This window comes from Streptomyces sp. NPDC047079 (assembly GCF_040643755.1).
Taxonomy (GTDB): Bacteria; Actinomycetota; Actinomycetes; order Streptomycetales; family Streptomycetaceae; genus Streptomyces.
The window spans coordinates 240529-297181 of record NZ_JBEYUZ010000002.1 but is presented as its reverse complement, the minus strand read 5'-3'; the positions used below and the strand labels follow the sequence as shown (position 1 = coordinate 297181).

Annotated in this window: 50 protein-coding genes, 2 pseudogenes and 1 riboswitch (1 of these 53 cut by a window edge); of the genes and pseudogenes, 35 read left to right on the top strand and 17 right to left on the bottom strand. The window is 72.4% G+C overall.

Annotated features, from left to right (window positions below):
• Positions 1–464 carry the 5' end (the start) of an SWIM zinc finger family protein gene (locus tag ABZ823_RS03865; RefSeq protein WP_361653342.1) on the bottom strand. It extends 895 nt beyond the left edge of the window, so 464 of the gene's 1359 nt are visible here — the first part of the coding sequence; the start codon lies at positions 462–464; its stop codon lies off the left edge, out of view.
• Positions 465–596: 132 nt separating this feature from the next.
• Here ABZ823_RS03865 and ABZ823_RS03860 point away from each other — a divergent pair, with 132 nt between their 5' ends.
• From ABZ823_RS03860 to sucD, 7 genes are all read left to right on the top strand, one after another.
• The gene (locus ABZ823_RS03860; protein ID WP_361653340.1) at positions 597–1853 is read left to right on the top strand and encodes an AAA family ATPase; all 1257 of its coding nucleotides are present in this window, start codon (positions 597–599) and stop codon (positions 1851–1853) included.
• Positions 1850–4399, top strand: a complete 2550-nt coding sequence (locus tag ABZ823_RS03855) for a DUF5682 family protein (protein ID WP_361653338.1) — start codon at positions 1850–1852, stop codon at positions 4397–4399. The genes ABZ823_RS03860 and ABZ823_RS03855 overlap by 4 nt, the downstream gene beginning before the upstream one ends.
• A complete protein-coding gene (locus tag ABZ823_RS03850) occupies positions 4396–5613 on the top strand; it encodes a VWA domain-containing protein (protein WP_361653336.1) in 1218 nt (405 codons plus the stop codon). Before ABZ823_RS03855 ends, ABZ823_RS03850 begins: the two co-directional genes overlap by 4 nt.
• A 192-nt stretch (positions 5614–5805) precedes the next feature.
• A complete protein-coding gene (locus ABZ823_RS03845; RefSeq protein ID WP_361653334.1) occupies positions 5806–6951 on the top strand; it encodes a hypothetical protein in 1146 nt (381 codons plus the stop codon).
• A gap of 256 nt (positions 6952–7207) precedes the next feature.
• On the top strand, positions 7208–8971 hold the full coding sequence (locus tag ABZ823_RS03840; protein WP_361653332.1) for a hypothetical protein: 1764 nt from the start codon (positions 7208–7210) through the stop codon (positions 8969–8971).
• A 462-nt stretch (positions 8972–9433) separates the two neighbouring features.
• Entirely contained in the window at positions 9434–10615 is a 1182-nt protein-coding gene (gene sucC, locus ABZ823_RS03835) for an ADP-forming succinate--CoA ligase subunit beta (protein ID WP_361653330.1), read from the top strand.
• A gap of 21 nt (positions 10616–10636) precedes the next feature.
• Positions 10637–11521, top strand: coding sequence for a succinate--CoA ligase subunit alpha (gene sucD, locus ABZ823_RS03830; protein ID WP_361653328.1), 885 nt, complete (start codon positions 10637–10639; stop codon positions 11519–11521).
• 156 nt (positions 11522–11677) lie between these two features.
• On the opposite strand, the gene ABZ823_RS03825 is transcribed toward sucD, so the two are convergent.
• The gene (locus tag ABZ823_RS03825; RefSeq protein WP_361653326.1) at positions 11678–12472 is read right to left on the bottom strand and encodes an RNA polymerase subunit sigma-24; all 795 of its coding nucleotides are present in this window, start codon (positions 12470–12472) and stop codon (positions 11678–11680) included.
• Positions 12473–12593: 121 nt separating this feature from the next.
• Here ABZ823_RS03825 and ABZ823_RS03820 point away from each other — a divergent pair, with 121 nt between their 5' ends.
• Complete coding sequence (locus ABZ823_RS03820; RefSeq protein ID WP_361653324.1) at positions 12594–14201, top strand: DUF6350 family protein; 1608 nt, start codon at positions 12594–12596, stop codon at positions 14199–14201.
• Between the two features lie 64 nt (positions 14202–14265).
• Here ABZ823_RS03820 and ABZ823_RS03815 read toward each other — a convergent pair whose 3' ends face one another.
• Positions 14266–15066 (bottom strand): hypothetical protein, encoded by an 801-nt coding sequence (locus ABZ823_RS03815; RefSeq protein ID WP_361653322.1) that lies wholly within the window; start codon positions 15064–15066, stop codon positions 14266–14268.
• A 324-nt stretch (positions 15067–15390) separates the two neighbouring features.
• On the opposite strand from ABZ823_RS03815, the gene purN reads away from it, so the two are divergent.
• Both purN and purH read left to right on the top strand, forming a co-directional pair.
• Complete coding sequence (gene purN, locus ABZ823_RS03810; protein ID WP_361653320.1) at positions 15391–16071, top strand: phosphoribosylglycinamide formyltransferase; 681 nt, start codon at positions 15391–15393, stop codon at positions 16069–16071.
• Positions 16068–17633, top strand: coding sequence for a bifunctional phosphoribosylaminoimidazolecarboxamide formyltransferase/IMP cyclohydrolase (gene purH, locus ABZ823_RS03805; RefSeq protein WP_361653318.1), 1566 nt, complete (start codon positions 16068–16070; stop codon positions 17631–17633). Before purN ends, purH begins: the two co-directional genes overlap by 4 nt.
• Positions 17634–17706: 73 nt before the next feature.
• Here purH and ABZ823_RS03800 read toward each other — a convergent pair whose 3' ends face one another.
• The gene (locus ABZ823_RS03800) at positions 17707–18285 is read right to left on the bottom strand and encodes a hypothetical protein (RefSeq protein WP_361653315.1); all 579 of its coding nucleotides are present in this window, start codon (positions 18283–18285) and stop codon (positions 17707–17709) included.
• 281 nt (positions 18286–18566) lie between these two features.
• Between ABZ823_RS03800 and ABZ823_RS03795 the strand changes: the two genes are divergently transcribed.
• The 5 genes from ABZ823_RS03795 to ABZ823_RS03775 all read left to right on the top strand — a co-directional run bounded on the left by ABZ823_RS03795 (position 18567) and on the right by ABZ823_RS03775 (position 23698).
• Positions 18567–19421: a bifunctional methylenetetrahydrofolate dehydrogenase/methenyltetrahydrofolate cyclohydrolase gene (locus ABZ823_RS03795; RefSeq protein ID WP_361653313.1), complete on the top strand. Its 855-nt coding sequence runs from the start codon at positions 18567–18569 to the stop codon at positions 19419–19421.
• A complete protein-coding gene (locus ABZ823_RS03790) occupies positions 19411–19923 on the top strand; it encodes a DUF3017 domain-containing protein (RefSeq protein ID WP_361653311.1) in 513 nt (170 codons plus the stop codon). Before ABZ823_RS03795 ends, ABZ823_RS03790 begins: the two co-directional genes overlap by 11 nt.
• A 321-nt stretch (positions 19924–20244) precedes the next feature.
• Positions 20245–20871 (top strand): helix-turn-helix transcriptional regulator, encoded by a 627-nt coding sequence (locus ABZ823_RS03785; protein WP_361653309.1) that lies wholly within the window; start codon positions 20245–20247, stop codon positions 20869–20871.
• A gap of 262 nt (positions 20872–21133) precedes the next feature.
• The gene (locus ABZ823_RS03780; RefSeq protein WP_361653307.1) at positions 21134–22156 is read left to right on the top strand and encodes a DUF2690 domain-containing protein; all 1023 of its coding nucleotides are present in this window, start codon (positions 21134–21136) and stop codon (positions 22154–22156) included.
• A 552-nt stretch (positions 22157–22708) separates the two neighbouring features.
• Positions 22709–23698 (top strand): malate dehydrogenase, encoded by a 990-nt coding sequence (locus ABZ823_RS03775; protein ID WP_361653305.1) that lies wholly within the window; start codon positions 22709–22711, stop codon positions 23696–23698.
• Positions 23699–23817: 119 nt separating this feature from the next.
• Here ABZ823_RS03775 and ABZ823_RS03770 read toward each other — a convergent pair whose 3' ends face one another.
• Positions 23818–24594, bottom strand: a complete 777-nt coding sequence (locus tag ABZ823_RS03770) for a hypothetical protein (protein ID WP_361653303.1) — start codon at positions 24592–24594, stop codon at positions 23818–23820.
• Between the two features lie 192 nt (positions 24595–24786).
• Here ABZ823_RS03770 and ABZ823_RS03765 point away from each other — a divergent pair, with 192 nt between their 5' ends.
• The 5 genes from ABZ823_RS03765 to ABZ823_RS03745 all read left to right on the top strand — a co-directional run bounded on the left by ABZ823_RS03765 (position 24787) and on the right by ABZ823_RS03745 (position 31990).
• A complete protein-coding gene (locus tag ABZ823_RS03765; RefSeq protein ID WP_361653301.1) occupies positions 24787–26307 on the top strand; it encodes an aldehyde dehydrogenase family protein in 1521 nt (506 codons plus the stop codon).
• Positions 26308–26375: 68 nt separating this feature from the next.
• Positions 26376–27905 (top strand): GMC oxidoreductase, encoded by a 1530-nt coding sequence (locus ABZ823_RS03760; protein ID WP_361653299.1) that lies wholly within the window; start codon positions 26376–26378, stop codon positions 27903–27905.
• A complete protein-coding gene (locus ABZ823_RS03755; protein ID WP_361653297.1) occupies positions 27905–29089 on the top strand; it encodes a glycine betaine/L-proline ABC transporter ATP-binding protein in 1185 nt (394 codons plus the stop codon). The genes ABZ823_RS03760 and ABZ823_RS03755 overlap by 1 nt, the downstream gene beginning before the upstream one ends.
• Entirely contained in the window at positions 29089–31029 is a 1941-nt protein-coding gene (locus ABZ823_RS03750) for an ABC transporter permease subunit (RefSeq protein ID WP_361653295.1), read from the top strand. Before ABZ823_RS03755 ends, ABZ823_RS03750 begins: the two co-directional genes overlap by 1 nt.
• Before the next feature lies 1 nt (position 31030).
• Positions 31031–31990, top strand: coding sequence for an ABC transporter substrate-binding protein (locus ABZ823_RS03745; protein WP_361653293.1), 960 nt, complete (start codon positions 31031–31033; stop codon positions 31988–31990).
• Here ABZ823_RS03745 and ABZ823_RS03740 read toward each other — a convergent pair whose 3' ends face one another.
• Together ABZ823_RS03740 and ABZ823_RS03735 are read right to left on the bottom strand one after the other, a co-directional pair.
• Entirely contained in the window at positions 31991–32716 is a 726-nt protein-coding gene (locus ABZ823_RS03740; RefSeq protein WP_361653291.1) for an isocitrate lyase/phosphoenolpyruvate mutase family protein, read from the bottom strand. It lies immediately after the preceding gene.
• Between the two features lie 28 nt (positions 32717–32744).
• Positions 32745–33275, bottom strand: coding sequence for a carboxymuconolactone decarboxylase family protein (locus ABZ823_RS03735; protein ID WP_361653289.1), 531 nt, complete (start codon positions 33273–33275; stop codon positions 32745–32747).
• A 47-nt stretch (positions 33276–33322) separates the two neighbouring features.
• Here ABZ823_RS03735 and ABZ823_RS03730 point away from each other — a divergent pair, with 47 nt between their 5' ends.
• A complete protein-coding gene (locus tag ABZ823_RS03730) occupies positions 33323–34765 on the top strand; it encodes a PLP-dependent aminotransferase family protein (protein ID WP_361653287.1) in 1443 nt (480 codons plus the stop codon).
• Positions 34766–34786: 21 nt separating this feature from the next.
• On the opposite strand, the gene ABZ823_RS03725 is transcribed toward ABZ823_RS03730, so the two are convergent.
• Positions 34787–35629: a hypothetical protein gene (locus ABZ823_RS03725; protein WP_361653673.1), complete on the bottom strand. Its 843-nt coding sequence runs from the start codon at positions 35627–35629 to the stop codon at positions 34787–34789.
• A gap of 139 nt (positions 35630–35768) precedes the next feature.
• Here ABZ823_RS03725 and ABZ823_RS03720 point away from each other — a divergent pair, with 139 nt between their 5' ends.
• The 3 genes from ABZ823_RS03720 (at position 35769) to ABZ823_RS03710 (ending at position 38945) form a co-directional block, all read left to right on the top strand.
• Positions 35769–36107, top strand: a complete 339-nt coding sequence (locus ABZ823_RS03720; RefSeq protein ID WP_361653285.1) for a hypothetical protein — start codon at positions 35769–35771, stop codon at positions 36105–36107.
• Between the two features lie 6 nt (positions 36108–36113).
• The gene (locus ABZ823_RS03715) at positions 36114–37298 is read left to right on the top strand and encodes a glutathionylspermidine synthase family protein (RefSeq protein ID WP_361653283.1); all 1185 of its coding nucleotides are present in this window, start codon (positions 36114–36116) and stop codon (positions 37296–37298) included.
• Between the two features lie 65 nt (positions 37299–37363).
• Positions 37364–37453: riboswitch (ZMP/ZTP riboswitch) on the top strand.
• A gap of 40 nt (positions 37454–37493) precedes the next feature.
• Positions 37494–38945: a glycine hydroxymethyltransferase gene (locus tag ABZ823_RS03710; protein ID WP_361653281.1), complete on the top strand. Its 1452-nt coding sequence runs from the start codon at positions 37494–37496 to the stop codon at positions 38943–38945.
• Positions 38946–38971: 26 nt separating this feature from the next.
• Here ABZ823_RS03710 and ABZ823_RS03705 read toward each other — a convergent pair whose 3' ends face one another.
• A complete protein-coding gene (locus ABZ823_RS03705) occupies positions 38972–39571 on the bottom strand; it encodes a hypothetical protein (RefSeq protein ID WP_361653671.1) in 600 nt (199 codons plus the stop codon).
• A 175-nt stretch (positions 39572–39746) separates the two neighbouring features.
• Here ABZ823_RS03705 and trpS point away from each other — a divergent pair, with 175 nt between their 5' ends.
• Both trpS and ABZ823_RS03695 read left to right on the top strand, forming a co-directional pair.
• Entirely contained in the window at positions 39747–40760 is a 1014-nt protein-coding gene (gene trpS, locus ABZ823_RS03700) for a tryptophan--tRNA ligase (protein WP_361653279.1), read from the top strand.
• 156 nt (positions 40761–40916) lie between these two features.
• Positions 40917–41501, top strand: a complete 585-nt coding sequence (locus tag ABZ823_RS03695; RefSeq protein WP_361653277.1) for a 2'-5' RNA ligase family protein — start codon at positions 40917–40919, stop codon at positions 41499–41501.
• A 75-nt stretch (positions 41502–41576) separates the two neighbouring features.
• Here ABZ823_RS03695 and ABZ823_RS03690 read toward each other — a convergent pair whose 3' ends face one another.
• Complete coding sequence (locus ABZ823_RS03690; protein ID WP_361653275.1) at positions 41577–42341, bottom strand: decaprenylphospho-beta-D-erythro-pentofuranosid-2-ulose 2-reductase; 765 nt, start codon at positions 42339–42341, stop codon at positions 41577–41579.
• 137 nt (positions 42342–42478) lie between these two features.
• Between ABZ823_RS03690 and ABZ823_RS03685 the strand changes: the two genes are divergently transcribed.
• Positions 42479–43411 (top strand): YihY/virulence factor BrkB family protein, encoded by a 933-nt coding sequence (locus tag ABZ823_RS03685; RefSeq protein ID WP_361653273.1) that lies wholly within the window; start codon positions 42479–42481, stop codon positions 43409–43411.
• On the opposite strand, the gene ABZ823_RS03680 is transcribed toward ABZ823_RS03685, so the two are convergent.
• Positions 43359–44636 (bottom strand): D-alanyl-D-alanine carboxypeptidase, encoded by a 1278-nt coding sequence (locus tag ABZ823_RS03680; protein ID WP_361653271.1) that lies wholly within the window; start codon positions 44634–44636, stop codon positions 43359–43361. The two genes, ABZ823_RS03685 and ABZ823_RS03680, sit on opposite strands and share 53 nt — an antisense overlap.
• A 103-nt stretch (positions 44637–44739) precedes the next feature.
• On the opposite strand from ABZ823_RS03680, the gene ABZ823_RS03675 reads away from it, so the two are divergent.
• The 3 genes and pseudogenes from ABZ823_RS03675 to ABZ823_RS03665 form a co-directional block, all read left to right on the top strand.
• Complete coding sequence (locus ABZ823_RS03675; RefSeq protein WP_361653269.1) at positions 44740–44982, top strand: hypothetical protein; 243 nt, start codon at positions 44740–44742, stop codon at positions 44980–44982.
• Between the two features lie 17 nt (positions 44983–44999).
• Positions 45000–46328: a metallophosphoesterase gene (locus ABZ823_RS03670; protein WP_361653267.1), complete on the top strand. Its 1329-nt coding sequence runs from the start codon at positions 45000–45002 to the stop codon at positions 46326–46328.
• A 114-nt stretch (positions 46329–46442) separates the two neighbouring features.
• Positions 46443–46601, top strand: a pseudogene (locus tag ABZ823_RS03665) (peptide-binding protein); the annotation flags it as partial.
• Positions 46602–46632: 31 nt separating this feature from the next.
• Here ABZ823_RS03665 and ABZ823_RS03660 read toward each other — a convergent pair.
• The 6 genes from ABZ823_RS03660 to ABZ823_RS03635 all read right to left on the bottom strand — a co-directional run bounded on the left by ABZ823_RS03660 (position 46633) and on the right by ABZ823_RS03635 (position 51615).
• Positions 46633–47355, bottom strand: coding sequence for a TetR family transcriptional regulator (locus tag ABZ823_RS03660; RefSeq protein ID WP_361653265.1), 723 nt, complete (start codon positions 47353–47355; stop codon positions 46633–46635).
• Between the two features lie 163 nt (positions 47356–47518).
• Positions 47519–48286, bottom strand: a complete 768-nt coding sequence (locus ABZ823_RS03655; protein WP_361653263.1) for a succinate dehydrogenase iron-sulfur subunit — start codon at positions 48284–48286, stop codon at positions 47519–47521.
• Positions 48286–50040, bottom strand: a complete 1755-nt coding sequence (gene sdhA, locus ABZ823_RS03650; protein ID WP_361653261.1) for a succinate dehydrogenase flavoprotein subunit — start codon at positions 50038–50040, stop codon at positions 48286–48288. The genes ABZ823_RS03655 and sdhA overlap by 1 nt, the downstream gene beginning before the upstream one ends.
• A 20-nt stretch (positions 50041–50060) precedes the next feature.
• Positions 50061–50543, bottom strand: a complete 483-nt coding sequence (locus ABZ823_RS03645) for a succinate dehydrogenase hydrophobic membrane anchor subunit (RefSeq protein WP_361653259.1) — start codon at positions 50541–50543, stop codon at positions 50061–50063.
• Positions 50544–50548: 5 nt separating this feature from the next.
• Complete coding sequence (sdhC, locus tag ABZ823_RS03640) at positions 50549–50929, bottom strand: succinate dehydrogenase, cytochrome b556 subunit (RefSeq protein WP_361653257.1); 381 nt, start codon at positions 50927–50929, stop codon at positions 50549–50551.
• Between the two features lie 167 nt (positions 50930–51096).
• Entirely contained in the window at positions 51097–51615 is a 519-nt protein-coding gene (locus ABZ823_RS03635; protein ID WP_361653669.1) for a 2-oxo-4-hydroxy-4-carboxy-5-ureidoimidazoline decarboxylase, read from the bottom strand.
• A 448-nt stretch (positions 51616–52063) separates the two neighbouring features.
• Between ABZ823_RS03635 and ABZ823_RS03630 the strand changes: the two genes are divergently transcribed.
• The 5 genes and pseudogenes from ABZ823_RS03630 to ABZ823_RS03610 all read left to right on the top strand — a co-directional run.
• The gene (locus tag ABZ823_RS03630) at positions 52064–53614 is read left to right on the top strand and encodes a glycoside hydrolase family 20 protein (RefSeq protein WP_361653667.1); all 1551 of its coding nucleotides are present in this window, start codon (positions 52064–52066) and stop codon (positions 53612–53614) included.
• 263 nt (positions 53615–53877) lie between these two features.
• Complete coding sequence (locus ABZ823_RS03625) at positions 53878–54462, top strand: hypothetical protein (RefSeq protein ID WP_361653255.1); 585 nt, start codon at positions 53878–53880, stop codon at positions 54460–54462.
• Positions 54463–54605: 143 nt separating this feature from the next.
• The gene (locus ABZ823_RS03620) at positions 54606–55019 is read left to right on the top strand and encodes a hypothetical protein (protein WP_361653253.1); all 414 of its coding nucleotides are present in this window, start codon (positions 54606–54608) and stop codon (positions 55017–55019) included.
• Positions 55020–55149: 130 nt separating this feature from the next.
• On the top strand, positions 55150–55767 hold the full coding sequence (locus ABZ823_RS03615) for an RNA polymerase sigma factor (RefSeq protein WP_361653251.1): 618 nt from the start codon (positions 55150–55152) through the stop codon (positions 55765–55767).
• Positions 55768–55803: 36 nt separating this feature from the next.
• Positions 55804–56653, top strand: a pseudogene (locus tag ABZ823_RS03610) (hypothetical protein); the annotation flags it as partial.

The following is a 56653-nucleotide window of genomic DNA, read 5'->3' as shown; positions in this document are numbered from 1 at the left end:
GCCGTGATCCGCTCGGCCCGCCGCTGCGCCCTGCGCCGGGCCGCCTCCGGATCAGCGGTCCCGGTCCGCGCCGAGTCCGAGCCGGTGGCGGGCGGCTTCTCCCGCGTGCGCTGTCTGCGTCCCCTGATCCACTGCTCCGCCCATTCCGGCGCCTGCCCCCGCGGCACCGTCCCGTCCTCGCCCGCCCAGAGCAGCAGCAGCCCCAATGCGTGTTTGCACGGGAACTTGCGGCTCGGGCAACTGCACTTGTACGCGGGACCGGCCGTGTCCGCGAGGTCGACGACCGTTTGATACGGCCTGCTGCCGCTGCCCTTGCACACCCCCCACACCGTCCCCTCGTCGGAACTGCCCGCCTCCGACCACGGGCCGGCCGCGCCGAGTTCGCTTCCCGCCTTGCGTGACGCGGCGTCAGGCGCCAGTGCCAGCACCTGTTCCGCGGTCCAGCGCACCCCCTGCTCAGTCATGTCTCGAAGGTAGGTCCCGGCACTGACAATCGACGGTCGGGATGGTGTTTGCGCAGGTCAACGCGCATTGTCAGTGGCGTGGTGCACGGTTGGTGGCAGATCCGAACCGGCCGAGCTGAGGGGGATGTGGCCATGCGTGTGTCCGTTGATCCGATGTCCGTCGAACCGAACCCGAGCAAGTCCGCGCCCGCGAACGGGGACAGGGGTGCGGGCCCCGGCGAGGGCGCGTCCGCGCCCGTGCGCACACCCTCGGACGAGACGGCGGGCGAGCGGGCGGCAGGGCGGGGGGAGCAGGCGGGGGACGCGGCGGCCGAGGCGCTGCGGCCGCACGCCGAGGACGCCTTCGCGGCCGAACTCGCCGCGCTGGCCGCGCAGGACGACCGGCCCCGCCCGGCCCGCTGGAAGCTGTCCCCCTGGGCCGTGGCCACTTATCTGCTGGGCGGCACACTGCCGGACGGCACGGTGATCAGCCCGAAGTACGTCGGTCCGCGCCGTATCGTCGAGGTCGCCGTCACCACGCTCGCCACCGACCGCGCCCTGCTGCTGCTGGGTGTGCCCGGCACGGCCAAGACCTGGGTGTCCGAGCACCTGGCGGCGGCCGTCAGCGGAGACTCGACCCTGCTCGTCCAGGGCACGGCCGGGACACCGGAAGAGGCGATCCGCTACGGCTGGAACTACGCGCGACTGCTCGCGCACGGCCCCAGCCGCGACGCGCTCGTGCCGAGCCCCGTCATGCGGGCCATGGCCGAGGGCAGGGTCGCCCGCGTCGAGGAGCTGACCCGTGTCCCGGCCGATGTGCAGGACACGCTGATCACCATCCTTTCGGAGAAGACCCTGCCGATACCGGAGCTGGGACAGGAGGTGCAGGCCGTCCGCGGCTTCAACCTGATCGCGACGGCCAACGACCGCGACCGTGGGGTCAACGACCTGTCGAGCGCCCTGCGCCGCCGGTTCAACACGGTGGTGCTGCCGCTTCCGGAAAGCGCGGACGCCGAGGTGGACATCGTCTCCCGCCGGGTCGAACAGATCGGCCGCTCGCTCGACCTGCCGATGGTGCCCGACGGCATCGACGAGATCCGACGCGTCGTCACCGTCTTCCGCGAGTTGCGCGAGGGAGTCACCGCCGACGGCCGGACCAAACTGAAGTCGCCCAGCGGGACGCTGTCCACCGCCGAGGCCATCTCCGTGGTCACCGGCGGGCTCGCGCTGGCCGCCCACTTCGGCGACGGTGTGCTGCGCACGAGCGACGTGGCCGCGGGCATCCTCGGTGCCGTCGTCCGCGATCCGGCGGCCGACCGTGTCATCTGGCAGGAGTACCTGGAGGCGGTGGTCCGGGAGCGCGACGGCTGGACGGACTTCTACCGGGCGTGCCGGGAGGTGACCGTATGAGCGGCGACTCCGTTTCCGCTCAGGGGCCACTGCTGCTCGGGGTGCGGCACCACGGGCCGGGCTCCGCCCGCGCCGTGCGGGCCGCGCTGGAGGCGACGCGGCCCCGGGTGGTGCTGATCGAGGGACCACCGGAGGCGGATGCCCTGATCCCGCTCGCGGCGGACGCGGAGATGCGGCCGCCGGTGGCGCTGCTCGCCCATGCCGTGGACGAACCCGGACGGTCGGCGTTCTGGCCGCTCGCCGAGTTCTCCCCGGAGTGGGTGGCGCTGCGCTGGGCCCTGGAGCACGAAGTCCCGGCCCGGTTCATCGATTTGCCGGCGACGCACACGCTGGCCTGGGACGAGGAGGAACCGGCACCGACGCCGCCCGGGCACATCGGGCCTGGGGCGGGGAGCGAGACGCCCGGGGACGCCGCGCCCGGGCCGGGAGGCGGGACGCCCCACGACGCCGAGACCGACGCCGACCCCGAGCCGGGAGGCGGCACGTATCGGGACGCCGAGCCGGCGCCCGGCGGCCTGGCGCCCGGCTCGGAGCCCGGCTCCGACGACGCCGTGCGCCTCGACCCCCTGGCCGTGCTCGCCGAGACCGCCGGGTACGACGACCCTGAGCGCTGGTGGGAGGACGTCGTCGAGCACCGGGGCGGAGGCGGGGAAGACCCGCTCGCGCCGTTCACGGTCCTCGAGGAGGCCATGACGGCGCTGCGGGAGGAGTACGGCACGGGGGGACACCCGCGCGACCTCGTGCGGGAGGCGTATATGCGGCTCCGCATGCGTTCTTCGCTGAAAGAGTTCGGCCCCCGGGTGGCCGTGGTGTGCGGAGCCTGGCATGTGCCCGCGCTACGACGGAGGATCCCCGTCGCCGCCGACCGCGCCCGGTTGAAGGGGCTGCCCAAGGTGAAGACGGACATGACCTGGGTGCCCTGGACCCACCGGAGGCTGTCCCGGGCCGGTGGTTACGGAGCGGGGATCGACTCGCCCGGCTGGTACGCGCATCTGTTCGCCGCGCCAGACCGTCCCGTCGAGCGATGGCTGACCAAGGTCGCCGGGCTGTTCCGGGAGGAGGACCGGATCGTGTCGTCCGCACACGTCATCGAGGCGGTGCGCCTCGCCGACACACTGGCGGCGCTGCGAGGGCGTCCGCTGCCGGGGCTGTCCGAGACGACCGACGCGGTCCGGGCGGTGATGTGCGAGGGCTCGGACGTGCCGCTCGCGCTGGTGCGCGACCGCCTCGTGGTCGGCGACGTCCTGGGAGGGGTACCGGCGTCGGCTCCCGCCGTGCCGTTGCAGCGTGACCTCACGCGGCTCCAGAAGCGGCTGCGGCTCAAACCCGAGCCGGAGGAGCGCCGGATGGAGCTGGACCTGCGCAAGGACACCGACGCCGGGCGCAGCCGGCTGCTGCACCGGCTGTGTCTCCTCGGCATCGAATGGGGCGAGCCCGCGGTCTCGCGCGGCAGCACGGGCACGTTCCGGGAGACTTGGCGGCTGCGCTGGGAGCCGGAGCTTGCGGTGCGGATAGCCGAGGCGGGGGTGTGGGGGACGACCGTGCTCGCCGCGGCGACCGCCAAGGCCGAGGCGGAGGCGGTCGCCGCGCGGACGCTCGCCGAGGTCACGTCGCTCGCCGAGCGGTGCCTGCCGGCGGAACTCCCGGACGCGTTGCCCGTGGTGATGGGTGTGCTCGCCGACCGGGCGGCCCTGGACGCCGACGTCGGCCACCTGGCTCAGGCGCTGCCCGCCCTGGTCCGTTCCCTGCGCTACGGAGATGTGCGCGGTACGGACACCCGGGCACTGGCGGAGGTCGCGGCAGGTCTCGCGGAGCGGGTGTTCGTCGGGCTGCCACCGGCGTGCGCCGCGCTCGACGCGGAGGCGGCCGAGGAGATGCGCCGTCATGTGGACGCCGTTCACGGGGCGGTGGGGCTGCTGGCGGAGGAAGCCGCGGCGGCCGACGGGGAGATACGCGGACGGTGGCGTTCCGTGCTGCGGGCGCTGTCCGGCCGGGACACCGTCGCCGGTGTCGTGCGGGGGCGTGCCGTGCGGCTTCTCCTGGACGAAGGGGAGTTGGCCGAGGACGAGGCCGCGCGGTTCATGGGGCTCGCGCTCTCTCCGGGTACGGCGCCGGCGGACGCGGCCGCGTGGATCGAGGGGTTCGTCGGAGGCGGCGCCGGTGGCGGGATGCTGCTCGTGCATGACGAGCGGCTGCTCGGGCTCGTGGACGCGTGGCTGACGGGAGTGTCCGCGGAGGCGTTCACCGGCGTTCTGCCCCTGCTGCGGCGCACGTTCTCGGCGTACGAGCCGGGAGTCAGACGCACGCTCGGCGAGTTGGTGCGGAGGGGGCCGAAGGCGCCGGGGGGCGCGGCGGCAGTCAGCGGGAGCCCGACCGGGTTCGCGCCCGACCCGGACGCAGGGCGGGCGGACGCCGTGGTCCCGGTGGTGCGGCTGCTGCTCGGCCTGGGCGAACCCGGCCGCGGTGATCCGGACGACGCCGAGGGCAGGGGGCTGGACGATTCCGACGGCAGGGATGTCGACGACCTGGTGAGGGTGGCCCGATGAGCACGGACACGACCGGTCGCCCAGCGGCCACGCCCTCCGCGGGGGACGGCGGCGTCACGGCCGGTGCGGCCGGGCCCGAGGAGCGGCTGAGGCGCTGGCGGCTCGTGCTCGGCGGGGACACGGCGGACGGCACCGGGCACGCGCTGACCGGGCGGGACGCGGCGATGGACGGGGCGTTGACCGCGTTGTACGGAAAGGGGGACACATCGCGCCAGGGGCGGGACCGTTCGGCGGGGCTCGGGGCGTCGGCGCCGTCCGTCGCGCGCTGGCTCGGGGACATCCGGGCGTACTTCCCGTCGTCCGTCGTCCAGGTCATGCAGCGTGACGCCATCGACCGACTGGGGCTGTCCACGCTGCTGCTCGAGCCGGAGATGCTCGAGGCCGTCGAGGCGGACGTGCACCTGGTCGGCACGCTGCTCTCGCTGAACAAGGCGATGCCGGAGACCACGAGGGAGACGGCACGGGCAGTGGTGCGCAAGGTCGTCGAGGACCTCGAGAAACGGCTTGCCGCCCGCACCCGGGCCACGCTCACCGGCGCCCTCGACCGCAGTGCCCGTGTCGACCGGCCCCGCCACCACGACATCGACTGGAACCGCACGATCGCCGCCAACCTCAAGCACTACCTGCCCGAGTACCGCACGGTCGTGCCGGAGCGGCTGATCGGGTACGGGCGGGCGTCCCGGTCCGTGAAGAAGGACGTCATCCTCTGTATCGACCAGTCGGGATCGATGGCGGCGTCGGTGGTGTACGCGTCGGTGTTCGCGGCGGTCCTCGCCTCCATGCGGTCCCTGACGACCCGGCTCGTCGTCTTCGACACCGCCGTGGTGGACCTCACCGACCAGCTCGACGACCCGGTCGACGTTCTCTTCGGCACCCAGCTCGGCGGCGGCACGGACATCAACAGGGCGCTGGCGTACTGCCAGTCGCGGATCACCCGGCCCGCGGAGACGGTCGTGGTCCTCGTCAGCGACCTCTACGAAGGGGGGATCCGGGACGAGATGCTCAAGCGGGTCGCGGCGATGAAGGCGTCGGGGGTGCAGTTCGTGGCGATGCTCGCGCTCTCCGACGAGGGGGCGCCCGCGTACGACCGTGAGCATGCGGCGGCGCTCGCGGCGCTGGAGGCACCGGCGTTCGCGTGCACGCCGGATCTGTTCCCGGAGGTGATGGCGGCGGCGATCGAGAAGCGGCCCCTGCCGATACCGGAGACCGCGTGACCAGGCCGAGGACAGGAACCCTAAACCGGGCAATGCGAGGCGCAAGGCAAGAAACGGATATGACTAGCCATCGGTAACAGGGGGCTTGCGCAGCGGCGGGAGGGCCGTGCGAGGATCGACGGCGCTTCGTCCCCGGCGGTGCGCCGTGTCGCCCGTACCGCCTTCTTCAGCCGCACGGAGGCTCTCCCCGTCTTGACCCTGTCCGCCGCACTGCCCTTCCCCGGTGCCGCACTGCGCGCGTTGCGTACGGCGGCAGCGCGGCGTGCGCTGCAACTGGCGCTGCTGGTGGGCGGGGTGTTCGCACTGGGGCTCCTTTGCGAGGGACAGGCAACTGCGGCGGACGGAGTGCCCGTGGCCTCGGCGGCTGCGACCACTCCCGCCGCGGCCGCCGCCCCGGCCGACACCGCGGTGCGGCCGCTCGAGAGGGCGTCCCGGCACGGCGAGGGGACCGTCAGCGGCACGGCCGGACAGGCGGTACAGGGTTCTCCCCGCCAGGCCGCTTCCCCGGGTCACCACGTGACCCCGTCCGGCTCGCACGCCCTCCGGGCGAGCACCGGGCATCTCGCGCGCCCCTCCGCATCCGCCACCCGCCCCACGTCGGACACCCGCTCTCCCGCCACCGCCGTAGAGGTGGTGCGGCCGGTGACCGGTGGTCTCGTACGGCCCGCCGGGGACGCGGTCGTACGGTCCGTCGAGGACCTCCTGCGGACGGCGTCCGAGGAACCGCCGGACACACCGTCACCCTTGCCGTCCGCCCCGGTCGTCTCCGCAGTCCCCGCAGTCCCCGCAGTCCCCGCAGCCTCGTCGCTCCCCTCCGCGCCGCGCCTTCCCGGTCTGCCGCGTGCTCAGGGTGTATCGAACCTGCCGGGCCTCCCCGGAGTGCCGGGTCTGCCGGGTGTATCGGACCTGCCGGGCCTCCCCGGAGTGCCGGGTCTGCCGGGTCTGCTCACGTCGTCCGGACGCACCCTGCCCGGGCCGTCAGTGCCGGAGCAGTCGGTCGGCGGGACGGAGCACCACCGGGCGGGGGAGCAGCGGGACGCCAGTGTCCACGGACCGCGGGTCACCGTGGCCGACGTGACGGCGGGACAGTTCACGCGGCGTGCCCTCCGTCTCCCGCGTCCGGCGCACGCGCCCCTGCACGAGATGCCCGACGGGACGCCGACCGGTGGGCTCGGCGCGCAGCCGGCCGGTGTCGACGGCGCGCCGGGGCATGGCGACGGACACGCCGTCGTGTGGAACCACCGTGCGCCGTTGCGGCTCCTGCCCGGCGCCACCGCGGTCCTCACCGCGGACGGGATCCGGGACCGCCACCGGGACATCCCCGAGTTCCCCGGCTAGGGCAGCACCTCCTCCCCGCGAGACCTGCCGCGCGGGGGCGGAACAGGTCTGCCCGCCGTCCGGGCCCCCTTTCGATCCCCGGACGGAAGCCCACGGACCCGAGCCGTCACAGCCGGATCGCGTCCATGGCCGCCGGTCCTTCGGACCGCCCATGGATCCGTCGGCCCCACATCGACACCGGCGACAGGACCCGGCGGCGGTGGTCCCGAACTCCCGAACTCCCGGAACTCAGAATTCCTAAGGACCTGACGCACACATGAACAAGAACATCCGCCGCTCCATCGTCATAGCCGCAGGTGTCACCGGCGCATGGGCGCTCGGCTCGGCCGTCGCCAGCGCGGACGAACTGCCGGCGCCCTCCGTCTCCACGCCCGACATGAGCGCCGACACCGCGGACACGGCCGGCGCCGTCACCGGCACCGTGGGCGGTGTCGTCGCCGACGTGCAGAACACCCTTGCGGGGGTCACGCACGGTACGGCGGTGCACGGCACCGCCCCGCTCGTGACCGACACCGCGACCGGTGCCGCATCCACCGTCACGGACGGCACGCACACCGCCGCCGCGGCCGCCCCCCAGGCCGGGACCAGGGCTGCCACCCACGCCGGGAACCAGGCCGGGAACAAGGTCAGGAACGCCGCGCCCGCCGTGGATCAGGCACGGCGGTACGTCGACGCCGAGGTGCCCGGCGCGCACCCGTCGTACCCGAGGGGCGCCGCGCACGCCACGGCGGCCGAGGCCGCCGCGGTTGCGGACCACGCCCGGGGCACGGCCACCGAGGCGGTGTCCGGCGCGACCGCCCCGCAGGGCGAGATCGACTACCTGTTCGGCCCGCTGTCGGCCTTCGCCCCCGAGGTGGAGCAGGCGCTCGCCGCCGCGCAGACCAGGCTCCAGGGCGTGCAGCACACGGCGGGCGCCCAGGCACGGGGCGTCGACGGAGTGATCCGTACGAAGACACAGGGCACGGTCGCGGGCGCGGGCCGCACCGCGGGCGCCGCGCCCGGCGCCGCGCGGCAGACGCTCGCCGGGGCCGAGGGCCGCACGGCGGCCACGGCCGCCACCGCGCAGGGCCCGGCCGACGAGGCGAGGGCGGCCGCGCAGGCTGCTGTCGCCGCGGTACCGGGCCACCTCACGGGCGCCGTCACGGGCGTGCGGCAGCAGGTTGTGGGCACGGTCGCGAGCGTGCCCGGCACGGTCGCCCCGGTGGTCGGCGAGACGGCCGCCGCCGTGCTGCCGCCGGTCGCCGGCACGGTCGTGGATGGCGTGGAGCCGCTCGCCGCTCACGCGGCCGGCGGCGCGGCCGGCCTGGCGGCCGGGGTCGTCGCGGACGTCCAGCCGCTCGCGCGTCACGCGGAGGGCAACGCGTCGACGCTCGCGTACGGGGCCGTCACCGACGCACAGCCGACGGCATACGGCGCGGTGGGCGAGGCGACCGGCGACGCGGATGCCGCCCTGCTGCCTCCGGTCGCCCGCACCGCCGTCCACGGGGTCGTGCCGGTCGCCGGGCAGGCCCTCGGCGACGTGGCGGGACTGGCGTACGGCGTGGCGGGTGAGGCGCAGCCGTTCGCGGGCGGGGTCGCCGGACAGGTTCCCCCGTTCGCCGAGGGCGTGGCCACGGACACGACGGGCCTGGCATACGGGGTCGGTGCCGAGGCGCAGCCGTTCGCGCGGGGCCTGACCGACTCCGTACGGCCGGTCGTGCGCACGGCGAACGAGGTCGTGCGGACGGCGGACGGCATCGCGCATCCGGTCGCGCACGGCGTGGCGGACAGCACCACCCACCTGGCGTACGGGGTGGCGGGCGAGGCGGGACCCTTCGCGGACGGAGTCGTCGGCGAGGCCGGCACGTTCGCCGGGGGAGTCACCGGTCCGGTGGCGCCGTTCGCCGGTGACCTGAGCGGGACGGTGGGGTCGGCCGGAGGCTCGCTGACCGGCCATGCGGTGACCGGCGCCCAGGGCGTCGCCGCGTCCGTCACCCCGCTCTACCCGGAGTCGGGGCCTTACGGCACGTACTCCGCCTGAGCGGCGACGCCGTGCGGCGTGTGCCCGGCGGTACCGGCGGCACCGGTCCGCACCCGTCGGCACCGTCGCAAGGCGTCCGATCGACTCCGCGGGGAATGAGGCATCGGGGCGGCCGAAATCCGTCGGTCCGCCCCACCGAAACCCCGCGGACCGGGCGGGTGGCCCCATTGGGGTGGGGACCGCTCGCCTCGCGCCCTCCCGGGGCGTCACGGGGGTCCCACCGGGCCAACCCCAACTCGGTGGGACCCTTTCCGCCGTGTGCACGTGTGACAGGTATCACCGCTCAGGTGTGATCTGCGATTTAGAGCCCCACCTCAAGCGGCGATAACCTGCGAGACGGACATGCCGCGCGCTCGGACACCGTGTGCGCCTCCCTTGTGACACATGTGGACGTCACGTTGCCCTTCGCGGCACGCCCACGCATCCAACGAACCGCGAGATCACTGATAGGGACGGAAGCGCGTGGACCTGTTCGAGTACCAGGCGAGGGACCTCTTCGCCAAGCACGGTGTACCGGTGCTGGCCGGTGAAGTCATCGACACGCCTGAGGCGGCGCGCGAGATCACCGAGCGGCTGGGCGGCAAGTCGGTCGTCAAGGCGCAGGTGAAGGTCGGTGGCCGCGGCAAGGCCGGCGGCGTGAAGCTGGCGGCCACCCCGGACGAGGCGGTCGCCCGCGCGACGGACATCCTCGGCATGGACATCAAGGGCCACACGGTCCACAAGGTCATGATCGCCGAGACCGCCCCGGAGATCGTCGAGGAGTACTACGTCTCCTTCCTCCTCGACCGCGCCAACCGCACCTTCCTCTCCATCGCCTCCGTCGAGGGCGGCATGGAGATCGAGGAGGTCGCGGCCACCCGCCCCGAGGCCGTCGCCAAGATCGCGATCGACGCCATCGACGGTGTGGACCGCGCGAAGGCCGAGGAGATCGTCGCAGCGGCCAAGTTCCCGGCCGAGGTCGCCGACAAGATCGCCGACGTCCTCGTCAGCCTGTGGGAGGTCTTCGTCAAGGAGGACGCCCTCCTGGTCGAGGTCAATCCGCTCGCCAAGGTCGCCTCCGGTGAGGTCATCGCCCTCGACGGCAAGGTCTCCCTGGACGACAACGCCGAGTTCCGTCACCCCGAGTTCGAGGAGCTCCACGACAAGGCGGCGGCCAACCCGCTCGAGGCCGCGGCCAAGGAGAAGAACCTCAACTACGTCAAGCTCGACGGCGAGGTCGGCATCATCGGCAACGGCGCGGGTCTGGTCATGTCGACCCTGGACGTCGTCGCCTACGCCGGCGAGGCCCACAAGGGCGTCAAGCCCGCGAACTTCCTCGACATCGGCGGTGGTGCCTCCGCCGAGGTCATGGCGAACGGCCTGGAGATCATCCTCGGCGACCCGGACGTCAAGTCCGTGTTCGTCAACGTCTTCGGCGGCATCACCGCCTGTGACGCGGTCGCCAACGGCATCGTGCAGGCCCTGGAGCTCCTGGAGTCCAAGGGCGAAGAGGTCAACAAGCCGCTGGTCGTGCGTCTCGACGGCAACAACGCCGAGCTGGGTCGCCAGATCCTGGACGACCGCAACCACCCGCTCGTGCAGCGTGTGGACACCATGGACGGCGCGGCCGACAAGGCCGCCGAGCTGGCTGCTGCCGCGAAGTAAGGGACGAGGTCACACACAACCATGGCTATCTTCCTCACCAAGGAATCCAAGGTCATCGTCCAGGGCATGACCGGCTCCGAGGGCCAGAAGCACACCAAGCGCATGCTGGCCTCCGGCACGAACATCGTCGGCGGTGTGAACCCGCGCAAGGCGGGCCAGTCCGTGGACTTCGACGGCACCGAGATCCCGGTCTTCGGCACTGTCAAGGAGGCCATCGAGAAGACCGGCGCCGACGTCTCGGTCATCTTCGTCCCGGAGAAGTTCACCAAGGACGCGGTCATCGAGGCCATCGACGCCGAGATCCCGCTCGCGGTCGTCATCACCGAGGGCATCGCGGTGCACGACACGGCGTCCTTCTGGGCGTACGCCGGCAAGAAGGGCAACAAGACCCGAATCATCGGCCCGAACTGCCCCGGCCTGATCACCCCCGGTCAGTCGAACGCCGGCATCATCCCGGCCGACATCACCAAGCCGGGCCGTATCGGCCTGGTCTCGAAGTCCGGCACGCTGACGTACCAGATGATGTACGAGCTGCGCGACATCGGCTTCTCGACCTGCGTGGGCATCGGCGGTGACCCGATCATCGGCACCACCCACATCGACGCCCTCAAGGCCTTCCAGGACGACCCCGACACCGACCTGATCGTCATGATCGGCGAGATCGGCGGCGACGCCGAGGAGCGGGCCGCGGCCTTCATCAAGGAGAACGTGACCAAGCCGGTCGTCGGCTATGTCGCGGGCTTCACCGCGCCCGAGGGCAAGACCATGGGTCACGCGGGCGCCATCGTCTCCGGTTCGTCCGGCACCGCCCAGGCGAAGAAGGAGGCCCTCGAGGCCGCCGGCGTCAAGGTCGGCAAGACGCCGACGGAGACCGCGAAGCTGGCCCGCGAGATCCTGGCCGGCTGAGGTCTTCGCTTCAGGCGAGTTCCCCTTTCCGGCCCAACGGCTGAGCCGATGAACGGCTGAGCGGCCGACCGGCCGGAGAGACGAACGGCGGGTGGGCCCGCGCTCCTTCGGAAGGAGCGCGGGCCCACCGGCGTTTCCGAGCCCGTGCGGCAAGCGTCAACGGGCCTGCGGGACCAGTCGCTCCGGGCCGCGAAGGGACTGCGACTGGAGCAGCGCGCGCAGTTCGAGCTGCTCCTCGGAGAGGGGGCCCGGGGCCGCCCGCGGCGGCAGGTCCCGGATCTCCGTCCCCCGGGCCACGGGCCGTTCGTAGTGGTCCTGGGCCACGCGCAGGCTCAGCGTGGTCGCGCCGACGACCGCGGCCGTGAGGGCGAGGGCCGCGACGGTCCACCACCAGGTGCGCCGCCGGCCCCGGGTCCGGACCAAGGGTGGCCGGGCCACGTGGAGGCCTTGCGTGGCGGCCAGTTCGGCCAGCCTGTGGCGCAGTACTTCCGGCGCCGCCTGGTCCGGCACCAGCGCGGCGAGCGTCTCCCGCGCGTAGAGCAGCCGGCCCGCCGCGGCCCGGGTGCTCGCCTGCGTCTCGGCCGCGGTCTCGGGCAGACCGAGGCCGATGCCGTCGTGGAGCAGCAGCGCCCGCCGGTGGCGGGGCGGCAGCGTCAGCAGCGCATGCAGCAGCGCGCGGTCGGAGGGGTCGTCGGGAGGCGGCCCTGCCTGCCGGTGGCGGAGGCGGAAGCGGTGCCAGGGGGACAGCGCCCAGTCGTGCGCCGCCGCCCGCACCCATCCCGCCGGATCGGGGTCCACGGCCACGTCGGGCCAGTGCTCCCATGCCTGTTGGAAGGCCCGCTCGACCGATTCGCGGGCCAGTCGGCGGCGGCCGGTGAGCAGATATGTCTGCCGCACGAGGTCGGGGGCGCAGGACCCGTACAAGGCGTCGAAGGCCTGAGAAGGCGTCACGGGGGCCCACGGGCTGTGCCGTCGCCGGGAGGCCCTCCGCACGGAAAAGTACATAACCATATATTGGGCGACACATCGGCACTTCCCCTGTTACGACGGGAAAGCGCGTGTCGTTGGGAGCATGGCGGGCGTGACCCGATGGACCGACCGCCGAACCCCGCTCTCGCCTCTGCCCGCCCGGTCGCGCGACCGATGGCCCGGGCTGGGCGGCAGCCTCCTGTGCGGCGCCGTCGCCGCGGTGCTGGGGCTCGGCTCGCTCGCCCTGCTTGTGATCGTGCTGTGGATCAGTTCGCCGTTCCCCGACAGCGGCCCCGGCGGCGCGCTGCACCTGGCGGCCTCGTTGTGGCTGCTCGCCCATGGTGTCGTGCTCATGCGCACGGAGACGCTCTCCGGGATGCCCGCGCCCGTCGGGGTGACGCCGCTGCTGCTGGCCGTGGGGCCGGTGTGGCTGCTGTACCGGGCGGGGCGCGACGCGGTGGACGGGGAGGGCGTCGAGGACAGGGGCGTCGAGGATGGGGAGGGCGCCGAGGGCGGGGAGAGCGACGTGCCGCTCGTCGCCGCCGGTACGGCATGGTCCGGCGTGGCGCTGGGCTACCTCGGGGTCGGCGCGGCGGCGGCGCTGTATGCCTCGGGCGGGACGCTGCGACCGTCGTGGACCTGGACCGTGGTGTGCCTGTCCCTGGTCACCGTGGTGACGTCGGGAGTGGGCGTGTGGACGGCGCACGGGCGCCCGGGCGCGCACCGGGCGCTGGAGCGGCTGCCCTCTGCCGTGCGGCGGCTGGTGGCAGCCGAGCCGGTGGGCTCCGGCGGGCGGATGGGGCCCCCGGTCCTGCGGGCCGCCCTGGCCGGGACGGCCACGCTCGTGGGCGGGGGCGCGCTGCTCGTGGGTACGGCGATGGTGTGGCACGGCGGGGCCGCGCGGGCGTCGTTCCTCCAGCTCACGGAGGGATGGTCGGGGCGGTCTGCGGTGCTGCTGCTGGCGGTGGCGCTGGCACCGAACGCGGCCGTGTGGGGCGCGGCCTACGGGCTCGGGCCCGGGTTCCTGCTGGGTGCCGGGCATGTGGTGGGGCCGTTGTCCACGGCACGGCCCCCGGCGCTGCTGCCGCCGTTCCCGCTGCTGGCGGCGGTGCCCACTACGGGGGCCGGACCGCTGTGGTGGGCGGTGGGGTCGGTTCCGGCCGCGGCGGGGGTGACGGTCGGGTGGTTCGTGGCGGGGGCGGCGTGCCGGGCCCGGGAGCCGGGGCGGGGCCGGGACGGGGTGTGGTCGGCCGGACGGACGGCGGCTGCGCTCGTGGGGGCGGGGCTGGTGTGCGCGGCGCTGCTCGGGGGGCTCGCGGAGGCGGCGGGAGGGCCGCTCGGGGTGGCCGTGCTGGCGCACTTCGGGCCGGTGGGGTGGCAGGTGGGCGGTGCGGCGGCCGGCTGGACGGTGGGGATGGGGCTGCCGGTGGCGCTCGGTGTACGGGCTTGGCGGCTGTGCGGGACCGGGAAGGCAACTCCGCGTGAACGGCGCGTGTGGTGGTCCCGGCCGATGCGGGAGTCTGCCGTGGTGCCCGCGCCCTCGGTGTCGTCGCCGACGGTCCCGGAACCCGCCGGGGGCCCTCAGCCGGGCGACACGCTGTGGGAGGACCCCGACCTCAAGCCCTACGGGGTGCTGCCGGGGGAGCTGGATCCGTTCCTGTCGGAATTCGGCTGGGGCGAGTCTCCGCAGGGCTCAGGGCCGAACCGCTGAGGACGTCCGGGGGACGAAGGGCCGGCAAGCCGTCCGCCCGCGGCACCGGAGGACGCCGTCCCGATCATCCCTGCGTGCCCAGGACCCCTCGCAGGTTCTGCGGCAGCAGGTCGGTGCACGAATGCCTCGCCGCCGTTGTCAGGGAGTCGTTCAGACACGTGTAGTAGTCGCGGTAGACCAACTGGGCCGTGAACGTGGCCGCCACCATCATGATCGCCAGGGATGCCGTGACCAGACCGCTGATCGCCGCCGTCGTCTGCGGGCGGGCGGGGGGCGTCGGGGCGCTCGGGTCGGGGGTGCGGCTCTTGGCGCGCAGTGCGCTCGTACCCCAGTAGACCGCCAGGGCGCCCAGCAGCAGGGCCACGTACGGCCAGCTGAAGAGGGCGAAGAAGAAGGCCCACATGCCGGACAGCAGCGCATAGCGCGCGCGGCGCTGGGCGGGGTCCGTGGGGTCCCAGCGCAGACCGGGACCAGGGCCGCCGGGCCCCTCGGGGCCGCCCTGACCACCGGGGCCGCCCTGTCCGCCGGATCCGCCCGGACGCTCGCCGAAGCGACCGCCCGACGCGGGGCCGGGCTGCCGGTCGCTCCACTGGCTGCCCCACGGAGAACGTCCGTCCTGCTGGTCGGAGTCGTCCTGCCCCTGCCCCTGGCCGGGTGCCGGGTGGCGCGGCCGCCAGGGCCGGTCCGGTGTGCCCTGCGGCGGCGGCGCGAAGGGGTTGTCGTCCGCGGGCGCCCCCTGGCCCCGCCCACCGCCCGCGGAGTCGCCCCCGTCGCCGGGGGTCTCGCCGCTCTCCCGCGGCGGCACGGGAGAGGGGTGCCGCTCGCGCAGCAGCAGCGGAGGGAGTCGGAGACTGCGGTCCGGCATCAGGTGTGCGTCTTCCCCTTGGTGGTTCTGGCGGGCGGCTGGTCGGCGGAGCGGGCCGCGTGGCGGGCGCGCCCGGGCGGGCGTCCTCGTCCCGATCAACGTTCAGCGCAGGCCGGGCGTTCCCCCGCGTCGATCCTGCTTCCCCGGGCGGTTCTCCGCAGACGCTACCTCCCGGACACGCCCCCGTCCCATGGGAGCCGTCCGGTGTGCCGGTATCGTTGCTGACGGTCGACCGATTCGTAGACTTCCCCGTATCCGGGTATGCGAAGCATTCGTGCGACCCTACAAACGCACTCCCGAGCGCCATGCTCTCCGAGCGACCGCATGAACGCTCTCCCGAGAAAGGGCCCCCTCGTGGCCGAGTCCGTGGCCGAGACCGCCTCCGAGTCCGCGGCCAAGCGTCTGGTCGTCCTGGTCTCCGGGTCCGGCACCAATCTCCAGGCGCTCCTCGAGGCCATCGCCGAGACGGGTCCCGCCGCCTACGGGGCGGAGGTCGTCGCCGTCGGCGCCGACCGCGGCGGCATCGAGGGCCTCGCCCGCGCAGAGCGCGCCGGGCTGCCCACCTTCGTGTGCCGGGTCAAGGACCACGACAGCCGGGAGTCCTGGGACGCGGCCCTCACCGAGGCCGTCGCGGCGTACGAGCCCGATCTCGTCGTCTCCGCGGGCTTCATGAAGATCGTGGGGAAGGAGTTCCTCGCACGGTTCGGCGGGCGGTTCGTCAACACCCACCCCGCGCTGCTGCCCAGTTTTCCCGGAGCCCACGGCGTGCGCGACGCGCTTGCGTACGGCGCCAAGGTCACGGGCTGCACCGTCCACTTCGTCGACGACGGCGTCGACACCGGACCGATCATCGCTCAGGGCGTGGTGGAGGTCCGGGACGAGGACGACGAGAGCGCTCTGCACGAGCGCATCAAGGAAGTCGAGCGAAGGCTGCTCGTCGAGGTCGTGGGGCGCCTCGCCCGCAACGGCTATCGCATCGAGGGACGAAAGGTAGTAATCCAGTGACCGCCGAGAGCACCAAGCGGCCCATCCGGCGCGCGCTCGTCAGTGTCTACGACAAGACGGGGCTCGAAGAGCTCGCCCGAGGGCTCCACGAGGCCGGTGTCGAGCTCGTCTCCACCGGCTCCACCGCGTCGAGGATCGCCGCCGCGGGCGTTCCCGTCACCAAGGTCGAGGAGCTGACCGGCTTCCCCGAGTGCCTGGACGGCCGGGTCAAGACCCTGCACCCCAAGGTCCACGCGGGCATCCTGGCCGACCTGCGCCTGGACAGCCACCGCCGGCAGCTCGCCGAGCTGGGTGTCGAGCCGTTCGACCTCGTCGTCGTCAACCTCTACCCCTTCCGGGAGACCGTCGCCTCCGGGGCGTCCCCCGACGAGTGCGTCGAGCAAATCGACATCGGCGGCCCCTCCATGGTCCGCGCCGCCGCCAAGAACCACCCGTCCGTGGCCGTCGTCACCAGCCCCGAGCGGTACGCCGACGTCCTCGCCGCGGTCCGCGACGGCGGCTTCGACCTCACCGCGCGCAAGCGCCTGGCCGCGGAGGCCTTCCAGCACACCGCCGCCTACGACGTCGCCGTCGCCCACTGGTTCGCGTCCTCGTACGCGCCCGTGGACGACTCGGGCTTCCCGGACTTCCTGGGCGCCACCTACGAGCGCAAGAACACGCTGCGCTACGGCGAGAACCCCCACCAGCCCGCCGCCCTCTACGTCGACGGCAACGGCGGCGGCCTCGCCGAGGCGGAGCAGCTGCACGGCAAGGAGATGTCGTACAACAACTACACCGACACGGACGCCGCGCGCCGTGCCGCGTACGACCACGACGAGCCGTGCGTCGCGATCATCAAGCACGCCAACCCGTGCGGCATCGCGATCGGCGCGGACGTCGCCGAGGCGCACCGCAAGGCGCACGCCTGCGACCCGCTGTCCGCGTTCGGCGGTGTCATCGCCGTCAACCGGCCGGTGAGCCGGGAGATGGCCGAGCAGGTCGCCGAGATCTTCACCGAGGTCATCGTCGCGCCGGACTACGAGGAGGGCGCGCTGGAGGCCCTCACCAAGAAGAAGAACATCCGGGTCCTCAAGGCCCCGAACGGCCCCTGCAACCGGTTGGAGGCCAAGCAGATCGACGGCGGCGTCCTCCTCCAGGCCACCGACCGCCTCCAGGCCGACGGCGACGACCCGGCCAACTGGACGCTGGCGTCGGGCGAGGCGCTGACCGCCGACGAGCTGAAGGAGCTGGCCTTCGCCTGGCGGGCGTGCCGTGCCGTCAAGTCCAACGCCATCCTGCTCGCCAAGGACGGCGCCTCGGTCGGGGTCGGCATGGGCCAGGTCAACCGGGTGGACTCCTGCAAACTCGCCGTCGCGCGGGCGGGCGAGGAGCGGGCGCGCGGCTCCTACGCCGCCTCGGACGCCTTCTTCCCGTTCCCCGACGGACCGGAGATCCTGATCGCCGCGGGCGTCAAGGCGATTGTCCAGCCGGGCGGTTCGATCCGCGACGAGCAGGTCGTGGAGGCCGCGCAGAAGGCGGGCGTGACCATGTACTTCACGGGCACGCGCCACTTCTTCCACTGAGCCGCGCCCCACACGCGAGCGGCCTCCGGCATCCCCGAGAGGATGCCGGAGGCCGCTCGCGTGGCCGTCCCGGTCAGTACGCGGGCTGCTGCCTGGGCCGGTTGAACCAGGCCGAGCCGCCGGAGTTGCCGACGAAGACGGCGATGAGGATGGCGAGCACCGTGTGGAGCAGGCCCACGATGACGAACGGGTAGATGCCGAGGATGGCGGTGATGATCGCGAACACCAGGATGGTGATCCGGACGCCGTTGCCGCCGGTGTTGAACTTCACGGCCAGTACGGCAGCGAACACCGCCCAGGCCACGGCGAACACCGTGATCGCCCACAGCCAGCCGGTCGAGTAGTCGGCGAGCTGCTGGAAGTTGGAGTTGTTCTTCAGCTCGGAGTCGTTCCTGGCGGCGTGGACGCTCGCGCCAAGGACGGCGAACACGCCCGCACCGATCAGCTGAAGGCCGACGATGACCCACAGCAGCACGCGGGCGGCACCGACGGTGCCGGACATGGTCGTCGGGAAGGGCTGCTGGCCGTAGCCCTGCGGCGCCGGCGGGGCCTGCGGGTAGCCGTAGCCGGGCTGCTGGCCCTGCGGGTGGCCGTAGCCCGGCTGCTGGCCCTGCGGCGGGCCGTAGGGGTTGTTCGGTTCGCCGAAACTCATGAGGGGTCTTTCCTCCGTCTGCTCAAGTGCGGGGACGAGCGCGGCACGGATCGGAGGAAAGTTCTACAGTTGCGGTCCGTCCCCCCGGATACTGCCCGCGGCACCGATGTTCATCGTTCTCAGTGGTCGCACCTTTGTCCAGCGGCATTTCGCATGTGTTGTGCAAGCGCAACCTCTCCGATCACGGGCGGAATGGGACGGGGCGTCGGGGGGCGGTCGCAGAGGGTCCGCAGGGCGCGCGGATTGGAACCGGGGGCGGGTCATCCGGGAGGATGGGGGCCATGACCGCCCAGATTCTCGATGGCAAGGCCACCGCAGCCGCGATCAAGTCCGATCTGACCGTCCGCGTGGCGGCGCTGAGGGAGAAGGGCATCACGCCCGGCCTCGGCACGATCCTGGTCGGGGACGACCCCGGCAGCCGGAAGTACGTCGCGGGCAAGCACCGCGACTGCGCGGAGGTCGGCATCGCGTCGATCCAGCGTGAACTGCCCGCGACGGCCACTCAGGAGGAGATCGAGGCGGTCGTCCGCGAACTGAACGAGGACCCGGCCTGCACCGGTTACATCGTGCAGCTGCCGCTGCCCAAGGGCATCGACGAGAACCGGATCCTGGAGCTGATGGACCCGGAGAAGGACGCGGACGGCCTGCACCCGATGAACCTCGGGCGCCTGGTGCTGAACGAGCCCGCGCCGCTGCCCTGCACCCCCAACGGCGTGCTCACCCTGCTGCGCCGCTACGGCGTGGAGATCAAGGGCGCCGAGGTCGTGGTGGTCGGCCGGGGCGTGACCATCGGGCGCCCGATGCCGCTGCTGCTGACCCGGCGCAGCGAGAACGCCACGGTCACCCAGTGCCACACCGGCACCCGCGACCTCTCGGCGCATCTGCGGCGGGCCGACATCATCGTCGCCGCGGCGGGCTCCGCGCATCTGATCCGGCCCGAGGACGTGAAGCCGGGCGCCGCCGTCCTCGACGTCGGTGTCTCGCGCAGCGCCGAGGGCAAGATCGTGGGCGACGTCCACCCGGACGTCGCCGAGGTGGCCGGCTGGATCTCCCCGAACCCGGGCGGCGTGGGCCCGATGACCCGTGCCCAGCTGCTCGTCAACGTGGTCGAGGCGGCGGAGCGCCGTGTCGGCTGACGGCGAGCCCGAGGGCACCCGGGAGAAGGCCACCGCACAGCGGCGGGAGACGGACGGCGAGCCAGTGGTGCGGGACGCGGTGAGCGCTCCTGACGCCGCCGGACGGCCGGTGCGAACGACCCGGAGGTTTCCGCGGATCACCCGGGACACCGCGCGGCCCGAGGGCGGCGGCCGGGCCGCGCCCGGTGACGCGCCCGCGCCCGCCCGGCAGTGGCCGATCCTCGCGGTGCTGGGCGCTGTCGGGCTGGGACTGCTGCTGACCGCGCTGGACGCGTTCCGCTTCGGCACGATCCTGATCGGCGTCGCGCTGCTGGGCGGCGCCGTGATGCGCTGGATGCTGCCCGACGTGGGCATGCTCGCGGTGCGTTCCCGCTTCACCGACATGGTCACCTACGGCGTCCTGGGCCTGGCCATCGTGCTGCTCGCGATGATGGCCCAGCCCCACCCGTGGCTGGAGATACCGTTCCTGGACGACACACTGCACTTCACGGTGCGCACCTGAGGCCGCGGCCTTCAGGCACACATCACGGCGGGCCGCCCCTTCTCCGCGAGGGGCGGCCCGCCGTCGTCCGGGCCGAGTGGGCCGAGAGCGAGGGGCGCTCGGCCTCTCCCCCGTGGGAGGCCGGGCGCCCGGGCGGCCCGGCCGCCCGGGAAACACCCTTGTGTACGCGGGTGAGCTGTTCAACACCTGGCAACCGGCTGTGGCACGGAGGTGACCATTCCGCTGCCGTGTCCGCGCCCCCGCGACGGAACCGACCCCGCCCCGACGCCGTCAATCGAACGGACGGAGGCCTTTGGGCCGGGTAACGCGGAGGAGTGAGCGATGGGCGCCTGGCAGCCGCTGCCGGACGATCTGCCGCCGGAGGTACGGCACTTCGTGGAGCGGTTGCGGCTCCTGAAGGACCGCACCGGACTCAGCCTCGTCGCCCTCGGCGCGCGTACCGCGTACAGCAAGTCGTCCTGGCAGCGCTACCTCAACGCCACCCAGCCGCCGCCCCGCCAGGCGGTCGCCGCGCTCTGCCGGGTCGCGGGGCTCGCAGGCGAGGAGGCCGAACGCTTCGGGGTGCGCTGGGAACTGGCCGTGCACGCCTGGCCCCGCCAGCCGGCCCCGGCCCCGGCCGCGGCCCCGGCATCCGCACCGGCCGGCGGCGGCCCGCTGCCCGTGCCGGCGGACGCTTCCGTGCCGCCGATGGTGGACGCCGCCGGGCCGGCCGACGCTTCCGTGCCGCCGACGGTGAAGCCCGCCGTAGCGGCGGGCGGTCCGTCCATCCTTCCGGCCGACGGTCCCGTGCCCGGGGAGTACGAGGACGATCCGACGCTTCCCTGGTGGGACCGGCCCGAGGTGGCGCCCCCGGCGCGGCCTGCCGGGCGCCGCCTCCTGATCGCCGCGCTCCTCGCCCTGCTGTCACTGCTCGTCGTCGCTCTCGTCGGAGCCGTCACGCTCGGGTGACCTGAGCCCGGTGTGGCTGCTGAGGTCGCCGCCCTATCCCTGTTGTGACGATGTGTCGACAACTTCGCGGATGCGCCCCGAATGCTCGCCATGCCCGGGCTACCGTGTTCCATCGGGACGGTTCGAGGGCGTCCCGTGCGCCCCGGCCCGGGGAAGGGGAACCCCGGCCACGGGCACGGCCGTGGCCAGTCGGAACGGGGGCTCGGCGGCGGGCCACGCACGGGAGCACGTCAGCGCACACCGGGGGATGAGGGGGGAAGCGATGCCTGGTTGGAAGGCCTTGCCCGAGGAACTCGATCCGCAGGTGAGGGAGTTCGCGGGACAGCTGCGGAGGCTCGTGGACCGCAGCGGTATGAGCGTCTCCGCCGTGGCCGACCGCACGGGCTACAGCAAGACGTCCTGGGAGCGGTATCTGGGCGGCCGGCTGCTCGCGCCGAAGGGCGCCGTCGTCGCCCTCGCCGAGGTGACCGGCACCGATCCCGTCCATGTGACCACCCTGTGGGAGCGGGCCGAACATGCCTGGAGCCGCGCGGAGACGCGCCACGACATGACCATGGACGCCCTCCGGATCTCCCAGGCCCGCGCCGCGCCGGCCAAGCCCGAGGAGGCGGCTCCCCAGCCGAAGAGCCGCACCGGACCGGCGGCCCGCGGCGCCATGACGGCGCCCGGGATCGCGGGCCCGGCCGGGGCGGTCGCCGGCAGGCCGCCGCAGCCGACGGCCGCGGGCACCTACGGACGGGCGGCGGCGGGCGGCCCGCCCGGCGGGAGCCGGCCGGACACCGGGGGCTCGGGGCGCAAGCCGCGGCTGGTGACGTTCCTCGCGGGTCTGGTCGGGGCGCTCGTGCTGATCGCGGCGGCCTTCTTCCTCACCGGCGGCGACGGAAAGAAGCCCGCGGGGGCGCCCGAACCGGCCGCGACGTCGGCGAGCGCGCACCCGGAACCGCCGGTGGGCGTCAAGTGCGGCGGCGCGAGCTGCACCGGCAAGGACCCGGAGAAGATGGGTTGCGGCGGCACGCTGGCCAGGAGCAGCAGCAGTGTCACCGTGGGCACGATCCTCGTCGAGGTCCGGTACAGCAGGACGTGCGGGGCCGTGTGGGCCCGTATCACCCGGGCGGAGCGGGGGGACACGGTCGAGGTCTCCGCGGGCGGGCCGGGCAAGCAGACCGGGTCCGTCACCGAGGCGGCGGACACGGACGCCTACACCCCCATGGTGGCCGTGAAGGACCCGGCTGCGGCGAAGGCGTGCGTGACGCAGGCGTCGGGACGGAAGGGCTGCACGAAGTAGCGCGTATGAGGCGCCCGTACGACACAGCGCGAACGGCACCGCGCGTACGAAGGAGCCCGCCTGGCACAGCCCGTACGAGGACGCGCGCGGAGGTGTCCGGCCGGTGCCGACAGGCGTGCGGAACAGGGCCGCGCGCCGCTGTGGAAAAACAATCGCCCCGGCCACGCATGAGCTCGCCGTCGTCGGGCAGGCGCACGGTACCCCCACGGGAGTCCGTGCAGCGCCGGGAAGCCGACAGCCCTTCCGGCCGGATGCCCCCCATGCGGCGGCCGCCGCTCCGTCCCCCTCTTCGGAGCGGACGGCCGCCGCTCCGTCCTCTCTCGAAAACCGGCGGCCGCCGCCTCAGCCGGTTGTGGGACGGGCCACAGGGACCCGGCAGTCCGGGATCACGGAGGCGCGATAGCCTGACGGCTGGATCTCTCTTGACGCCAAGAGATCGATCATCGGTACCCCGATCGATCGTCGCGGCGGGCGCCGGCCACGAGCCGGCGGCGGGGATCCCGCACCCCGGGGCGACGACGCCCCACCGCCAGCTGTCCTACGGAGAACGCCATGACCCGCACTCCCGTGAACGTCACCGTCACCGGCGCGGCCGGCCAGATCGGCTACGCACTGCTCTTCCGCATCGCCTCCGGCCAGCTGCTCGGCGCGGACGTGCCGGTCAAGCTGCGCCTCCTGGAGATCACCCCGGCCCTCAAGGCCGCCGAGGGCACGGCCATGGAGCTCGACGACTGCGCGTTCCCGCTCCTTCAGGGCATCGAGATCAGCGACGACCCGAACGTCGCCTTCGACGGCACCAACGTCGCCCTCCTCGTCGGCGCCCGCCCCCGTACGAAGGGCATGGAGCGCGGCGACCTCCTCGAGGCCAACGGCGGGATCTTCAAGCCGCAGGGCAAGGCCATCAACGACCACGCCGCGGACGACGTCAAGGTCCTCGTCGTCGGCAACCCGGCCAACACCAACGCCCTGATCGCCCAGGCCGCCGCCCCCGACGTACCGGCCGAGCGCTTCACCGCGATGACCCGTCTCGACCACAACCGCGCGCTGAGCCAGCTCGCGAAGAAGACCGGCACCTCGGTCGCCGACATCAAGCGCCTGACGATCTGGGGCAACCACTCCGCCACCCAGTACCCGGACATCTTCCACGCCACGGTCGCCGGCAAGAACGCCGCCGAGGCCGTGAACGACGAGAAGTGGCTCGCCGAGGACTTCATCCCGACCGTCGCCAAGCGCGGCGCCGCGATCATCGAGGCGCGGGGTGCGTCCTCGGCCGCCTCCGCCGCCAACGCCGCCATCGACCACGTGTACACCTGGGTCAACGGCACGGCCGAGGGCGACTGGACCTCCATGGCCATCCCGTCGGACGGCTCCTACGGCGTCCCGGAGGGCCTGATCTCCTCCTTCCCGGTCACCACCAAGGACGGCAGGTACGAGATCGTCCAGGGCCTGGAGATCAACGAGTTCTCCCGCGCCCGCATCGACGCTTCGGTGAAGGAGCTGGAGGAGGAGCGCGAGGCGGTCCGCTCGCTCGGCCTCATCTGAGCCGCACCACCGGCGATTTCACGCAGGCCCCGCTCCCGGTTCCTCCGGGAGCGGGGCCTGCGGCCGTTCCGCTCGCCGTCCGGGGTCACCGCGTGCCCGGCGGACGGCTCCGGCTCAGGTCAGGTCGTCCGCAGCAGGTCCTGAAGCTTCGAGACCTCCACCGACGCGCCCGCGGGCGGGGCCTTCGCCGGGACCGGCATGTTGTAGTCCGTGAAGGTGAGGGTCAGGTCCGTGCCCGGGCCCTTCTGCGCCGCGCGGAACAGGCGGTGGGGCGTGCCCGTCGTGACGTAGAGCGTCGAGTCCAGGCCGTTCGTGCTGAAGGACAGCGGGACCACCCGTGTGCCGTCCACGACCGTCGCGAGGCCCTCCTTCAGCGAGGGGGGCGGGGTCGCCGTCGCGGCCGTCTGGAGGTCCTGGAGGCTGCACGCGTTGGTGACGCCGCTGAAGAGCCTGTCGGACGTGGAGCCGTGGATGTAGTGGTTCGTGAACGTCTCGGCCGCCGCGATGCCCCGGTCGCCCGGCAGTTCCGCCGTCCAGAACGTCGCGTCCGGTTTCAGCCACACATCGGTGCCGAGCTTGATGATCCGGATCGTGCCGCCGTGCGTGCCGAGGCTCAGGGTGCCCGCGCAGTCGCCCTGCCGGTCCATCGCGAGGTTCATCGCCGTGGGCAGGGTGAGGCTCTTCATCGCGGTCGCGCTGCGGTCCTCGTAGTGGACGCGGACCGATCTCGCCTGCCGCAGTGCGCTCTGCGCCTGCGCGGCGAGCTGCCCCGGGCTCTGGTCGGCGGCTGTCTCGGCCGACGACACGCCGCCCAGCACGGGTGAGACCAGCAGACCCATCGTCGCGGCCGTCACCGTCGCTCGCGTCGCGATCGTGAAGCCATGCGTGCGGAACATCGCGTCACCTCCACCAGTAGCTCAGGCTCAGCGTACTTTTCACCCTTTTCGACCGCATTTTCAGTGACGCGGAGCACTTTCGGTCACGCGAATGCATGCATCCACGGCGAAGGGGCAGGTGCACGCCGCCCAAGGGGGGTGACACGCGTGTAACACAGGGTGACCAAGAGGGAACGGAAGGCAATACCGATCATGGCGGCAGAGCAGGCACGGCAGGCAGCACAGACCATTCATGCGGCAGGGGAGTGGCGCGCCGCGCTCTCCGGCGCCACGCGCGAAATCCTGGACCCCGCGGATGCCGAGCCGCTCGCCCTGGTCGCGGAGGGCGACGAACGGGACGCCGACGCGGCCGTCGAGGCCGCCCGCCGCGCCTTCGACGAGGGGCCCTGGCCGGGCACGTCCGCGGCCGAGCGTGCCGCGCTGCTGCACCGTGTCGCCGACCTCCTCGTGCGCGATCGCGAAGAGCTGGGCCTCCTGGAGAGCCGCGACGCGGGCAAGACGCTGGAGGAGGGGCGCGTCGACATCGACTGTGTCGCCGACGCCTTCCGCTACTTCGCCGATCTCGTCGCCGCCGAGAGCGCCGGCCGTGTCGTCGACGCCGGCACGCCCGACCTCCACAGCGTGGTGGTGCACGAGCCCGTCGGCGTGTGCGCCCTGATCACGCCCTGGAACTACCCGCTGCTCCAGGCGAGCTGGAAGATCGCCCCCGCGCTCGCCGCAGGCAACACCTTCGTGATCAAGCCGAGCGAGATCACCCCGGTGACCACGGTCGCCCTGATCGAGCTGCTCGCCGAAGCCGGACTGCCCGCCGGGGTGGCCAACATCGTCACCGGCCCCGGCCATTCGGTCGGCGCCCGTCTCGCCGAGCACCCCGCCGTGGACCTGGTCTCCTTCACCGGCGGGCTCGTCAGCGGTACCAAGGTGGCGCAGGCCGCGGTCGTAGGTGTGAAGAAGCTCGCCCTCGAACTCGGCGGCAAGAACCCCAATGTCGTCTTCGCCGACGCCTGCGCCACCGACGACGGCTTCGACACCGCCGTCGACCAGGCTCTCAACGCCGCCTTCATCCACAGCGGCCAGGTGTGCTCGGCCGGCTCCCGCCTCATCGTCGAGGAGTCGGTCCGCGAACGTTTCGTCGCCGAACTCGCACGCCGTGCGGCCCTGATACGCCTCGGCCGGGGCACCGAGAAGGGCGTCGAGTGCGGCCCGATGGTCTCCGCCGAGCAGCGCGCCAAGACGGAGGCGTACGTCGCCTCCGCGCTCGCCGAGGGCGCCGTGCTGCGCTGCGGCGGCAAGCGCCCCGAGCCCGACGAGACCAGGCCGGCCACCGGCTATTTCTACGAGCCCACCGTGCTCGACCACTGCCACCGGGAGATGAGGGTCGTACGGGAGGAGGTCTTCGGGCCCGTCCTGACCGTGGAGACCTTCCGCACCGAGGACGAGGCGGTCGCGCTCGCCAACGACACCGAGTACGGCCTCGCCGGCGCCGTGTGGACCACCGACCCGGGGCGCGCCCGCCGCGTCGCAGGCCGGCTGCGCCACGGCACCGTCTGGATCAACGACTTCCACCCCTACCTCCCGCAGGCGGAGTGGGGCGGCTTCGGCAAGAGCGGCATCGGCCGCGAACTCGGCCCCTCGGGCCTCGCCGAGTACCGCGAGGCCAAGCACGTCTACCAGAACCTCGCCCCGAAGCCGGTCCGGTGGTTCGCGGGCTGACCCCGACCGCCGCGTCCTCCGCCCCCACCCTCTGCCTCCCCGCTCACCCCACCCTTGGAGCCAGCCCCATGCACCGGACCAGCCACGAGTACGACTATGTCGTCGTCGGCGGCGGCACCGCGGGATCCGTCATCGCCTCCCGCCTCACCGAGAACCCGGACGTCACCGTCGCCGTGATCGAGGGCGGCCCGAGTGACGTCGGCCGCGACGACGTCCTCACCCTGCGCCGCTGGATGGGCCTGCTCGGGGGTGAACTGGACTACGACTACCCGACCACCGAGCAGCCGCGCGGCAACTCCCACATCCGGCACAGCCGCGCCCGCGTGCTCGGCGGCTGCTCCTCCCACAACACGCTGATCGCCTTCAAGCCGCTGCCGTCCGACTGGGACGAGTGGGAGGCGGCCGGCGCCCAGGGCTGGGGCGCCGTCCCGATGGAGGCGTACTACGCGCGGCTCCTCAACAACATCGTCCCGGTCGACGAGAAGGACCGGAACGCCATCGCCCGCGACTTCGTGGACGCGGCCGAGACGGCGCTCGGCGTGCCTCGCGTGGAGGGCTTCAACAGCAAACCGTTCACCGAGGGCGTCGGCTTCTTCGACCTCGCTTACCACCCCGAGAACAACAAGCGCTCCAGCGCGTCGGTGGCGTATCTGCACCCGGTGATGGACCAGCGCCCCAACCTGACCGTCCTCCTGGAGACCTGGGCGTACCGGCTGCAGCTCGAGGGCACCCGCGCCGAGGGCGTACACGTGCGCACCAAGGACGGCGAGGAGATCCTTCTGCGGGCCCGGCGCGAGGTAGTGCTGTGCGCGGGCGCGGTCGACTCCCCGCGGCTGCTGCTGCACTCGGGTATCGGCCCGAAGGCGGACCTGGAGAAGCTCGGCATACCGGTCGTGCACGACCTGCCGGGCGTCGGCGAGAACCTGCTCGACCACCCCGAGTCGGTGATCGTGTGGGAGACGCACGGCCCGATCCCGGAGAACTCCGCGATGGACAGCGACGCCGGGCTGTTCGTGCGCCGCGACCCCGAACAGCCGGGCCCGGACCTGATGTTCCACTTCTACCAGATCCCGTTCACGGACAACCCGGAGCGACTGGGCTACGAGCGGCCGGAGTTCGGCGTCTCGATGACCCCGAACATCCCCAAGCCGAAGAGCCGGGGCCGCCTCTACCTCAAGAGCGCCGACCCCGAGGAGAAGCCCGCGCTCGACTTCCGCTACTTCACCGACGAGGACGACTACGACGGTCGCACCCTTGTCGACGGCATCCGCATCGCCCGCGAGATCGCGAAGACCGAGCCGCTGGCGGGCTGGCTGAAGCGGGAAGTGTGCCCCGGCCCCCACCTCACCGGCGACGAGGAACTGAGCGCGTACGCGCGCAAGGTCGCCCACACCGTGTACCACCCGGCCGGCACCTGCCGTATGGGCGCCGAGACCGATGAACTCGCCGTGGTCGACCCCCGCTTGAAGATCCGCGGCCTTGACGGTATCCGCATCGCCGACGCGTCCGTCTTCCCCACCATGCCCGCCGTGAACCCGATGATCGGCGTGCTCATGGTCGGGGAGAAGGCCGCCGACCTGCTCGGAGGTGAGGCCTGATGGCCCTCGCAGTTCCCACTCGCAAACCGCCCACCGACAACTCCGCCGACTCTCCCGTCTTCTCGGTCGACGGCCTGTGGAAGGTCTTCGGCCCGAAGGCCGGCCGCATCCCCACGGACCCCGGACTCGCCGCGCTTCCCGCCGCCGAGCTGCGTGAACGCACCGGCTGCACCGCCGCCGTCCGTGATGTGGGCTTCGACGTCCGCAAGGGCGAGGTGTTCGTCGTCATGGGGCTGTCCGGCTCCGGCAAGTCCACGCTCGTGCGCTGTCTGACCCGCCTGATCGAGCCGACCGCGGGCACCATCGCCATCGACGGCGAGGACGTCCGCGCCATGGACAAGGCGCGGCTGCGCGAACTGCGGCGCCACCGTGCCGCGATGGTCTTCCAGCACTTCGGCCTGCTGCCGCACCGCACTGTCCTCGACAACGTCGCGTACGGCCTTGAGATCCAGGGCATCGGCCGGGCCGAACGCCGCGAGCGGGCCGCCGACTTCGTCGCCAAGGTCGGCCTGGAGGGGATGGAACATCGGCGCCCCAGCCAGCTGTCCGGCGGCCAGCGGCAGCGGGTCGGGCTCGCCCGCGCGCTCGCCGTCGACCCCGAAGTGCTCCTGTTCGACGAGCCGTTCAGCGCCCTCGACCCGCTGATCCGGCGCGATATGCAGGAGGAGGTGGTCCGGCTGCACCGCGAGGAGGGCCGCACGATGGTCTTCATCACGCACGATCTGAGCGAGGCCCTCAGGCTGGGCGACCGCATCGCCCTGATGCGCGACGGCCGCATCGTGCAGCTGGGCACCCCCGAGGAGATCGTGGGCTCCCCGGCCGACGACTATGTCCGCGCGTTCGTCCGTGACGTGCCGCGCGAGCAGGTCATGACCGTCCGCTCGGCCATGCGCGCCGCGTCCGCGGAGGAGGCGGGGGGCGGCCCGGCGGTGTCGCCGGACGCGACGGTCTCGGAGGCGATCGAGGCGGTCGCCCGCACCGGCTCCCCGGCCCGCGTCATGGACGAGGGCCGCTGTCTCGGCGTCGTCGACCACGAGCGCCTGCTCGGCGTCGTGGCCGGCACGGAGCAGGACGCCGTGACCGGAACCGGGCAGGGTGCCATGGATGTGGCAGGCCAGGACGCCGTGACCGGGACGGAGCGGGGCGCCGTGACCGGAACGGGGCAGGCCGAGGAGGTGGTGTGATGGCCACGCTCACCGTCACCGCACCCAGGGCCACACCCTCCGGCCTCCTCAGACACCGTGCCGTGGGCAAGCTGCTGCTGCTCGCGGTCGTCGCGGCGGTCCTCGTGCCCCTGGCCGACGCCCGCTGGGCGAGCGGCAGCTGGCCGCACGCGCTCACCGTCGACCTCTCCAAGCCGCTGGCCTCGGCCAGCAACTGGGTCATCGACAACCGCGACAGCCACCCCGTATTCCTGTACTTCTTCGGCTACGTCAGCAACGCCGTCGTGCTGTCCGTACGCGCCGTCTACCTCGTGCTGCTCGCCGCGGGCTGGGCGGGCGTGACGACCGCCGCCGCGCTGCTGGCCTGGCGGGCCGCGGGTGCCCGCCTCGCCCTCGGCACGGCGGCCGCGTTCGTCGCCTGCGGTCTGCTCGGCATGTGGGTGCCCACCATGCAGACGCTGGCGCTCATGGTGGTCGCGGTGCTCGTCTCGGTGCTGCTCGGCGCGCTGCTCGGCCTCGCCGCGGGCCTGTCCGACCGTACGTTCCGCGCCCTGCGCCCGGTCCTCGACACCATGCAGGTACTGCCGGCGTTCGCGTACCTCCTGCCCGTCGTCCTGGTCTTCGGCATCGGCGTCCCCGCGGCCGTTCTGGCCACCGTCGTGTACGCCGCCCCGCCGATGGCCCGGCTCACCGCGCTGGGCCTGCGCGGCGCCGACAAGGAGGTCCTCGAAGCGGTCGAGTCGCTCGGCACCACCGCCCGCCAGCGTCTGTTCACCGCCCGGCTGCCGCTGGCGCGCAAGGAACTGCTGCTCGGCCTCAACCAGACGATCATGATGGCCCTCTCCATGGCGGTCATCGCCTCCGTGATCGGTGCCGGCGGTCTCGGCGACCGCGTCTACCAGGCGCTCGCCTCCGTCGACGTGGGCGCCGCGCTCGCCGCGGGCATCCCGATCGTGCTGCTCGCGGTCGTCCTCGACCGGGTCACCGGTGCGGCGGGGGCCGAGGAGGAGCGGACCGGCGGGCGCGCCGCATGGGCGTACGCCGCCGTCGCGACCGTCGTCGTCGCCGTGGCCACACGTCTCGCAGGCCGCCTGGAGTGGCCGGGCTCATGGACCGTTCCGATCGCCGAGCCGGTGAACCGCGCCGTCGACTGGATGACCGCCCATCTGTACTCGGGCGTCCCCTACGTGGGCGGCACCGCCGACTGGGCGGCCCACTTCACCACCTGGATCCTGGACCCGGTGCGCGCCGGACTCCAGTGGCTGCCCTGGTGGTCGGTGCTGCTCGTCGTCGCCGCGCTGGCCTGGCTGATCGGGACCTGGCGCACCGCGCTCACCGCTGTCCTCGCGATGGCCGCGACCGGTGTGCTCGGGGTGTGGAAGCCGTCCCTGGACACGCTGTCCCAGGTGCTGGCGGCCGTGGCCGTCACCCTCGTCCTCGGTGTCGCCACCGGCATCGCGGCCGCCCGCAGCGACCGCTTCGAACGGCTGCTGCGCCCGGTCCTGGACGTCTTCCAGACGATGCCGCAGTTCGTGTACCTGATCCCGGTCGTCGCGCTGTTCGGCGTCGGCCGCGCACCCGCCGTCGTGGCGGCGATCGTCTACGCGCTGCCGGCCGTCGTCCGTATCACCGCCCAGGGCCTGCGCCAGGTCGACCCGGCCGCCCTGGAGTCGGCGCGTTCGCTCGGCGCGACGAGCGCCCAGCAGCTGCGCCAGGTGCAGCTCCCGCTCGCCCGCCCGGCGTTGCTGCTCGCGGTCAACCAGGGCGTGGTCCTGGTCCTCGCCGTCGTCATCATCGGCGGCCTGGTCGGCGGCGGCGCGCTCGGCTACGACGTCGCCTTCGGCCTCGCGCAGGGCGACCTGGCCACCGGCCTGGTGGCCGGCGCGGCGATCGTCTGCCTCGGCCTGATGCTCGACCGGGTGACCCAGCCGGCCGAGCGGCACGCGAAGAAGGGAGCGTGACATGGTCCGTACACGCACGACGATGATGACCGCCGCTCTCGCCGTCCTGGTGCTGACGACCGGCTGCGGTGCCGCCGACATGACCAAGCAGGCCTCGCCGTTCGCGGGTGCCCAGGGCGCGAAGACGGTGACGCTGTCCGTGCCGTCCTGGGTGGGCGCGCAGGCCAACGTGGCCGTGGCCCAGTACGTCCTGGAGCACAAGCTCGGCTACCGGGTCGACACCGTCCAGATCGACGAGGTTCCCGCCTGGGACGCCCTCAGCCAGGGCCGCATCGACGCGCTCCTGGAGGACTGGGGCCACCCCGACCAGGAGAAGCGGTACGTCGACGACAAGAAGACCATCGCCCGCGGCGGCGGCCTCGGGGTGACCGGCCACATCGGCTGGTTCGTCCCCACGTACCTGGTCAAGCAGCACCCGGACATCACGGACTGGAGGAATCTCGACAAGTACGCCCACCTGTTCCGCACCGCGGAGAGCGGCGGCAAGGGCCAGCTCATGGACGGCTCGCCGTCCTACGTCACCAACGACAAGGCGCTGGTGAACAACCTGAAGCTGGACTACCAGGTGGTGTTCGCCGGGTCCGAGGCCGCGCAGATCACGCAGATCAGGCAGTTCGCGAAGGAGCACAAGCCCTTCCTGACGTACTGGTACGCGCCGCAGTGGCTGTTCAAGAAGGTCCCGATGACCGAGGTGAAGCTGCCGCCGTACAAGGAGGGCTGCGACGAGGACGCGGCGAAGATCACCTGTGCGTACCCGCACACGCCGCTCCAGAAGTACCTGAACGCCGGCTTCGCGAAGGACGGCGGGAAGGCGGCGGCCTTCCTGAAGAAGTTCCGCTGGAGCACCGAGGACCAGAACCAGGTCGCGTTGCTGATCGCCGACCGGAAGCTGACCCCGGAGCAGGCCGCGAAGAAGTGGGTGGACAGCCACCCCTCGACGTGGCGGGCGTGGCTGTCCTGATCAGCCCTCGCGCAGCTCGACGGCGATCTCGCTCAGGGCCGCCGTGGCCCGGCGCTGCAACCAGGGCCCGAAGGTGACGCGGGTGGCCCCCAGCCCGCCCAGCTCGGCGGGCGTGGGGCCCGCCCCGTCGAGCCGCGCGAACGCGTTGAGCGGTCCCCGGATGCCGGCCCGCAGCAGCGGCAGTACGTCCGCCGGGGCGCCGATCGGATAGATGCAGTCGGCGCCCGCGGCGACGTACGACGCGGCCCGTTCCAGGGCCCGTTCCGGGTTGCCGTCCCCGTACGCGAACGTGTCGACGCGCGCGTTGAGGAAAAGCCGGTCGCCCGCCTCGGCCCGAACCTCGGCGAGCCAGTCGGCGTGCTCTCGCGGGTCCTTGAGGACACCCTCGTGCGAGTCCTCGACGTTGCAGCCCACGGCTCCCGTCTCCAGCAGCCGTTCGACCAGCTCCTTCGGCGCGAGCCCGTACCCGTCCTCGACGTCGGCCGACACCGGTATGTCGACCGCGCGGACGATCCGCGCGACCGCGGCGAACATCTCCTCGGCGGGCGTGGCGCCGTCCGCGTACCCGAGCGAGGCGGCGATCCCGGCGCTGGGCGTGGCGAGGGCCGGGAACCCGGCCTCGGCGAACGCCCGGGCGCTCGCCGCGTCCCAGGGGCCGGGAAGCATCAGCGGATCGCCGGGCGGACGGCCGTGGTGCAGGGCCCGGAACGTGCCGGCTCCGCTCACCACCGGGTGCTCCGCTTCGGACGGGCTGTCACTTGTACTGACCCGGCCGGTAGTGGCCCGGAACGGCACGGGCCGTCACCCCGAACCGGTTCCAGGCGTTGATGACCGCGATCGCGGCGATCAGCTGGGAGAGCTCCGCCTCGTCGAAGTGCTTGGCGGCCCGCTCGAACACCTCGTCCGGCACGAATCCCTCCGTCAGGACCGTGACCGCCTCGGTCAGTTCCAGTGCCGCGATCTCCTTCTCCGTGTAGAAGTGCCGCGATTCCTCCCAGGTGCTCAGCTGAACGATCCGCTCGACGCTCTCGCCCGCGGCGAGCGCGTCCTTGGAGTGCATGTCGAGGCAGAAGGCGCAGTGGTTGATCTGTGAGGCGCGGATCTTGACCAGCTCGCGCAGCTTCGGGTCGAGGCCGTGCCCGGCGGCCGCGTCGAGCCGGACCATCGCTCGGTAGACCTCGGGAGCGTGCTCGGCCCAGTTCAGCCGGGGTGCGTGCTCGGGCGCGTACTCCACGGCCGTGGCGGCGGTGTCGCTGTTCGTCGGGGTGTGGTCGTTCGTCGTCATGCTCCCGACCCTAGGAGCGAAGAAGCCCAGGAGTATGGTCTATTTCCATGGAGAAACCTTGGGCCACTTTGGGCGCCGACCTCCATCTGGAGCTGACCGGTCCGGGCCTGCGCCGGGGCCTGACCGACGCCCTGCGCGAGGCGGTCCGCAGCGGGCGGCTGGCACCCGGAACCCGGTTGCCCTCCTCCCGTTCACTCGCGGCCGACCTGGGCGTGGCACGGAACACGGTCGCCGACGCCTACGCCGACCTCGTCGCCGAGGGCTGGCTCACCGCGCGCCAGGGCTCGGGCACCCGGGTGGCGACGGGGGTACCTCCCACGCCCTTCGGGCAGTGGGGGAGTGCGCTGCCGAGGGGGTCGGAGCGGGCGGCCCCCCACCCGCGGGAGCCCGGCCGCCTCGCGCACGACCTGGTCCCGGGCACGCCGGATCTCGCCTCCTTCCCACGCTCGGAATGGCTCAGGGCCGCCCGCCGTGCCCTCGCCGCAGCGCCCAACGACGCCCTCGGCTACGGCGATCCGCGCGGCCGGGCGGAACTGCGCACCGCGCTCGCCGGCTATCTCTCCCGGGCCCGGGGCGTACGCGCCGACCCCGACCGGATCGTCGTCTGCGCCGGGTTCGCACAGGGGCTGAAGCTGCTCGGCGAGGTGCTGCGCGACCGCGGGCAGGGCCCGTCCGCCGCACCGGGTCCGCTGGCCGTCGAGTCGTACGGCCTGGACGTGCACTGGAACATCGCGGAGCGGGCGGGACTGCGCACGGTTCCGCTCCCGTTCGACGACCTCGGGACCCGGACGGACGCGCTGACCGACGAGTCGGCGGTGCTGCTCAGCCCGGCGCACCAGTTCCCGATGGGCGGGGCGCTGCGGCCCGAGGGCCGGGCCGCCGTCGTCGACTGGGCCCGCCGCACCGGGGGGCTGGTGCTGGAGGACGACTACGACGGCGAGTTCCGCTACGACCGCCAGCCCGTGGGCGCGCTCCAGGACCTCGACCCGGACCATGTGGTGTACCTGGGCACCGCCAGCAAGGCACTGGCTCCCGGGCTGCGCCTGGGATGGATGGTGCTGCCGCAGTCCCTGGTCCCGGAGGTGGTCGCCGTCCGGCAGGGAGGCGGCTGGACCGGGGGTGTCCTGGACCAGCTGACCCTGGCGGAGTTCATCGCCTCGGGCGCCTACGACCGCCACGTCCGCGCCGCGCGCCTGCGCTACCGGCGCCGCCGCGACGCCCTGGTCGAGGCGGTCGCGTCCCGCGCCCCCCGGGTGAGGGTCAGGGGCATCGCGGCCGGCCTGCACGCCGTGCTGGAGCTGCCGCCGGGCACCGAGGCGTCCGTGGTGCGGGCAGCCGCCTGGCAGCAACTGGCCGTCCACGGCCTGGCCCGCTTTCGCCATCCCGACGCCGCCACCGAGCCCCTGGACGCCCTGGTCGTGGGCTACGGCACCCCACCGGACCATGCCTGGGCGGGGGCACTGGAGGCCCTGTGCCGGGTGTTGCCGTGAACCACCGGGCAGCGGTCGTGGTCAGGCCTGGCCGACCGGGGCCTTTGCCGCCGGTGCCGGAGCCTCGCCGAAGCGGGCCAGGAGCAGCGCGCCCAGTACGGCGACACAGAAGCCGAGCACCGCCAGCCAGGTCAGGCCCTCGCGGGTCCGGTCGCCCAGCCACACCACCCCGACCGCCGCCGGCCCCACCGTCTCCCCCACGACCAGGCCCGCCGTCGCCACCGTCACCGACCCCCGCTCCAGGGCCGTGGTCAGCAGCAGGAAGGCCGCGCCGCCGCCCAACAGCAGCGCGTACGTCGCCGGATTGGTGAGCAGGGCGGACGGCGTGAGCCCGTCGATCAGCCGTACCGCCACCTCGACGACCCCGAACCCGAAGCCGGCGCCCAGCCCCAGCACCAGCGACCGCCCCCGCCCCGGCAGCCGCCCCCCGCTCACCCCGAGGAACAGTACGGCCACCGCGGTCGCCAGCATCGCGTACTTCAGCGCCGTGGACCCCGGCCGGCCGCCCTCGGTACCGGAAGCCAGCCCCAGCAGGGCGAGCCCCGTACACACCACCCCGACCGCGGCCCACTCGCTCCCGGTAAGCCGGACCCCCAGCAGCCGCGCCCCGACCACCGCCGTCACCGCCAGGCTCGAGGCGAGCGCCGCGCCCACCGCGTAGATCGGAATCGACCGCAGCGCCGCGATCTGGAAGAGGAATCCGAGTCCGTCCAGCGTGAGCCCCGCCAGGTACCGCCACTGCCGCAGAGCCCGCAGCAGCAGCGCCGCCTCCCCGCCCCCGCCCCTTCCGGCCGCGCGCGCCGCGACCGCCTGCAACACCGTCGCCGTGCCGAAGCAGACCGCCGCGCCGAGCGCGCACATCATTCCAAGGAACACAGTGCGACTGTAGGGGAGCGCGCCGAGGCAGGGGGCCGATCGAACGCCGCAGCGGCCGTCTCTAGTCTGGTGGCCGGAAAATCTCACCGACGTCTCGACGACGTCTCACTCGACGGGGGACAGGAACATGGCAGGCACACGTCGGCAACTGCGTTCGGGCACGGTCGTCCTCGGCGGTATGGGGCTCCTTGCCGCAGCCCTCACCGCCTGCTCTTCGGACCCGGACAAGCGCTGCGTCGACCGGGACAGCTACACCCTCGGCAAGGGCTACAAGGCCGTCGCCGACAAGAACTGCACCTCCTCCGGGTCGTCCGTGCACGGTGGCTGGTACTACGGCGGCAAGAAGAAGAACGGCTTCGTGAACGGCGGTTCCTTCACCAAGTCGAAGGGCTCGGGCCGCTCCGGCGGCAGCCACGGCGGCGTCGACCGCGGCGGCTTCGGCGGCCACGGCACGTCCGGAGGCTGAGCAGCCGTGGAACGCCGCAGGACCGAGCCGCGCCCCGACTGGCAGCGGACCGTCGAGGCCCAGGGCCTCGTCTACCCCCTCACCCGCTACCCCGACGACTCCCTGCGCCCCTACTGGGACGAGAGCGCGTACTACGTCTTCTCGCTCGAGGAGGTGGAGGCGCTGGAGGAGGTCGTCGAGGAACTGCACCGCATGTGCCTGGCCGCGGCCGCGCACATCGTCGAGGAGAACCGCTTCGCCGACCTCGGCATCACCGACCCGCGTATCGCCCGCGCGGTCGCCGATGCATGGCGCCGCCGCGCCGAACTCCCCTCCGTCTACGGCCGGTTCGACCTGCGGTACGACGGCACGGGCCCGGCGAAGCTCCTGGAGTACAACGCCGACACCCCCACGTCCCTGGTCGAGGCCGCCTCGCCCCAGTGGTTCTGGATGCAGGAGCGCTTCCCGGGCGCCGACCAGTGGAACTCCCTGCACGAACGCCTGGTCGCCGCCTGGGAGAAGCAGTCCGCGCTGCTCCCGCCCGGGGGCCCGCTGTACTTCGCGCACTCCTCGGTCGACGAACTCGGCGAGGACCTCATGACGGTCGCGTACCTGAAGGAGACCGCGGAGCAGGCCGGACTCGACACCGACTGGATCTCCATGGAGGAGATCGGCTGGGACCCGCTCTCGGGGCGCTTCGTCGACAACCGGCTGCGCTTCATCCGCAGCTGCTTCAAGCTCTACCCCTGGGAGTGGCTCGTCGCCGACCGCTTCGGCGGCCATGTCCTCGACACCCTCGACAACGGCGGCGGCACGGGCAGCACGCTGTGGATCGAGCCCGCCTGGAAGATGCTGCTCAGCAACAAGGCGCTCCTCGCGATCCTCTGGGAGCTGTACCCGGGCCACCCGAACCTGCTCCCGGCCCATCTGGATGGCCCCCGGGACCTGGCGCACACCAGGGGCTATGTCGCCAAGCCGCTCCTCGGCCGGGAGGGCGCGGGCGTGACCGTCCACCCGCCGGGCGCCGAGCCCGTCGTGCGGGAAGAGCCCTGCTGCTACCAGGAGCTGGCGCCCCTGCCCTCCTTCGACGGCAACCATGTCGTCCTCGGCGCCTGGGTCGTCGGGGACGCGTCGGCCGGGCTCGGTGTCCGCGAGTCTTCCGGCCTGGTCACGGACGAGTACGCGCGATTCCTGCCGCACGTGATCCTCTGAGGGCGTCGCCGTCGCTCGCATGGTGGACGCGGGGAACTGGCCGTCCGGCGGGCCCGGTAGGCTGGCCGACGGGCCGTGACTGGCGCGCTGGGATGGGACCGACCATCGGGGAGCGGCCCTGATGTCAGCGAGTGCCGTGCGCCTGGGCCGACCGTGAACCGTGACCGCACCAAGCCACGCCACCCGGAGGCCGACATGCCGGAGCAGCAGCCACTCTCCACCGAGTCCACCGCCTTCCGCGCCGCCCTCGACGTGATCCGCGCCGTCGAGCCGCGCGTCGCCGACGCCATCGGCCAGGAGGTCGCCGACCAGCGCGAGATGCTCAAGCTGATCGCCTCCGAGAACTACGCGTCCCCGGCCACCTTGCTGGCCATGGGCAACTGGTTCAGCGACAAGTACGCCGAGGGCACCGTCGGCCGCCGCTTCTACGCCGGCTGCCGCAACGTCGATACCGTCGAGTCGCTCGCCGCCGAGCACGCCAAGGAACTGTTCGGCGCGCGCCACGCCTATGTCCAGCCGCACTCCGGCATCGACGCCAACCTCGTCGCCTTCTGGGCCGTCCTCGCCCAGCGCGTCGAGGCCCCCGCCCTGGAGAAGGCGGGCGTCCGCCAGGTGAACGACCTCTCCGAGGAGGACTGGGCCGAGCTGCGCCGCGCCTTCGGCAACCAGCGCATGCTCGGCATGTCCCTGGACGCGGGCGGCCACCTCACCCACGGCTTCCGCCCGAACATCTCCGGCAAGATGTTCGACCAGCGCTCCTACGGCACCGACCCGGCCACCGGTCTGATCGACTACGACGCGCTGCGCGCCTCCGCGCGCGAGTTCAAGCCGCTGATCATCGTCGCCGGCTACTCGGCCTACCCCCGCCTGGTGAACTTCCGGATCATGCGCGAGATCGCCGACGAGGTCGGCGCCACGCTCATGGTCGACATGGCCCACTTCGCGGGCCTGGTCGCCGGCAAGGTCCTCACCGGCGACTTCGACCCGGTCCCGCACGCGCAGATCGTCACGACCACCACCCACAAGTCGCTGCGCGGCCCGCGCGGCGGCATGGTGCTGTGCGACGACTCCCTGAGGGAACAGGTCGACCGGGGCTGCCCGATGGTGCTGGGCGGTCCGCTCCCGCATGTGATGGCAGCGAAGGCGGTGGCACTGGCGGAGGCCCGGCAGGAGTCCTTCCGCGACTACGCCCAGCGGATCGTGGACAACTCCCGCGCCCTGGCCGAGGGCCTCATGCGCCGCGGCGCCACCCTCGTCACGGGCGGCACGGACAACCACCTGAACCTGATCGACGTGGCCTCCTCCTACGGCCTCACCGGCCGCCAGGCCGAGGCGGCCCTGCTGGAGTCGGGCATCGTCACCAACCGCAACTCCATCCCGGCCGACCCGAACGGCGCCTGGTACACCTCCGGCATCCGCATCGGCACGCCCGCGCTCACCACCCGGGGCCTGGGCACGGCGGAGATGGACGAGATCGCGGCCCTGATCGACCGCGTCCTCACGACGACCGTCCCCGGCACCACCGGCAAGGGAACCCCGTCGAAGGCCCAGCACGTCCTGGACCCCAAGATCGCCGACGAGATCGCCCACCGGGCGAGCGACCTGCTCCAGGGCTTCCCGCTCTACCCGGAGATCGACCTGGGCTGATCCGGTCGGCGGCGGCCCCCGGCCGCTCACAGATCGATGAGCTCCTGCCGCGGCTCGCGAGGCAACCCCTGTCCGCGGGCCGCGGCCCGCCGCACGGCGTACGCGCCGCCGGCAGCCAGCGCCAGCCCCGCCACGAGTCCACCCGCCCCCCACAGCAGGCGGTCCGAGAGGCCGCCCGCGGCCGAGGGGAGCGGCCCTGCGAACAGTCCGTCCCTTTCCAGCCGGTCGAAGACCGGCCGTGGTGCCCGGCGCCACCGGACATCGTCGTCGGAGACGTCCGGCGCCGGATCGGACCGCACCCACGCCGTTCCGTCCGCCGCCAGGAACACCTGGTCCTGCCGCTCCACGGCCACGTCGCCCCCCGGTGCCCGCCGTGTGTAGGGCCACCCTCCGATACCGGTCAGCCCCCACACCACGGTGGCCCGCACCCGCGGATAGCGGCCCCGGGTCCAGGCGTCCGGTACCGGCTCCGTCCTGGTCTCCGCCGGAGACGTCAGCTGCCACAGCAGCGCGAAGTCCCGGTCCCCGGAGCGCAGTGTCGTCGTACGGCCCGTACCGTTCGCCACGACGAGCGCCAGATCGGGGATGTCCTTGCCCACCGCCCCCGCCGGGGCGGCCCCCACCAGCACCGCGACCGTCACCACCAGTGCAGCCACCAGAGCGCCCAGCCCGCGCACGCCTTCCCCCCGCTCCTCATGCCCCTGTGTCACACCGTCTTGTTACACCGTCGCGGACCCCGCGGTGCGCACCGGTCTCCCTCCGCTTCCGGCACGGCCCCCCGGACCTGAGAGAATGGTGAACATGGCCTCAGACAGTCCTCGCGTGCTCTCCGGAATCCAGCCCACCGCCGGCTCGTTCCACCTCGGCAACTACCTCGGCGCCGTCCGCCAGTGGGTGGCCCTCCAGGAGACCCACGACGCGTTCTACATGGTCGTCGACCTGCACGCGATCACCGTCCCGCAGGACCCGAAGGAGCTGCGCGCCAACACCCGTCTGGCCGCCGCCCAGCTCCTCGCGGCCGGGCTGGACCCGGAGCGGTGCACGCTCTTCGTCCAGAGCCACGTCCCCGAGCACGCCCAGCTCGCCTGGATCATGAACTGCCTCACCGGCTTCGGCGAGGCCGCACGGATGACCCAGTTCAAGGACAAGTCCGCCAAGCAGGGCGCCGACCGCGCGAGCGTGGGGCTCTTCACGTACCCGATCCTCCAGGTCGCCGACATCCTGCTGTACCAGGCGAACGAGGTGCCGGTGGGTGAGGACCAGCGCCAGCACATCGAGCTGACCCGCGACCTCGCCGAGCGCTTCAACGGCCGCTTCGGCGAGACCTTCACGGTCCCGCGGCCGTACATCCTCAAGGAGACCGCGAAGATCTACGATCTCCAGGAGCCGTCGATCAAGATGAGCAAGTCGGCGTCCACGCCGAAGGGCCTGATCAACCTGCTCGACGACCCGAAGGCGACGGCCAAGAAGGTCAAGAGCGCCGTCACGGACACGGACACCGTGATCAGGTTCGACACGGAGGAGAAGCCGGGCGTCAGCAACCTGCTGACCATCTACTCCACCCTCACCGGCACCGGTGTCACCGAACTGGAGCAGCAGTACACCGGCAAGGGCTACGGAGCGCTCAAGACGGATCTCGCCGAGGTCATGGTCGACTTCGTGACGCCGTTCCGGGAGCGCACCCAGCAGTACCTGGACGACCCCGAGACGCTCGACTCGGTCCTGGCCAAGGGAGCGGAGAAGGCGCGCGCGGTCGCTGCGGAGACTCTCGCCCAGGCCTACGACAGGGTGGGCTTCCTGCCCGCCAAGCACTGACCCGGGAGGTGCCCCGGCGCGCCGGGGAGTGCTGCACTCCACTCTGACTGTGCCTGCCCGATGGCAGGGCGTGGTCGTACAGTCGGAAAGCGAATACCACAGCGGCAGCCCGTCCTGCCCCGGGCCGCGCACACCAACACGACGTTAGGAGACGACGTGGGGACCGTAACGATCGGTGTGTCGATCGCGGTCCCGGAGCCTCACGGCAGCCTCCTCCAGGAGCTGCGCGCGGGCTTCGGCGACGCCGCGGCCCACGGCATCCCCACGCATGTCACCCTGCTGCCGCCGACGGAGGTCGAGGCCTCCGCGCTGCCCGCGATCGAGGCGCACCTCGTCGAGGTCGCGGCGGCCGCGCGTCCCTTCCCGATGCGGCTGTCCGGGACGGGCACGTTCCGTCCCCTCTCGCCCGTGGTCTACGTCCGGGTCGTCGAGGGCGCGGAGGCGTGCACATGGCTCCAGAAGCAGGTCCGGGACGCCTCCGGGCCGGTGGCGCGCGACCTGCTGTTCCCGTACCACCCGCATGTCACGGTCGCGCACGGGATCGACGAGGCGTCCATGGACCGTGCGTACGAGGAGCTGTCCGACTACGAGGCCGAGTGGCCGTGCACGGGCTTCGCGCTGTACGAGCAGGGCCCGGACGGCGTCTGGCGCAAGTTGCGGAAGTTCCCGTTCGGCAGCGCGGTGGTGCCGTCCCAGGCGGCGGCCCCGACCGACGCCACCCTTCCCGCCCATCAAGGCTAGATCCCGCTACAGAGCTGAGAACGGCAGAGCTGAGAACGGCAGAGCTGAGAACGGCAGAGCTGAGAACGGCAGAGCTCAGAGCGGCAGGCGCCGGAACAGGGCCCTGGGCAGGTGCCGCAGGGCCGACATCACCAGGCGCAGGGCGCCAGGCACCCACACCACCTCCGAGCGCCTCCGCAGCCCCAGCTCGATCGCCGTGGCGACCTCCTCCGGGGTCGTGGTCAGCGGCCCCTGGTCCCGTGCGGGCGTGCCGGGCCCCCGGAGGGAGGCGGGGCGGACGACCATGACGTGCACACCGGTGCCGTACAGCGCGTCGCCGAGGCCCTGCGCGAACGTGTCGAGCCCCGCCTTGCTGGAGCCGTAGATGAAGTCCGATCGGCGGGCCCGCTCACCGGCGGCCGAGGACAGCACCACCAGCGAGCCGTGCCCCTGGGTCTGGAGCGCCCGGGCGCACACCAGGCCGGCGGAGACCGCGCCGGTGTAGTTGGTCTGCGCGACGCGCGCCGCGGCCGCCGGGTCGCGCTCGTCGGTCGCCTGGTCGCCGAGCACGCCGAACGCGAGCAGCACCAGATCGATGTTCCCTTCCGTGAACGCCTTGCCGAGCGCGCTCTCGTGGGACTCGGGGTCGAGCGCGTCGAAGGGGACGGTGAAGGTGTCGGCGCCGAGCGCGCGCAGGTGCCGGGCGGCCCCGTCCAGGCGGGGGGAGGGGCGGCCGGCCAGCCGGACGGTCCGGGCGCCCCGGGCGATCAGGCGGCGTGCGGTGGCCAGCGCGATCTCGGACGTGCCGCCGAGGATCAGCAGGGAGCGGGGAGTGCCGAAAGCGTCCTTGTGGGCAGGCATGCCCGTGACCGTAGCGTTGCAAAAGGGGCATAGCCTCTCAATGTCTTCACCTGGCGTCGCTCCTCACTGAAATGGGTGATGCGGGGAAGCCGGAGTACGCCGGGATACGGCACGGGTCACGAGGGGAGCGTCGCACCATGGACTGGCTGAAGAGACTCCCCGGCATCGGGCCGCTGATCGGCCGGCTGACGGCCACGCACGCCTGGCGCTCCTACGAACGCCTCGACCGCGTGAAATGGACCCGGCTCGCGGCCGCAATGACGTTCGTCAGCTTCGTGGCGCTCTTCCCGCTGCTCACCGTCGCCGCCGCGATCGGCGCCGCCACGCTCAGCGCGGACCAGCAGAACAAGCTCCAGAGCAAGGTCGCCGAACAGTTTCCCGGCATCTCCGGCCAGCTCGACATCCACGGCCTGGTCCAGAACGCCGGCACCGTCGGCGTCATCGCCGGAGCCACGCTGTTCTTCGTCGGCATCGGCTGGGTCGGCCAGATACGGGACTGCCTGCGCGCGGTGTGGGAGCTGCCCGACAGCGACGAGAACCCGGTGGTCGCGAAGGTCAAGGACGGCGTGGTGCTGGTCGGCCTGGGCGGCGCGGTCCTGGTGACCATCGCCATCTCCACCGTCGCCAACGCCCTGGTCGACCGGATGGCCGGGGAAATCGGCCTCGATCAGGGCGGCTGGGGCAGCGTGCTGCTGCGGATCGCCGCCTTCGCCGTCGCCGTCCTCGCCGACTTCCTGGTCCTGCTGTACGTCCTCACCCTGCTGCCCGGCGTGGAACCCCCGCGGCGCCGGCTGCTGACCGCCGCCCTGATCGGCGCGGTCGGCTTCGAACTGCTCAAGCTGCTGCTCAGCGGCTACATCCAGGGCGTCGCCTCGAAGAGCATGTACGGCGCCTTCGGGGTGCCGGTCGCGCTGCTGCTGTGGATCAACTTCACCGCGAAGCTGGTGCTGTTCTGCGCCGCCTGGACGGCGACGGGCAGCAGCGGGTCCGGCGTGGTCAGGGACGGGTCCGGCGAGGTCAGGGACGGGTCCGACGGCGTACCAGATCGGGCAGCGGCCAGCGGCGGTTGACCAGGAAGACGCCCGCGGCGAGCAGGGCGAGCACGCCGCCGGAGATGGCGAGCGCCACGCCGACCCCACTGGAGCCGCCGCCCTTCACCGAGGTGGCCACCTGCTTGGCGGCCCCCCCGTTCTTGCCCGTGCTCCCGCCCGCGGACCCCCCGGAGGTGCCCTGGCCGCCCGTTCCGGCGCCCCTGGGCGCGACCAGCTCACCCACCGGGCGGACCTTCCCGGCCGCGTGGAAGCCCCAGTCGAACAGCCGGGCGGTCTCCCGGTAGACCTCGTTGTGATCCTTCTTCTCCGGGTTCATCACCGTCACGAGCAGCACCCTGCCGTTCCGTTCGGCGACTCCGGTGAAGGTGGCGCCGGCGTTGGTGGTGTTGCCGTTCTTCACGCCCGCTATGCCCCGGTAAGGGGAGAGGTCGGTGTCCCCGGCCAGTAGCCGGTTGGTGTTCTGAATCTCGAAGGACCCGCGGGTCGTCCTGCCCTTCTTCTTCGTGGTCTCGCCCGGGAACGAGGCCCGCACCGTCGAGCAGTACTCCCGGAAGTCCTTCTTCTGGAGCCCGGAGCGGGCGAACAGCGTCAGGTCGTACGCCGACGAGACCTGCCCGGCCGCGTCGTAGCCGTCCGGGCTGACCACGTGCGTGTCGAGGGCCTGCAACTCCTCGGCGTGGGCCTGCATGTCCTTGACGGTCTGCCCGACCCCGTGGTTCATCGCGGACAGCACATGCACGGCGTCGTTCCCGGAGCGCAGGAACACCCCGAGCCACAGGTCGTGGACCGTGTAGCTCTCGCCCTCCTTGATCCCGACCATGCTGGACCCGGAGCCGATACCCGCCAGGTCCGAGGGGAGCACCCTGTGCGTCTCGGTCCGGGGGAACTTGGGCAGTACGGTGTCGGCGAACAGCATCTTCAGGGTGCTTGCCGGGGGCAGCCGCCAGTGCGCGTTGTGGGCGGCCAGAACGTCACCCGATTCGGCGTCGGCGACGATCCAGGAGCGCGCGGTCACGTCCTTCGGGAGCACCGGGGCACCGCTGCCCAGGTTCACCTGGGTGCCCGGCCTGCCGAGCAGTTCGCCGCCGACCGTGGACATCACCGCCGGAGGCGTGGCCGAGGGGGACACGGTCGGGCTCTGCGGGGCCGCGAACGCGGTCGCGGGTGCGGCGAGCGAGAGGGACAGCACGGCGGCGGAGGTGACCGCCAGGCGGCGCCTGGCGATCTTCTTCGAGGCGGACACGGTCGCGAACGTACCGGGTGCGCGACGGGAAGTCCCAGCCGGTCCCAGTCGATACCGGACACCCCTGGGCGAGCCGCCACCGCCGAGCGGCGATACTGAGGGTATGAAGCTCAGCCGCCCCATCTCCTGGTTCCTGCTCGCCTTCGGGGTGTGGAGCTGGGTCATCTGGATCACTTTCGTCAAGAACCTGTGGAAGGACGCAAGCGGACTCGCGTTCGACGACGCGGGGAATCCGACGGCGTACTTCTGGGTGCACCTGACGCTCGCCGTCGTTTCCTTTGTCTTGGGGACAGTCATCGGCGTGATCGGGTTGCGCGGACTGCGCGCGCTGCGACGTACGCCATAACGGGGAGCGGACACACGGTGGTTGTCGTCCTCGTCCTGGTCGCCGTGGCCGTCCTGGCCGCGTTCGCAGCGCTGCACTGGTACGCGTGGCGCAGGCTGGTCCGCGAGACGACCCGCGGCCCGGGCCTCGCGCGGCGCACCGGCACGGCCGTGCTCGTCGCCGGACCGGTACTGATGGTCGCGGCCCTGGTCGCCGAGCGCGCCGGAGCCCCCTTCTGGCTCCAGCGCGTCCTGGGCTGGCCGGGCTTCCTGTGGATGGCGCTGTCGCTGTACCTGCTGCTGGCACTGCCGGCGGGTGAGGCCGTACGACCGCTGGTACGCCGCCTGGCTGACCGCGGCGCCCGGGCCCGGCAGTCGGCACCTGCCCCGGCTCTGGTGCCGGCGGGAGGGGCATCCACGGCCCCGCACACCGGGCCGCGACCGGACGGACCGCGGCCGGACGCACGGCCGCAGCCGCAGACCGCGCCGGACCGGGCTCCCCTGCCCGCCCCGGACCCGGCTCCGGGCCCCGCGCCCACCGCCCCCTCCCGCCGTCTCTTCGTCTCACGGGTCGTGGGCGGGGCCGTGGCCGCTGCCGCGGTCGGGACCGTGGGGTACGGCACCTACGGCGTGCTGCGCGGGCCCGCGGTGAAACGCGTCACGGTCCCGTTGGCCCGACTCCCGCGCTCCGCGCACGGTTTCCGCATCGCCGTCGTGAGCGACATCCACCTCGGGCCCGTACTCGGCCGGGGTTTCGCTCAGCGCGTGGTCGACACGATCAACTCCACCCAGCCGGACCTGATCGCGGTCGTCGGCGACCTGGTCGACGGCAGCGTGAAGGACCTGGGCCCGGCGGCGGCACCGCTGTCGCGGCTGAGGGCCCGCCACGGCAGCTACTTCGTCACCGGCAACCACGAGTACTTCTCCGGCGCCGACCAGTGGGTCGAGGAGGTGCGCAGGCTCGGCCTGCACCCCCTGGAGAACGCGCGCACGGAACTGCCCGCCTTCGACCTGGCCGGCGTCAACGACCTGGCGGGCGCGAGCGAGGGCGAGGGCCCCGACTTCACCAAGGCGCTCGGCGACCGCGACACCGCACGCGCCGTCGTCCTGCTGGCCCACCAGCCTGTCCAGATCCACGAGGCCGTACGGCACCACGTGGACCTCCAGCTCTCCGGCCACACCCACGGCGGCCAGCTCTGGCCCGGCAACTTCCTCGCGGCCGCCGCCAATCCGACCGTCGCGGGCCTGGACCGCTACGGCGACACCCAGCTGTATGTGACCCGGGGAGCGGGTGCCTGGGGGCCGCCGACGCGGGTGGGGGCACCGTCGGACATCACGATCGTGGAACTGGCCTCGCGACAGGCGTGAACCGCAAGCGCCTCACCAGCGGTGAAACCGGCCTGAAACAACCCCCTCGGTAAGTTCATTCTCATCTCAACTGATTCCTCTTCCCTCAGGTCAAGCACCGACAAGACCATCACGGACTTCCAGCGGATGCAGTTGCTCGTGGCCCGGGACGTGCCGCTGATCCCCCTGTGGCAGCGCAAGGAGTACGTGGTCAGCAGCGAGGACGTCGGTGGCGGACAGTACCTGTCGGACGGTACCGGTGTCTTCCGGCTGTGGCGGCTCGGCAGGATCTGACGCACGCCGCCGGCGCCGGGAACCAAGGCCCTCAGGGGCGCCCGTCCTCCACGGGCGTCCCTCTCCTCCCCGCGGGGTCCGGCAGCGCCTTCGTCATCCCCGGGAGGAAGTCCGTGAACAGCGCGTGCACCTCGTGGACGAGCGGCCTGAGCACCCGGAACCGGGCCAGTGAGACGCCCCGCGCGGTGAGACGGGCGCCGCGCTCCGCGAGCCGGTAGCTGCGCTCACGGCCCTCGGTCCGGTCGAAGATCCAGTACAGCACGAGCCCCATCTGCGCGAGCCACATCAACTCGGGCAGCGCGTCCCGCAGTTCCTCGGGCACCTTCGCCCTCGCCCCCGCCAGCACCTCCCGGTGCACGCCGATGGCCTGCGTGCGCGCACGCTCCGACTCGGGGGAGAACGGGCTGAGCGGACTGTCCGGGTCGGCGGCGTTCTTGAAGAACTGCACCGCGAACTCGTGGTACGGCGTGGCGACGTCCAGCCATGCCTTCAGCACACCCGCGAGCCGCGCCTCCAGGTCGGTCTCCTCGGCCAGGACCTCCTGGACGGACGCCTGGTGCTCGGCGGCGATGCGGTCGTAGAAACCCTGGATCAGGTGTTCCTTGCCCGCGAAGTAGTAGTAGGCGTTGCCGACGGAGACCCTCGCCTCCTGGGCGATGGCGCGCATGGTCGTCCGGTCGTAGCCCCGCTCCTGGAACAGCCGCATCGCGGTCTCGAGGATCAGCGCACGGGTCTGCTCGGACTTGGAGGGCACGAGGAGAGAGCCTAGCCGCCCCGCTCGTACTGCCCCGCCTCGAGGATCTCCACGACCGCAGGGGTGACCTCGGCCTTCGGGTCGGTGAGAACGCGCCCCGCACGCCCGAGGGCCCCGCCTCCAGTGGAGACGGGGCCCTCGGCGGCGTATCGGCGGGAGGACCTCAGAAGCGGCGCGTGATGAGCGCTCGCTTCACCTCCTGGATCGCCTTGGTCACCTCGATACCGCGCGGGCAGGCGTCGGTGCAGTTGAACGTCGTACGGCAGCGCCACACGCCGTCCTTGTCGTTGAGGATCTCCAGCCGCTGCTCCCCGGCGTCGTCACGCGAGTCGAAGATGAAGCGGTGCGCGTTGACGATGGCCGCCGGGCCGAAGTACTGGCCGTCGTTCCAGAACACCGGGCACGAGGACGTGCAGGCGGCGCACAGGATGCACTTCGTCGTGTCGTCGAACCGCTCACGGTCCTGAGGCGACTGGAGACGCTCGCGGGTCGGCTCGTTGGTGTCCTTCGCGATCAGGAAGGGCATCACGTCCCGGTACGCCTGGAAGAACGGCTCCATGTCCACGACCAGGTCCTTGAGGACCGCGAGGCCCTTGATGGGCTCGATCGTGATCGGCTTCTCGGGGTTGATGTCCTTGATCAGCGTCTTGCAGGCCAGACGGTTCTTGCCGTTGATCCGCATGGCGTCCGAGCCGCAGATGCCGTGGGCGCAGGAACGGCGGAACGTCAGCGTGCCGTCGATGTCCCACTTGATCTTGTGCAGACCGTCGAGGACGCGCTCCTTGGGATCGATCTCCAGCTGGAAGTCTTCCCAGGTCGCCTCCGCCGAGACCTCCGGGTTGAAGCGGCGGACCCGGAAGGTGACGGTGATGTACGGGGACGCGGCCGACTGCGCGTCCGCCTCCGCCTTGTCCAGAACAGGGGTTGCCATCAGTACTTACGCTCCATCGGCTGGTAGCGGGTCTGGACGACCGGCTTGTAGTCGAGACGGATGGACTCGGTGCCGTCGTCGCCCACCTCGCGGTACGCCATGGTGTGGCGCATGAAGTTGACGTCGTCTCGGTTCGGGTAGTCCTCGCGGTAGTGGCCGCCGCGGGACTCCTTGCGGGCCAGGGCCGACACCGCCATGACCTCGGCCAGGTCGAGCAGGTTGCCCAGCTCGATGGCCTCCAGCAGGTCCGTGTTGAACCGCTTGCCCTTGTCCTGGATCGCCACGTTCTTGTAGCGCTCCCTGAGCTCGGCGATCTTCTCGACCGCCGTCTTGATCGTCTGCTCGGTGCGGAACACCATGACGTTCGCGTCCATGGTCTCCTGGAGCTCGCGGCGCAGGTCCGCCACGCGCTCGTTGCCCGTGGACGACCGCAGCCGCTCGATCTGCGAGACCACCAGCTCCGCCGGGTTCTCCGGCAGCTCGACGTACTCCGCCTTCTGCGAGTACTCCGCCGCCGCGATGCCCGCGCGCCGTCCGAACACGTTGATGTCCAGCAGCGAGTTGGTGCCGAGGCGGTTCGCGCCGTGCACGGACACGCAGGCGACCTCGCCGGCCGCGTACAGGCCGGGGACGACCGTGGTGTTGTCCGCCAGGACCTCGGCCCCGACGTTCGTCGGGATGCCGCCCATCGCGTAGTGCGCGGTCGGCTGGATCGGGATCGGGTCCGTGTAGGGCTCGATGCCGAGGTAGGTGCGGGCGAACTCGGTGATGTCGGGCAGCTTGGCGTCCAGCTGCTCCGGCGGCAGGTGGGTGAGGTCCAGGTAGACGTGGTCGCCCTCGGGACCGCAGCCGCGGCCCTCGCGGATCTCCGTGTAGATGGCGCGGGACACGACGTCACGCGACGCCAGGTCCTTCATGACGGGCGCGTACTTCTCCATGAAGCGCTCGCCGTCCTTGTTGCGGAGGATGCCGCCCTCACCGCGCGCGCCCTCGGTCAGGAGGATGCCCATGCGCCAGATGCCGGTCGGGTGGAACTGGAAGAACTCCATGTCCTCCAGCGGCAGACCGCGCCGCCAGACGGCGGCCTGGCCGTCACCGGTCAGGGTGTGCGCGTTCGACGTCACCTTGAAGAACTTGCCGCAGCCGCCCGAGGCGTAGATCACGGCCTTCGCCTGGAAGATGTGGATCTCGCCGGTCGCCAGCTCGTACGCGACCACACCGGCCGACGTCTTGACGCCGTCGATCTCGGTGATCAGCTGGTCCAGGACGTAGAACTCGTTGAAGAACTCCACGCCCTCCTTGACGCAGTTCTGGTACAGCGTCTGGAGGATCATGTGGCCGGTGCGGTCGGCCGCGTAGCAGGAGCGGCGGACCGGGGCCTCGCCGTGGTTGCGGGAGTGACCGCCGAAGCGGCGCTGGTCGATCTTCCCCGCGGGCGTCCGGTTGAACGGCAGGCCCATCTTCTCCAGGTCGAGGACGGCGTCGATGGCCTCCTTCGCCAGGATCTCGGCGGCGTCCTGGTCTACCAGGTAGTCACCGCCCTTGACCGTGTCGAAGGTGTGCCACTCCCAGTTGTCCTCCTCCACGTTGGCCAGCGCGGCGGCCATGCCGCCCTGCGCGGCGCCCGTGTGGGAGCGGGTCGGGTAGAGCTTGGTCAGCACGGCGGTGCGGCTGCGCTTCGTCGCCTCGATCGCGGCGCGCATGCCGGCGCCGCCGGCGCCGACGATGACGGTGTCGTACTTGTGGATCTTCATGGATTCTCGCAGCCCCGTGCCTAGCGGATGTTCGGGTCGAAGGTGAAGATCACCAGCGTGCCCAGCAGGATGGTGAACACCGTGGCGGTGTACAGCAGGCCCTTCAGCCACAGGCGGGTGCTCGCCTGTTCCGCGTAGTCGTTGATGACGGTACGCAGGCCGTTGGCGCCGTGCAGCATGGCGAGCCACAGCATGGCCAGGTCCCAGAGCTGCCACCACGGGGAGGCCCAGCGGCCGGCCACGAAGGCGAAGCCGATCTTGGACACGCCGCCGTCGAGGACCAGCTGGATCAGCAGGTGGCCGATGACCAGGACGACCAGGACGATGCCGGACAGCCGCATGAAGAGCCACGCGGCCATCTCGAAGTTGCCGCGGGTCGCCTTGGGGGTCCTCTTGGTCCGCTGGCGCGGCGGCTCGATGACCGGCGCCGGGTTGTCGACGTCGTACAGCGAGGCACCTTCGACGGGGCCGATACCGGTGGCGGTGGTTTCAGTCGTGGACATACGCGTCAGCTCCCGAACACTTCACGAGCGGCGTGGCCGAGGACGGGGTAGACGGCCCCGAGCATCAGCACGACCCAGACGCCGACGACGGCCCACAGCATCTGCTTCTGGTAGCGCGGACCCTGCGACCAGAAGTCGACGGCGATGACGCGCAGGCCGTTCAGCGCGTGGAAGAGGATGGCGGCGACCAGGCCGTACTCCAGCACGGCGACGATCGGCGACTTGTACGTGGCCACGACCTTGTCGTAGGCCTCGGGGGAGACACGCACGAGAGCGGTGTCCAGCACGTGTACGAACAGGAAGAAGAAAATGAGGACGCCGGTGACTCGGTGAGCCACCCAGGACCACATTCCTTCCCGGCCGCGGTACAGCGTTCCAGCCGGCACGGAAGAACCCTCCGGGAGCGGGGACTAGGGCCGCGCCGGCTTCTGTGTCGGTCGGGCCCGGCCGGGTACGGTCCACCGGCCCCCAGCATCGTAGCGACGTGTTGTCGGAACGCTTGCGGCGGGCCTACCGATGTGATCAAACAGGCAATCAAACGAGCACGGACGGGCTATTGGGCGTGCTCCGCCACCGGGAGACCGGAGGGGTTCCGCACGAGGCGGGCCAGTCTGCCCTTCGCCAGACGGCGCAGTTCCTCGGCCGTCAGCAGGCGTTCCTCCTCGGGATCGTTCGCCAATCGTGACCGGATCGCGGCCAGCATCAAGTCGGCGGACTCGTCCGGGGTCACCTCGTCCAGACAGATGACGAACACGTGTCCGAAACGGCTCTCGTACGCCGCGTGTGCGGCGCTCAGGGCGGTGTGAGCGGCCGAGTAGGCGCCGTCCGGCAGCAGGGTGAGCGTCTCGCCCGCCAGGGCTTCGGCGAGGTCCGCGGGTGACAGGTCGTACGCCGCCTCGTCGGCCGCGGCGAGCAGGGAGTCCATGTCCGGGTAGGGGCGGTGCTCGGCGAGGCGGTGGACCCAGCGCAGACTGCGGCAGCAGGCCAGGAGGGCGCGCCGGGCCTCGTCGGCGGGTGCGGAGTTGAACCGCTCCAGGCCGGTGGGGGCCGCGGTGCGCTGTTGCGCCGGCAGCGCGGTGGCGCCGGGGAGGCGGGGAAGACGGTGCGCGGACAGCGTGGGTCCTCGGCGGTGGCGGGCGCGGCGTCGGGCGGACGTCGCGTGCGGGTCGGCAGGGAGAGGAGGGGGAGGCGGAAAATGCTCCGTCACGTTATCGACGGCGGTCGGGCGGGCGTCCAGCGGCTGCCCGAATTTCACCCGAACGGGAGAGTTTCGAGGCTTCTTGTGGACGATCGGGCTGGGTCGGGGCCGTAGGTTCGGAAGGGACAAAGGGGGACGGATGCGTGGAGGTGGGTAGCGTGTGGTCGATAGTCGATCGAATACGTATGAATGTGGTGCGTGAGGTGAGGCAGAGGCTGCCGCGCACGGTGCGGCCGTACGCGGGTGTGGTGCGAGGTGTGGCGCGGTGACCGGCCGGAGGCGACGGGTTCCCGAGGGGAAGACGCACGGGAAGCGCAACGGGTTGCTGCTGGGCGCCGCGGTCGTCACCGCCGGCGCGGTCGCGGCGGCCGTGACGCTGTGGCCTTCGGGCGGCGGCACGCCCAATGGATCCAAGGTCAGGACGGGCACCTCCGCCCCGTCCCCCACCCGGGTGTACCCCCTCTCGCAGGCGCCCCGCACCATTCCGGCCGTCCGTGAGTTCACCGCCGCCCGCGGTCCCGGCTGGCGGCCCGCCTCCACGGGCCGGGTGGTCGTGGACGACGCCGCTCTCGCCGACGAGGGACAGCTGCTGGCCGGGGAGCTGGGGATGGCGTACGCCGGACAGACCGGTGCGCGCGCCGGCGACGTGGAACTGGACGTGACCGGCAGCGGTGACCAGGAGTCCTACGCCCTGACCGTCCGAGACGGGCGGGTCCGGATCACCGGCCCGGGCGAGGCCGGGGTCTTCTACGGCACCCGCACCCTCAAGCAGGAGGTGCACGGCGGCGGCACCGCGCCCGAGGGCGTCGTGCGTGACGCGCCGGACAGGCCCCGGCGCGGCCTCATGCTCGACATCGCCCGCAAGTACTACACGGCCAGGTGGATCGAGGACCGTATCCGGGAGCTGGGCGACCTCAAGTACAACGAGATGGGGCTGCACTTCTCCGACGACCAGGGCTTCCGTGTCGAGTCCTCCACGCACCCGGAGGTCGTGTCCGCCCAGCACCTTAGCAAGGCGGAGGTCAAGACCATCGTCGACCTCGCCGCGAGCAGGCACATCACGGTCGTCCCCGAGATCGACTCGCCCGGCCACCTGGGTGCCGTGATCGGCGCCCACCCCGACCTTCAGCTGCGCACCGCCTCCGGCGTCGCCGTACGCGGGGCGGTCGACATCTCCAAGCCGGCCGCCGCCAAGATCGTGGACGACCTCCTGAACGAGTACACGGGCGTGTTCCCGGGCGCCTACTGGCACCTGGGCGGCGACGAGTACCAGGCGCTCATGGCGGCGAACCCGGCCGCCTCCTATCCGCAGCTCGCCGCCGCCGCGAGGGCGAAGTACGGCCCGGGCGCGGGGGTGGCGGATCTGGCGACCGGCTGGCTCAACGACCGGGCGAACGTGGTACGCGGCCACGGCCGGACCATGCGCGCCTGGAACGACGGCTTCTACCGGTCGAGCACGGTGCAGCCGGCCAAGGACCTCCAGGTCGCCTACTGGACCGGCAAGGAGATCGGCGCCCGGCCGCCGGCGGACTACCTGGGCGCGGGCCGGCAGCTGATCAACTACAACGACGAGTACCTCTACTACGTGCTCGGCCAGCCGCAGACCTTCGTCTACCCCACCGGTCAGCGGATCTACGAACAGTGGACACCGCGGGTGGTCCGGGGCACGGCGGCGGTGCCCGCCCAGTACGACGGGCAGATCCTCGGCGGAGTGTTCGCGGTGTGGGGCGACCGTCCGAACGCGCAGACGCAGGACCAGGTGGCGGCCGGGATCCGGATGCCGCTGCGGGCGCTGGTCCAGAAACTGTGGGATCCGCGCCCGCCGGCGCTGTCCTGGACGCAGTTCCGGCAGCTGGCGGACCGTCTGGGATGACGACGCACCGGATGCCCGACTCGGCCGGGTCGGGCATCCGTTCGGCGGAATGCTGCATTCCGGGCGCGCGTCCGGTGCCGCTGTGGTCTATTCGGTACCCCGTGGCACAACCGCGGGCGCAATTGGCCGAAAACATCTCTTCGTGGTGCTCAGTCTGCAGGGCGGGGAGCCTCTGTGACACTCACGGTCCGTTGCACGCAGTAAGGGGAAGTGCGGGCTCCGTAGAGATGAGGCGCCCCGTCGAGGCGTTTCGAGGAGGCGTGATGAGCCTGGTGGACCTGATCGCACAGGCCGACGAGCGTGCACTCGCGGCAAGCGGACTGGCCTGTTTGGATCGGTGCGCTCCCCTCTTCGGAGGGGACGACGACGACGTCCTGCGCCCGCTGTGGGCGAGCCTCGCAGAAGGCCACGAGTGGGAGGCGCGCCTCGCCAAGGCGCGGGCCGGACTGGAGACGGGGGAGGGGGACGCCTCGGCCGCGGAGTGCTCCTCCGAGGCCGAGGCCGAGGCCGCGCGGCTCGCCCGCCGGATGCTGGACGAGGTTCCCGCCGAGCCGTCCGCCGACGCCCTGCGCCGGTGGGCCGACGCCTGCTCGGTCGCCGCGCTGCGGATCCACCAGCTGCTGGACCCCGCCGACGACGACGGCGAGGCCTCGGTGGCCGCCCACCGCGAGGGCCGCACGGACGGTATGTCGCCGCTGGTCGCCGCCGAACTGCGGCGCCAGGTGGCCGTCCTGGAACTGGTCACCGGCCACGGCGCGACCGGACTGCGGCAGGCCCGTGACGTGTCGACCGAGGGACGGCGCGTGCTGCGGGCCGTGGTCTCCCGCCGCGCCCGGGGCCGGTCCTAGCGAAACGGCCCCCAACTGCCCAAACGTCTTCCGTGAAAGGATTCTGTGCCCGTCCTGTGGGGCAGTGGGGCGGTCCTGCGCCGGAGTCGGGCACCCCTTCGGGACGGCGTGACGCTTCACGGCGGCAGGGCGCTCTTGTGGATGTGAACGCAACTGAGGTGACCAGGCCCCACGCCGCCACCAAGCCCGCGCGCTGGGCGGCCGACGTCGTCGCGGCTCTTCGCGAGGGCGCCCGGCTGCGGCTCGACTATTCGGCGCAGAGCCTGTGGCGGGTGGACCGGACGATCGAGGACATACGCCGTCAGGACGCGCCCTACGCCGCCGTGGAGACCGCGCTGCGCGGCTTCGGCGCCTACGCGGGCGAAGTGGTCGTGCGGCTGACCGGCGGCGAGTGGTGGGCGGCCGGCGGCGACCACTGGGTGCGCACCCCCGACGGCCGCCTGTGGGACCCGATCGACGAGGCCCGCCGCTGCTACCACGGCGACGGCTCGCTGCGGCTGCTGTGCCGGGACGCGGTGGGCGCGCCGCCGAAGGAGCCCGCCCACCGGGACGCCTGACGACCGGTGACGTTCAGACGACCGGTGACATTTATCTGCGAACGGACGCTGATGACCTTGAGGGCGTGAGCATGACCGGCGTGCCGCAGATGTGGGGACGCGAGACCACTCGCCACGAACGAGGACAGCGTTGGGCCAGGGAGGGGAACCCCGCCGCGGGCAGGCGTACGACGGGGAGCTGGGCACGGCCGTCGCACGGGCCCAGCGGGGGGACGAGGCCGCCTTCGCGGTGGCGTACCGGATCGTGCAACCGGGACTGCTCGGCTATCTGCGCGGGCTCGTCGGCGACGACGCGGAGGACGTGGCGTCCGACGCCTGGCTGGAGATCGCCCGTGATCTCGGGCGGTTCAAGGGCGACGGCGCCGGCTTCCGCGGCTGGACCGCGACCATAGCCCGCCACCGCGCGTACGACCATCTGCGCCGGCTGCGGGTCCGCCCCCGCTCCGCGGCACTCGACAGCGACGCCCTCCAACTGCCCGGCCGTCACGACACCCACGAGCAGGCCCTGGAGTCCCTGACCACCGAGCACGCCCTGCATCTGATCTCCCGGCTGCCGCGCGATCAGGCGGAGGCGGTGCTGCTGCGCGTGGTGGTCGGCCTCGACGCACCCGCGGCCGCCCGGGTTCTCGGGAAGCGCCCCGGCGCGGTCCGCACCGCCGCCCACCGGGGCCTGAAGCGGCTCGCGCGCGAACTCGCCGCCCCGGGTGTGACGGAAGACGGCAACGGGACGCTGGGGGAGTCGGAGTGAGCGCGAGGATGGCGCGGGGCGGGGACGGACACGGTCATGGGTGAGCGACACGACGGCGACGGGGACACGGCCCGTCCTCCCGTACGCCCTGGCCCCCAGGCACGGACGGCCGACGCCCTGCGCGTCGCGTTACGGTCCCGGCGCCTGGACCCGGAGGCGGAGGAGCGGGCCCTCGCCGCCTTCCGGGACGCCCGCAAGCGGCGGCAGGGTCCCAGGCCGGTGCACACCCGGCGGCGCGACGACTGGCGTCCGTACGCCGGGCGCCGGGTGGGCCGTTCGCTGCGCACGCTGCTCGCCGTGCTCCTGTCCGGCGCGACACTCGGCGGAGTCGCCGTGGCGGCGGTGGGCGACCTGCCGCCGGACCCCGCGCCGCGGCGGCCCGCTCCCTCGCCGGCGCCGCGGGTCCCGGGACCCCCGCAGCGTACGAGCGGCACCGACCCGGCGGGCGAAACCCCCGAGTCGGGTGAACAGTCCGGGACGGACGCACCGCCGCCGGCGTCCCCGGGCCCGGGCGGGGCGACGCGGAAGGCGGCCGGCAAGGCGGCCGACAAGGCGGCAAAGGCCACGAAGAAGTCCGACCGCGAGTCCGCCCGAGCGGCGGCCAAGGCGGCGAAGAAAGCGGTCAAGGCGAAGAGGGCCGACAAGCCCGCGAAGCACACGGACAAGCCCCGGAAGCACACGGATAAGCCCCGCAAGCGCACGGACAAGCCCGCGAAGAAGGCCGGCAAGCGCACGGAGAAGACCGACAAGCGCACGGAGAAGACCGGCAAGCGCACGGAGAAGACCGACAAGCGCACGGAGAAGACCGACAAGCGCACGGAGAAGACCGACAAGCGCACGGAGAAGACCGACAAGCGCACGGAGAAGACCGACAAGCGCACGGAGT

Excerpts from the sequence above, each read along its gene's own strand:
- ABZ823_RS03850 (WP_361653336.1), top strand. The coding sequence starts at position 4,396 with ATGAGCACGGACACGACCGGTCGCCCAGCGGCCACGCCCTCCGCGGGG.
- sdhA (WP_361653261.1), bottom strand. The coding sequence starts at position 50,040 with ATGAAGATCCACAAGTACGACACCGTCATCGTCGGCGCCGGCGGCGCC.
- ABZ823_RS03645 (WP_361653259.1), bottom strand. The coding sequence starts at position 50,543 with ATGTCCACGACTGAAACCACCGCCACCGGTATCGGCCCCGTCGAAGGT.
- ABZ823_RS03775 (WP_361653305.1), top strand. The coding sequence starts at position 22,709 with ATGACCCGCACTCCCGTGAACGTCACCGTCACCGGCGCGGCCGGCCAG.
- trpS (WP_361653279.1), top strand. The coding sequence starts at position 39,747 with ATGGCCTCAGACAGTCCTCGCGTGCTCTCCGGAATCCAGCCCACCGCC.
- ABZ823_RS03675 (WP_361653269.1), top strand. The coding sequence starts at position 44,740 with ATGAAGCTCAGCCGCCCCATCTCCTGGTTCCTGCTCGCCTTCGGGGTG.
- ABZ823_RS03750 (WP_361653295.1), top strand. The coding sequence starts at position 29,089 with ATGGCCACGCTCACCGTCACCGCACCCAGGGCCACACCCTCCGGCCTC.
- ABZ823_RS03760 (WP_361653299.1), top strand. The coding sequence starts at position 26,376 with ATGCACCGGACCAGCCACGAGTACGACTATGTCGTCGTCGGCGGCGGC.
- ABZ823_RS03820 (WP_361653324.1), top strand. The coding sequence starts at position 12,594 with ATGGCGGGCGTGACCCGATGGACCGACCGCCGAACCCCGCTCTCGCCT.
- ABZ823_RS03725 (WP_361653673.1), bottom strand. The coding sequence starts at position 35,629 with ATGATGTGCGCGCTCGGCGCGGCGGTCTGCTTCGGCACGGCGACGGTG.
- ABZ823_RS03685 (WP_361653273.1), top strand. The coding sequence starts at position 42,479 with ATGGACTGGCTGAAGAGACTCCCCGGCATCGGGCCGCTGATCGGCCGG.
- ABZ823_RS03800 (WP_361653315.1), bottom strand. The coding sequence starts at position 18,285 with ATGAGTTTCGGCGAACCGAACAACCCCTACGGCCCGCCGCAGGGCCAG.
- ABZ823_RS03655 (WP_361653263.1), bottom strand. The coding sequence starts at position 48,286 with ATGGCAACCCCTGTTCTGGACAAGGCGGAGGCGGACGCGCAGTCGGCC.
- ABZ823_RS03710 (WP_361653281.1), top strand. The coding sequence starts at position 37,494 with ATGCCGGAGCAGCAGCCACTCTCCACCGAGTCCACCGCCTTCCGCGCC.
- ABZ823_RS03795 (WP_361653313.1), top strand. The coding sequence starts at position 18,567 with ATGACCGCCCAGATTCTCGATGGCAAGGCCACCGCAGCCGCGATCAAG.
- ABZ823_RS03745 (WP_361653293.1), top strand. The coding sequence starts at position 31,031 with ATGGTCCGTACACGCACGACGATGATGACCGCCGCTCTCGCCGTCCTG.
- ABZ823_RS03735 (WP_361653289.1), bottom strand. The coding sequence starts at position 33,275 with ATGACGACGAACGACCACACCCCGACGAACAGCGACACCGCCGCCACG.
- ABZ823_RS03770 (WP_361653303.1), bottom strand. The coding sequence starts at position 24,594 with ATGTTCCGCACGCATGGCTTCACGATCGCGACGCGAGCGACGGTGACG.
- ABZ823_RS03855 (WP_361653338.1), top strand. The coding sequence starts at position 1,850 with ATGAGCGGCGACTCCGTTTCCGCTCAGGGGCCACTGCTGCTCGGGGTG.
- ABZ823_RS03720 (WP_361653285.1), top strand. The coding sequence starts at position 35,769 with ATGGCAGGCACACGTCGGCAACTGCGTTCGGGCACGGTCGTCCTCGGC.
- ABZ823_RS03860 (WP_361653340.1), top strand. The coding sequence starts at position 597 with ATGCGTGTGTCCGTTGATCCGATGTCCGTCGAACCGAACCCGAGCAAG.
- ABZ823_RS03815 (WP_361653322.1), bottom strand. The coding sequence starts at position 15,066 with ATGCCGGACCGCAGTCTCCGACTCCCTCCGCTGCTGCTGCGCGAGCGG.
- ABZ823_RS03755 (WP_361653297.1), top strand. The coding sequence starts at position 27,905 with ATGGCCCTCGCAGTTCCCACTCGCAAACCGCCCACCGACAACTCCGCC.
- ABZ823_RS03625 (WP_361653255.1), top strand. The coding sequence starts at position 53,878 with ATGAGCCTGGTGGACCTGATCGCACAGGCCGACGAGCGTGCACTCGCG.
- ABZ823_RS03840 (WP_361653332.1), top strand. The coding sequence starts at position 7,208 with ATGAACAAGAACATCCGCCGCTCCATCGTCATAGCCGCAGGTGTCACC.
- ABZ823_RS03730 (WP_361653287.1), top strand. The coding sequence starts at position 33,323 with ATGGAGAAACCTTGGGCCACTTTGGGCGCCGACCTCCATCTGGAGCTG.
- ABZ823_RS03690 (WP_361653275.1), bottom strand. The coding sequence starts at position 42,341 with ATGCCTGCCCACAAGGACGCTTTCGGCACTCCCCGCTCCCTGCTGATC.
- sucD (WP_361653328.1), top strand. The coding sequence starts at position 10,637 with ATGGCTATCTTCCTCACCAAGGAATCCAAGGTCATCGTCCAGGGCATG.
- ABZ823_RS03785 (WP_361653309.1), top strand. The coding sequence starts at position 20,245 with ATGGGCGCCTGGCAGCCGCTGCCGGACGATCTGCCGCCGGAGGTACGG.
- ABZ823_RS03780 (WP_361653307.1), top strand. The coding sequence starts at position 21,134 with ATGCCTGGTTGGAAGGCCTTGCCCGAGGAACTCGATCCGCAGGTGAGG.
- ABZ823_RS03765 (WP_361653301.1), top strand. The coding sequence starts at position 24,787 with ATGGCGGCAGAGCAGGCACGGCAGGCAGCACAGACCATTCATGCGGCA.
- purN (WP_361653320.1), top strand. The coding sequence starts at position 15,391 with ATGAACGCTCTCCCGAGAAAGGGCCCCCTCGTGGCCGAGTCCGTGGCC.